Source organism: Candidatus Paceibacterota bacterium (genome assembly GCA_028714635.1).
Classification (GTDB): domain Bacteria; phylum Patescibacteriota; class Minisyncoccia; order Phycocordibacterales; family JAQTLZ01; genus JAQTLZ01.
This window is the reverse complement of sequence record JAQTLZ010000007.1, coordinates 1-49108: the sequence shown is the minus strand read 5'-3', so window position 1 is coordinate 49108 and position 49108 is coordinate 1. Positions and strand designations below refer to the sequence as shown.

Here is a 49108-nt window from a genome sequence, read left to right as displayed (position 1 = left end):
AAAAACGAGTGGAGTTTTTTCCACTTTCCGAGGGTAAGCCAAATAAAAAGGTTTTGGAGCACGCTCGAAATTTGGCGAAACGAGGGATTATTGAACTTCATTTTGTAAAAGGAAGAGCATTTTCTTTCGTCTCGGTCATGGAGGCAAGAATATAAATTTGCCTTCTCCAACCCCAGCGATAGAATGGGGGTATGGAACCCCTTGCTTCAAAAATTCGACCGAAAAATCTTGCCGAATTCATTGGGCAAAAACACCTTGTGGGTAAGGCAATGCCTCTTCGCATTGCTATAGAAAAGAAGCATCTCTTCTCCTTTATTCTTTGGGGATCACCAGGGGTGGGAAAGACGACACTGGCGAAAATCTATGCCAATGCTTTGGATGCCAAGCTCTATGAGCTTTCGGCAGTTTCGGCTGGAAAAGATGATATTCGTAAAATTGTTGAGGATGCAGACCTGCTTTCTTCCGACAAACCAAAAGTACTTTTTCTAGACGAAATCCACCGTTTCAACAAAGCCCAACAGGATTTTCTTTTGCCCTATGTTGAGTCTGGAAAATTGACACTCATCGGCGCAACAACAGAAAATCCAAGCTTTGAAGTCATATCTCCGCTTCTTTCTCGTTGTCGTGTCTTTGTTCTGAATGAATTTTCGGAGAAAGAAATGTCCGAAATTATTGACCGAACGAAAATGAAGATTGGAAAAGAAGCGAAAGACTGGCTTGTGCGAATGGCAAATGGCGACGCTCGGCAAGCGGTGACGATGCTTGAAAATACTAAAAAACTCTACGGAACAATTACGATCGAAAATCTAAAGAATACTCTGCAGAGCAAGCTTTTACGTTTTGATAAAAAAGGCGAGGAGCATTACAACACCGTGAGCGCATTCATAAAAAGTATGCGGGCGAGCCAACCAGATGCTGCGCTCTATTATTTGGCGCGAATGATTGATGCGGGAGAAGATCCAAAATTTATTGCTCGCCGGATGGTCATTTTTGCTTCAGAAGATATCGGTTTGGCACAGCCAACGGCTCTTGTGGTAGCAAATGCAGTATTTGCAGCAGTAGATGTGATCGGGCTTCCAGAAGCGCAAATAAACCTCGCTCATGGGGTTTCATATTTAGCTCTTGCACCAAAAAGCCGAGATTCTCACGGTGCGTATTTTGAAGCACTTGAAGACGTGAAAAAAACTGGAAATTTACCGATTCCTCTTCGCATCAGAAACGCTCCAACCAAACTCATGAAAGATTTGAAATACGGCGAGGGGTATGAAAAATACGATAAAGAAAGTTATTTGCCTGATGAGCTCAAGAATAAAAAATATTTGAAGTGGAAGAAAAAAGAAAAATAGAATTATATACCCGTGATATGATATTTTTATGAATTTAAAAATTCTCGAAGGATTCTTAAAAAGGGCAAAGAAAAATACCTACGCTTCCGAAAGCGCTAAAAAGGCAAAATCTCTAAGGCCGTCTTCTAAAGATTACGAATATTCCGAAGGGTTGCTTACTTATCATGATACTTATTTTGGAGGAATCAATTTTATCGGTGAAGAAGTTGTGTATGCAGAAAACACACCTCAATGGGGCATGAACTATAATGGATATGTTCTCGACTCAACGATTACGGAAGCAGAAATAGATAAATCTCTTCGGGGAGCCCTCATGCAAGAATATAGTGATTTGATTCCGGTTCGAGGTCCCAAATTATACAGAGTGGAAGATTTTGAGTATAGAAATAAGATAAATGGCGAACTTTCTCGATTTGATGGTCGCGAAGAGATATCAAAGAATGGCAAGCTTATTTACTACGCAGTTTTCCACGGAGGCTTGATAAAGTAGCCATTTCTTTTAGCGAAATCCACTGAATTCTTTTATCTCTTTTGAACCATGTCATCTGGCGTTTTGCGTAATGCCAGATTTCGGTTTTGAGTTTGGAAATCATTTCTTCTCGCGAAATTTCTCCCTTGAGAAATTTCGCGAGATAACGGTATTCGAGGCCTAGCGCTTCCATTCGTTTCCAACTCAAACCTTTTTTATGGAGTTGTCTCGCTTCTGAGATCATATACTTTCTAATTCGATCGAATAGGCGAATAGTTATTCTCTTCTTTAATTCCGCATCAGAAAGTTTAATACCAATTTGAACTGCGTCATATTTTGGTTTTGATTCATTTTTTGGGTTTTTTCCGAGCGCTTTTGCTATTTCAATGGCACGAATAAGTCGACGTGGATTATTTTTATCAATTTCTTTTGCTCGGCGGGAGTCGAGTTTTTTGAGGATTTTGAAAAGCTCGAGGGCAGACTTCTTCTCAAGCACTGCCCGAAGTCGCGCATTGGGCGCGACTTCGGGCAGAACTGTTCCGTCCACAATTGCCTGAATATAAAATCCTGTTCCTCCGCAAATGATGGGCAACTTTCCACGCGCCAAAATATCATCAATCGCTTTATCAGCCAGTTTTTTATACTCCGCAACCGTAAATTGCCGTTTCGGGCTAGCAACATCAAGCAAATGGTGGGGAACACCTTTCATTTCGCGCCGAGTGATTTTTCCCGTTCCGATATCAAGCCCTTTGTAAACTTGCCGTGAGTCAGCAGAAACAATCTCGCCGCCGAGTTTGCGCGCGAGCGTAACCGCGAGCGCGCTTTTTCCGCTGGCTGTGGGGCCGAGAATTAGGAGGATTTTTGGCTTCATAACGCCCGAAGCATATCAGGAAATTGACATACCCTCAAATCACTGATAGATTCATTTTAGTTTCAGCTGTTTGAGTTAAACACAAAGGGATAAAGGAGAGGTGAGCATGGAAATGCCTGTTGAAGTAGGAACTGATCCGGAAAGACAACTTGCCTTTTGGGAACATCAAGCTCTTCGCTTGGAACGTGAGCTTAGGGAAGCGGAGATCGAAAATGCCCGACTCAGGAAGAAAAGATCCGGCGACGGGAAGACTGCGGAACTCGCAAATCTCAATCGTCGTTGCACTGAGCTTTCTGGGCAGTTAGATACCGCCAAGCAGCAATTGTCTGATGCGCAGGCCGAGCTGGCTGCGGAAAGAGCAAGTCGGAAAAACGATCCTGAAGTTCCAAAAGCGGAAAAGATTGCTCCGCCAGTAGTAAAGCCGGTAGTAAAAAAGTCGTCCCGAAGGGATGAGACGGAGACGCAGAGGAATCACAAGGACGCAATCGTCTTGGCGTCCATCTTCCTGCTTATCGGCGCCGCAGGAGCGTACACTTTTGTGCGGGCTTTTGCAGCTCCTGCTTCAAGCGGGATGTCTGCCGAGGATGGGACAAAGCTCCAGAAGATGATCTCAAATGCGAAGACGGATGCAAATGTGACCGTCCAGAAGTTGCGAGGAGAACGCGATCAGGCGCTCTCCGATCTTGAAAAGGCGAAAGAGCTTGCCCGGCGATTGACGGAAGCGTCAAAAAATCCAGGTCTTGTATGGGGCGTCGATCAGGTGCTTCTGGAAGAGGGAATGGATGGGCAAACGAAGGCCATTTTGCATATGCGCAACTGCACTTTTGCTCCGCATGCGGATCGTCCGTTTGTGGCAACTGATAGCCAGCGTTTGAGAGGGGACATTTTCTCCGTCATCCGTGCAAAAGTGGTCGTAATCCCACAGCCCCCTTCCTCCGACGCTTTGCCATTTACATTTACTGTAAAAGGCAAGAGGGGCGAGCGCATGAGCCTAGCTGCTGCTCTGAATATTGCCTCGGAAAAAGAGTTCCTTGATCTTTTGGGACGGAAAGCCCGAAGAATCAACATTGTGTTCGAACTCCAACGTTCAGTAGCTTCGCCGACGTGGTCGTATGTTGAGGTTTACTTTGAGAGCGGCGTTTTCCATGACGTCGAGCCGAAGGGATAATTTGAGTGAGTTGAGCTGTCTTGCGGGTGCGAGACAGCTTTTTATTTTTGTGCCGGGAGAGAGAATCGAACTCTCATGGATTACTCCGCACGATTTTGAGTCGTGTGCGTCTACCAATTCCGCCATCCCGGCTTTCAAACTACACAAGTGTATTCAAAAATGGCTCAAAAATCAATTCTTTTGGCTTTGCGCCTACGAGTGCTTATGCTAAAATTCCACTATGAAAAATGATGCTGTGCGTCCACAATTCGAGAACAATGCCATTTTCTGGATTGAAGTTGAGAAGATAAAACCAAACCCTTACCAGCCTCGACACGACTTTGACGAGGCACGGCTGAAAGATCTTGCTGAATCAATCCGGCAATATGGAGTGCTCCAGCCTCTTGTTGTCACCCGAGGCGAAGTAGAAAAGGCTACGGGCGGTCTCGCAGTTGAATATGAGCTTATTTCTGGCGAGCGCCGTCTTCGTGCTTCAAAAATTGCCGGTCTCTCCCAAGTTCCTGCAATTATCCGAAGCGGAACAGAAGATGCAAAATTAAAGCTCGAACTTGCGATCATCGAAAACCTTCAACGTGAAGATTTGAATCCAGTTGACCGAGCACGGGCATTCGAACGTCTCACCAGTGAATTTAATTTTAAACACAATGAAGTTGCTGCCAAAGTAGGAAAGAGCCGTGAATATGTTACAAATAGTCTCCGAATTCTTTCACTTCCGCCGGAGATGATAACCGCGCTTTCCGAAGGGAAAATCACCGAAGGACACACCCGTCCGCTTCTCATGCTTGGAACGCGCCCTGAAGAACAGCAAACGCTCTACAAAGAAATTCTTCTCAAACACCTTACTGTTCGGGAATCAGAAAGCATCTCGCGAAGAATTGCGTACGACAGAGCTCGCAAGAAAGAAACCACTTTTGATCCGGAAATTATCGAGATGGAAGAAAAATTGACCGAGTCGCTAGGAACTCGCGTTCATATCGAACAAAAAGAAGTCGGGGGAAAAATTCTGATTGATTTCTTTTCGAATGATGACCTGCACAGCATTCTCAATCTCTTGCGTACAAATGGAAAAGGTAAGAAACCCAATGAGATGTTGCAAAATTATTTGGCTTCCCAAGCTCCGGCCGTTTCTAAAGACACTCCTATGGACCCGGTTGCTGTAAATGACAAGCCGAAAATAGAGGAAACGAAGGACGACGATACTGATCTCTATTCAGTTAAGAATTTTACTGTCTAACTTTCACCTGTTTTTCAAGCACAGCCCGAATGTGTTTTTTTGCCATACTTGTCTTCACGATGTCGAGCCATTTTCCCGAAGGCTTGCTAGATTTTCGAGTTTGAATTTCGACGATGTCTCCATTTCGAAGAGGTTGTGAGAGCGGGGAATGCTTGCCGTTCACTTGGGCTCCGAATATGTGGTCTCCGATATCCGAGTGAATTGCGTAAGCGAAATCGATTGGGCAGGAATCAATTGGCAGATCCACTACGTCGCCCTTCGGAGTAAAGACGAACACGCGGTCTCTGACGAAATCCGATTTCAAATCTTCCATAAATTGGTCGCGTTTAAGAGCTCCCGCCTGAACTTCTGCGAGCTCTCTGATCCATGTAGGAATATCAGATTTTTTCGTACTTTTCTTTTCGGCTTCGTTTGCGTTCCCAATACCATTTGCCGTGCCATTTCCATTTCCGCCCCATCCTCCTGGCAAAAGATTTTTGAGCCAGACGAAATATCCGGTCGGTTCTTTTTTATTTTGTTTTTCTTTGAAAGCAATGTGAGAGGCGATCCCATATTCTGCGCGCTCATGCATTTCTTCGGTACGGATTTGAATTTCTACAATAGTACCGTTGCCCGTAAAGATGGTCGTGTGAAGCCCTTGATAGCCATTCGGTTTCGGAAATGCGATATAATCTTTGATTCGCCCTGGAAGCGGTCTCCAGATGCTGTGAACGATGCCCAACACTTTATAACAATCGGAAACGGTCGGCACGATGACTCGCAAGGCTTCGAGGTCGTAGATCTTATCGATATCCCAATCTTTCCGGAGAAGCTTTTGGTAGAGGCTATACATATTTTTCACCCGGGAATCGGTCTTAATAACCGTCATTCCTTCTCTTCCGAATTCTTTTCGCATTGATTTGCTGAATTTCTGGAGCGATTCGGAAATTTCTTTTCCTTTCTGCTTCATCATTTTTTTCGTTTTCTCGAATTCTTCGGGATTGATGAAAGAGAAAGCCAAATCTTCGAGTTCTCGCTTGTATGTTCGGATTCCGATTCGGTAGGCGAGCGGAGCGTAAATTTCGAGAGTCTCTTGGGCGATTCGTTTCTGTTTGTGTTTTGGAACGTGCTGGAGGGTGCGCATATTGTGAAGACGATCAGCGAGCTTAATGATGAGTACGCGGACGTCCTCGGAGATGGCGATAAAAAGTTTTCGCAAGGATTCCACGTGCCGTTCGTTTCCTAAATAGCGGAGGTGTCCGAGCTTGGTCACGCCTTCCACAAGAAAGAGAACTTCTTTTCCGAATTCTTTCTCAACTTCTTCAGCTTTTACATTTACATCCTCGATTGAATCGTGGAGAAGTCCGGCGGCAATTGTAGTCGAACCCATGCCGATGTTCGCAAGATTTTTTGCTGTTTCTACAAGGTGACCGAAGTAGGGTTCGCCTGTGTAGCGTTTCTGGTCCCGGTGTGCATTTTCAGCGAAATTGTAGGCTTTGACGATAAGTTCAATATCCTCCTTTGTGGGGGAGTCCATGAGATCGAGAATTTCGTTCACTTGGGGCATGTCCTCATTGTACTTTTTGGTAGGAAAAAGTCTAATAAGCCAAAAAACAGCCTTTTAAGGCTGTTTTGGGGGGATTGGTCAGGTATGGTTTTTGGTCACAGATAATTTGTTCGCCGTCGCTCACAAATTTCCGCGACCCCGGCTCGGTAATTTTTCTACTAAAAAATTATACCTGCGCCCGACAAAAACTAGCTGCGCAAGTAGCATTGGCTACATGCTTTAAGATTACTTATTGAGTTTGTGCGGGTTATGATTTGGGCAAGACTTGCTACTACATCGTTCCGGAATAGTTTTTGTCCCCGCCATCATCAAGCTTTGGCACATTGGACAAATGTTGCCAGTAGGTTTTGATTTGATGATGTGTTTGCACTTTGGATAATTTGAACAGCTGTAGAAGAGTCCGAATCGTCCTTTTCTTTCTGTCATCATTCCTTCTTTGCAGAGCGGACATTGCACGCCCGTTGAATTTTTGCGCTCCAACTCTGCGTCTTTTTTAATATATTTACATTTCGGATAGTTTGCACAGGAAATAAATTGTCCGAAGCGCCCTTCTCGAAGCACAAGTTTTCCTCCGCAGTCTGGACAAATTTCTCCGGTTTCTTTCGGTCCCTCAAGTTCTTTTCCTTCCATATTTCGAGCGCCGAGACAGTCTGGGAATTTTGAACAGCTCATAAACTTTCCAGTTTTGGAAAGTTTGATCACCATCGGCGCTCCGCATTTTGGACATTTAAATTCTGCCGGCGCATCGCCGAGATTTGTTACCTTATCGAGCTTATCTTTTGATTTCAGTTCTTTCAGAAATGGCTTGTAGAAATCAGTGAGCGTTTTCAGATAAGTGGTTTTTCCTTCTGCGATAAGGTCGAGCTTGTCTTCCATTTCTGCGGTGAAGGTGTCGCTTATGTAGTCTTTAAAATTCTCTTCAAGGAAACTTGAAACCACGTCTCCCGTATCCGTAGGGCAAAGTGCTTTTTGAATTTTTTCCACATATCCGCGATCTTCGAGGGTCTTAATAATTGCAGCATAAGTCGAAGGTCGTCCGATGCCTCGTTTTTCGAGCTCTTTCACAAGCCCCGCTTCTGAATATCGTGGAGGAGGTTCCGTCTGCTTCTCTTCTGTATGCATCTCTTTCAAATCCAAAACATCTCCAGCGACTACTTTCTGAACTTCAACATCCTCGCCTCGGGCAGCTGGATCAGCGAGAAGCCATCCAGGAGAGAGCACTCGGCTTCCGTTTGTTGCAAAATCCGGGATTTTCCCCTGGCCGGGCAGGCCTTCCCCAACTTTTACCGTGATCTTCGTTCGCAGAATTTTTGCATCAGCCATTTGGGAAGAAACCGCTCGTCTCCAAATGAGCCGGTAAAGCTTTTGCTGTTCGTCATTTAGCCCGGCAGATTCTTTCTCAAAATGAGAGGGGCGGATCGCTTCGTGCGCTTCCTGCGCGTTCTTGCTTTTCTTGCTGTAGGTGTGGGGCACAAAAAGTTCTTTTCCCCATTTTTTTGTAATTTCTTTCTGGATTCCATCGAGCGCGGTTTGGCTCAAGTTTGTCGAGTCCGTACGCATGTAGGTGATGTGTCCAGCTTCGTAAAGTCTTTGAGCAACCTGCATGGTACGGGAAGGAGAGAAACCGAGGCGGGAACTCGCCGACTGCTGGAGTGTAGAAGTGATGAAAGGAGCGCGGGGGGAGCGTTTTGCTTCCGTTTCAGCAACACTCTCAACTACCCATTTTTCTTTCTTTCCAACTTCGAGAATTCTGTCCACTTCTTTTTTCGCTGTCGGTTCTTCTACACAGGTAAGTGGAAGCTTATCTTTTTTCGCTGTTTCCGTGTCGGCGGTAATTATCCAAAAGGTATGAGATTTGAAAGCGCGAATTTCCCGTTCGCGTTCCATAATGATGCGAAGAGCGGGGGACTGCACTCGTCCCGCAGACAAGCCATATCGTACCTTTTTCCAAATAATTCCCGAGAGGTCATAGCCCACAAGCCGATCGAGTACGCGCCTTGCTTCCTGCGCTTCTTTCAGGTTCTCATCTATATCTCGCGGGTGGGCGATGGCGTCTTTAATAGCATCCTCGGTAATTTCGTGATAGACAACGCGTTTGGTCTTTCCTTTCTTTAATCCCGTCGCCTCTACTATATGCCAAGCAATAGCTTCTCCTTCTCGGTCGGGGTCGGTTGCTAGGATGACTTCGGTCGCTTTCTTTGCAAGGGATTTTAGTTCCTCAACAATTTTTTCTTTGCCTTTTGAAATTTCGTAATGCGGAACAAAACCGCCTTCGATGTCGACGGCTTTTTTATTTGATTTTGGAAGATCGCGGACGTGTCCGACAGATGCTTTCACAGTGTATCCGTCTCCCAAATATTTTCCGATTGTTTTCGCTTTTGCAGGCGACTCAACAATGAATAATTTCATAGTGATGTTCCCCAGTATTACACGAAAGAGAAAATTTTTGCAAATTGGGGATAAAAAAACACTTACCAACATTCATCAGTAAGTGCCTTCAGAATACTACCCCATATTTGCATCCTCAAGCTCTGATCTACGAGCTCGTTCTCTTTTTTCCCGTTCCTCATTCTGCTTCTTCTCTTTCTCGGTCAAACGTCCTTTCTTCTTATTTTGGGGGGTATACCATGGTCCCTCCACACACTCTTTTAACGAAAGTTTGCGACGAGATTTTTTCCTGGTCTTTTCCTCATCTTCTTTCCTAAGCTCTCTCCCACGCTCTGTGTTACTAAGAAGAGTTTCTGCAAGTATCTCGTGCTCGGCTTCAACCCAGCCGCAATTTTTGCAAAGGACACTATGAGCCACGGCGCACCTCCCCAATGTGAAAAAGAAATGAAAGTTGAAGAAAAACTCATTCAACAGTATCAAACGGTCCTTTTTTAGCAAGGACTTTTCTTGCAAAAGGTCAAGTTTTTCGAAGCTCTCCCAAGCTCTCTTTTATCATTCCTTTTATCTCCATTCCTGATAGTAGAACGTTCATCTCTGATGTACTTTTCCCGCAGGTGCGAATGAGTTCATCTCGAGTCATGGGTTCTACAAGAAAATTGAGAATAATTTGTTCTTCTGGCGAAGCATCTGCAAAAAGCACTTGAGTTCTTGTTTCCTCGTCTTGTTCAAATCCAAGAGCTTCGAGAAGTTCCTCGCTTGTGGTGATTGGTGTGGCACCAAGCCGAAGGAGCATGTGCGGGCCTTCGGAAGTTTTCGAAAAAATTGAGCCTGGGATGGTCAGTACGTCTCTATTGTATTCGATTGCAAATTTGGATGTGATAAGTGTACCCGAGCGAATCTCTGCTTCTACGACTAGTGTGGCATGTGTCATTCCCGCCATGATGCGATTACGCTGGGGAAAGTTTTTCGGATACCCTGGAGTTTTTGGTTCAAATTCAGAAAGGAGCGCTCCGCCGGATTCAACAATTTTCTCTGCAAGGGCAACATGCGAGCGTGGATAAATAAATTCTGGGCCAAGCCCCGAGCCGGGGACTGCAATGGTTTTTAATCCCGCATCCAGCGCTGCTCGGTGGGCGATGGAATCAATTCCAAGTGCAAGCCCAGAAACAATCACGATAGGGTATCCGCGAAGGCCAGCAATTAATTTCTCGCAAGCTTCTTTTCCATAACTCGTATATTTTCGTGCACCGACAACTGCTAAAAACATATTTTCTTTCCAATCGGGGAGCGTTCCTTTCACGTAAAGCTTTTTCGGAGGGTCATTGATCTCGCGAAGGAGTGGAGGAAAATCTTTTGGACCGATTTTTTGAATCTTGTTATCCATCTTTTTTTATTGCACTATCTATTATATACTGTTGTAACTATGCTCGATATCAAGTTCATCCGAGAAAATAAAGACCTTATTGCCCTTGCTGCAAAAAAGAAATTTGTTGCTTTTGATGTGGAGGAACTTCTTGCTACTGATGATCTCCGGAAGATGAAACTTCAATCAGTGGAGAAGAAACGCACCGAGCAAAATGTCGTGAGTGATAAAGTTGCGAGCGCAAAGGACCCAGCGGAGCGCGACGCAATGATTTTTGAAATGCGGAAGTTTAAGGCGGACATGAATAAAGAGGAAACCGAGCTTGAGGAAATAATGAAAAAGTGGCGCTCGCTTATGCTTCTCGTGCCGAATATTCCGGATATGACCGTGCCGGATGGCGAGAGTGATGTGGGCAATATGGAAGTGAAAAAATGGGGTTCTTTGCCTGAATTTGATTTCACGCCGAAAAATCATATCGAGCTTATGGAAAATCTTGGAATGGTAGATTTGGTTCGCGGAGCGAAAGTCGCTGGCTTCCGAGGCTATTTTTTGAAAGATGCTGGAGTAAAGCTTTCTTTCGCAATTTGGAATTACGCACTCGATTTCTTTTCTAAAAAAGGATTTTCACCGATGATCGTGCCGTCGCTCGTACGAAGAGAAAATTTGCTCGGCACAGGATTTCTTCCACAAGGCGAAGAAGATTTGTATAAGACGCAAGACGGAGATTTTCTTGCTGGCACGGGAGAAGTGGCAACGATGGGATACCATAGCGACGAAATTCTTCCGATGGAAGATTTGCCAAAAAAGTTTTTGGCCTTTTCTCCGTGTTTTCGCAGAGAAGCGGGAAGTCATAGTAAAGATGTGAAAGGACTTATCCGCGTTCATGAATTTTATAAATTCGAGCAAGTCATTCTCTGTGAAGCGAGCCACGAGACATCGGTACGATTTCACGAAGAACTTACCCGAAACACCGAAGAATTCATCGAATCGCTTGGCATTCCATATCACAGAGTAATAAATTGCGGAGGGGACTTGGGGCTAGGACAAGTGAAAAAGTATGACTTGGAGCTTTGGGTTCCACTTGAGAAGAAATATCGCGAGATCGCATCGGCTTCTTATTTCCATGATTTCCAAACCCGCCGACTAAATATCCGCTACAAAGATACCGATGGGAAAATGAAATTTGCCCACTCACTCAATAACACCGCGATTCCCACTCCGCGCATCCTCGTTTCTCTCGTCGAAAATTTCCAGCAAGGAGATGGTTCTATTGCAATTCCTGAAGTCCTCCAACCTTATTTTGGAGACAGTATGATTGCGCCGAAGAAAAGATAAGCCTCTTTTCATGTACAGTCGAAAATCAATTTTAAAACATTCTCGGGTTTATAACCGCAAGCGCAAGCGCCTAATCGGAAAGGTGATAGCGGTTGTTTTCGCTGTGGTAGTGATCCTCTTTTCTCTCTCTTACGTATCCGGCATTTCTGCTACGACGATTCATGCTGTCCAGGTTGTTGGAGCCGACAGCGCGAATGCTTCTCTTATTGAAAAGGTAGCTCGAGGAGAGCTCGAGGGAAAATATTTTCATTTTATTTCCCGAGCAAATAGCCTTTTCTTTCCAAAGCAAAAAATTGAGAACGATATTCTGAATACTTTCCCTTCGGTGGAAAGCGTCAAAGTCACACGAGCTGATGTACACACCCTTCTCATAAAGATTACAGAACGCGAGCCCTTTGCTTTCTGGTGTACGGGCAAGGTAACTTCTCTTCCACCTGCAAATGCAAAGTGCTATCTTCTCGATAAAGATGGACTGATTTTTGCGGAAGCGAGCGACCCTTTGCCTCCCAATCTTTTGACCTATTCCGGCGCAGTTGAAAAACAAACTGATCCGATTGGAGAGCATTTTTTAACTTCTGATGACCTTCACAATCTCTCCGCTTTTCTCGAATTTCTTGGAGCCCTTCATATTACGCCTCTTTTTATAGTTGCTGACTCGGGCGGGGAATTGGAAGTACATATTGAAGGGGGACATAAACTTCTTCTACGCACGGGGATGCCGTATGATACGGCTCTTCAGAATCTGGAATCACTTTTTAATGACTCAACGCTTGATTGGGGAGAAAAGGGAATTCCCACAACTTTGGAATATATTGACCTTCGATTTGATAATAAGGTTTTTTACAAATAAGAAAGGTATTAACCTTTCTTTTTGCTCTCCTCGGCTCGGAAGTGAAAAAGAATACTTTTTCACTTCTCTCACTCTACGTCGGCAATAAAAAAACCACCGATGTTCTGGTGATTCTACTCTGACTTTTTACTCAACTTCACTTCTTCTACCTGCTTTTCGAACGGACCTCTACGGCAAGATTTTCGGGCGAGCCAGCTCCGAATATCTCTTCGGTCGTCATGACAACCCCCATCTCTTGTTGAATCTGGTCACAGAGTCTCAGGCGATGCTCCTGGCGCATTCCGAGACTTGTAAACGTCGTGGACGGCAAAATCTTCGTCCTTGCCTCCTGCGGATTAATCCCGAGAGCCGTCGCAATCAACTCTTCGATTGGGCGCCCCTTTACTCGCGTGTTCGACATAGACCTTTCCTTTCTGCCCCCTGCGCCAAAAATGTACTTCACAAACCCCTGGTGCACTAGTTTATGCCGATAACCATTTTTGTCAACGATTTCTATAATAGACATGTGGATTACTCCGAGATACAGAAGGGCTATCTCACGGGGTATACTATATATGTATGGAAATTGCTCTCTTTTTCGAACATTATTTCACTTGGCACTACTCTCGAGCTTTAAACGCAATTGTGGGCATCGCTCACAATTTCATCTGGTTTCTCTATCATTTTTTTTCGGTTCCGATACTCCTCAAAACTTTTTTCTCGCCCTGGAGACGTCTTAATGAAGAGTATCGCGGAGGTTTTAATGTAGAAGCAATTTTTTCTTCTTTTGTTGTAAATACGATGATGAGGATTGTGGGCGTGCTTATCCGCGCAGTAACGCTTTTCGTAGCCTTTTTTGTTCTTTGCGTTTCGATTCTTCTTTCCGCTTCATTTTTAGTAATCTGGTGCTTTCTTCCTTTTTTGGTCGCGCTCCTTGTTTATCAGGGTTTTCATGAGTTATTCACAACAGTATGACGTTTGAAGAATTAAAAAAAGCGACGAAACCCTATAATCCGGTCCTTCTTCTTGAGGACATCATTTCTCGTCGCAAAAGAAAAATGCTTCGAGATGTGATCATCGGTATTGCGCTTCTTTCATTCCTTCTTATACAAATTGGAACTTTGGTGCCATCGCATCTTGTTTACGGCGCTTGTTTCTTGCTTTTTGCGGCCCTTATCCTTATTACAGTCGCCGATGCATTTTACTTTTCGTTTTATTTCTGGCACCTGGATCCGATATTGAATGAAACTGCGCTTGAAGCGGGAAGCGAGATTATTACTCTTGAAGTCGCCTCTCTTGTGTATCACAGCTATCCAGATGATGTAACTGCAGGATTTCTTCGATCTGACATAGCTGAAATAATTCTTGTGCGATGCGGAATTAATCCAGATGATGCAAAAACTTTTTTAGAAGGACGAGAGGTCCCGCTTTCTGCTGAAAATTTTGGTGATGTCGTCTGTATTGACGGCGAAGGGGGAATTTCCGTTACTGATTATGTTGCACACATTTTTAAACAAGACAAAGAATTTCAAGAATTTCTTTTCCAGCACCAAATTCAAGAAAAAGAATTTATCGGAGCAACGTCCTGGGTTGAAGATTCGCTTCGCGAGGAAAAATTACATTTAAGATGGTGGGGGAAAGATCATCTTGCCCGCATTCAAGGAATTGGCAAGGATTGGGCATATGGCAATGCTTACACCCTTCTTAAATACGCTACGGACATCACCGATTCTGGTTTGGGCGAGGAGAGATCGAAGCAGGCTTTGCTTTCAGAAGTCGAAGAAATTGAGAAAATTCTCTGCCGTAATCGCAGTTCCAACGTCATTCTGGTGGGGGATGATGAAACGAGAAAAGATAAAATCCTTTCTTCTCTGGCTGGGAAAATTTCTCGGGGAGATGTCTTCGCTCCGCTTGAACATAAAAGACTTTTTGTTTTGAACGCCTCGCTTTTGGTTGATCTTACCAAAGAAAAGGCTGCGTTCGAGATTGAGCTCATTCAAATATTGAATGAAGCGATAAAAGCGGGCAACGTCATTCTCGTGTTCAAAGATTTTTCTGTTCTCCTTTCTGGTGCGAAAGCTCTCCACTCCGAAGTGCTTAGCCTTATGGAAACCTATTTTGCTTCTTCACACCTTCAAATTATTGCTTTTTCTGGCGCAGGTTCCTATCGCCAAGACATAGAGCCAAACCAACTTTGCAGTGAATATTTCGAAAAAGTAACGCTCGTTTCTGATAACGAAGGAAGCCTTTTGGACGCGCTTTGCCGAAGTGCCCTTTCTCTTGAATACAAATCGGGAGTTTTCTTTACCTATCCAGCTCTCGTCGCGGTCGCACAAAGCGTTGCGCGATATTATATGGATGCAAGTCCGCTTGATAAGGCACTCGATATTCTTTTTGAATTAATTCCGTACGCTCATCAAAAGAAAAAGGGGGTTATTGGAAAAGAAGAAGTCTTGGCGCTTTTAGGAACAAAAACAGGAATTCCGCTTGGGGAAGTAACTCCGAAAGAAAAAGGCGTGCTTGCCGATTTGGAATCAGTGCTTCATAAAAGAATTGTCGGCCAAGACGAGGCCATCAAGGCAATTGCTTCGGCGCTTCGCCGGGCTCGCTCGGGAGTGGGAAGTAAAGACAGGCCGATGGGTTCGTTTCTTTTCCTTGGTCCGACTGGAGTAGGAAAAACTGAAACGACAAAAGCGCTCGCAGCAACTTTCTTTGGTGATGAGTCGAAAATTCTTCGGCTTGATATGTCTGAATATCGCACCGATGACGCACTGGAGCGCCTTATCGGCTCATTTGAAGGAGGAAAACCTGGAGTTTTGACTTCAATGCTACGCGAGCATCCGTACGGCGTACTTTTGCTCGACGAGTTTGAGAAAACAATGAAAGAAGTGCTTGATCTCTTTTTGCAGATAATCGATGAAGGAATATTTTCGGATATGGCTGGCAAGAAGGTGAACGCGAGAAATCTTATCATTATTGCGACTTCGAACGCAGGGAGCGATATTATTTTCAAAGCAGTTGAAAGTGGAAAAGATCTTGCGGGGGAGAAAAATACGCTTATCGATTCAATCATCGAGCAGGGGATATTCAAGCCCGAACTTTTGAACCGTTTTGATGGGGTGATTCTTTTCAAGCCTTTGAACGATGCAGAGTTACGAAAAATTGCTACACTCATGCTTCAAAAGCTTCAGAAACGTCTCCGAGAGAAAGGAGTCGAGTTTGTGATTAATGACGCAACTCTCGATGAGGTGGTAAAAGCCGGCACCGACCCGAAATTCGGCGCACGCCCCATGAATCGAGCGGTGCAGGACAAAGTAGAACAACTTGTGGCGGACAAACTAATTAGAGGCGAGATTTCCTCCGGTTCAAAAGTTGAACTTACTTCGGCAGATTTTGCTTGATGCTTTTTAAAACATTCTCAATCTGTTTCTCGAGCTCTTTCTTCGTGCCGACATTTTGAAAATGATAATCAGCTTTCGCCATTGCGTTGGCGAGATTGTTTTTGTTCGGGTCTTTTTGAGACATTTGGAATTCCTGTTCCTTCCTAAATTCCTCAAAACTTATCTGGTCTTTTTCACCTCCTCTTTTTTTAATCCTCTCATACCGCACTTCAAGCGGTGCATCCACGGCAAATTCAATCCCGCCAAGTGAGTGGATGAATTCAACTTCGGAAACTGTGTGTTGCGGTTCAATGATAACGTTCTCCTTTTTCGCTATTGCATCCTTTGCAAGTTTGTACACTTCTTCCATGAGTTTTGTGGGGCCAAGTGCTCGAAATTCATTCGCGATAATTCGTCTGGTGACCCGGTCAGGTTTAAGCCCGCGTTTTACGGCTTCATTCGTAAGAAAAGTGTCAGAGACGCCAAAATGCTTAAATCCCTTTTTCCTCACAAGATATTCGACGATGGTGCCCTTTCCGGCACCGAGCGTTCCAGTAATTCCAATAATCATCTCTCAATAGTAGGTCTTTTATACAAAATTTCAAAATTCACCCTTTTAAATCCCGCTTCGCGGGATCGCGCCAAAGGCGTGATATTTAACAGGGTAAAAAAACCGGACGAAAAGATGATTAGTCTTTTCGTCCGGCCATGTTTGCATCAATGTCCTGTACTCAGCTATGCCACTTCGACGAGCCCCAACATCTCGTGGAACGCTTTGGCTTTATCGTTGCGGTTCCACATGAAGGTGCACTGATCGAGATAGGGCTGCAGACGCTTGGGATCGACGCCGTGATACCTCAAGTTCATCTTGTCCTTGATCGTCTTGAAGATCTTGAACAGTTTTATCTTCGTTTCGCGGTCTGTCTTTTCAAGCGGCGAAAAACCGTTCGCTTCGCAGAACCTTTCCAGGTTTCTTAGATCCACGTGTTTCAGCACCAACTTATCGTTTACAAGCGCAATCAGCACTTTGTCCCGGTCGCATATGCCGATGCCTCCGAGTACGCACTGCGCGAGGTGGACAGACTTATTCTCATACTTCATGTTTGCTGTCGCCATACTCTCGCGCAACTTGTGCAACATGTAGAAGCCCGGCTCATATCGTTTGAGACCGAGGACCCTCTGCATCTTGATCGCACTGCAGTATTCATCCTGCAAAAGCATGAACGCCGCCAGGAACCACTTGGTCAACGCAATGTGCGTGTGGTCCATCGTCGTGCCGACAGTTAAACTGATCTGCTTCCGGCATTCCGCACACTGAATGACCCGTCTTGTGGTCAAGCGGCAACTACGATCACAGCCACAATCCGGGCATATGAAGCCTCCTGGCCAGCGCGCCTTGATGATGTACTTGAGGCAGTCCTCATTGTTCCTGAACACTCTCCTCAGCTTCCGAGGAGTCTTGGGAAAATTTCTCTTGGTCAACATCACGCACCGTCCTTTCTGTAAAAAAACGTCCCCCAATGTTCTCTCAAATGCTTACAAATGAGCCACAATGACCCGAAATGAAAATATATGTTTTTTCCACTTCTGTCAAGATTATACGGCACCCATTCTCTTTCATTAAGCGCATTATTTTATTAAGTAAAAAAGCCTCACGGTGGAGGCTTTGATTTCTGCTCGGTTTTGCATTCTTGGCGATGGAATAGAATGTTGCCGAAAATTGCGTGCAGAACAGCGAGCAGGTACACAAAAGAAAGTGCAAGAGGAGTGTAAAGAAGAATTCCCCCTTTCCTCCAAACAAGCTGGTAGAGACTGGCGAGAAAAATTGTTACCGCCAAAGCAATCTCTAATAGTTCTTGCCTGTGTTCATGCCAAAAACTTCTTCCGTTTATGTTCATTCCATTTTCTCCTGTAGGGGCCCGTATTCCTACCAAAAGGTAACATATTAGGATACAATAGCCAACTATGGTCAATTCTGGATTTTGGGCGAAGTTGAAAAAGCCAATAATGATACTTGCTCCGATGGCAGATGTTACGGACGCGGCTTTTCGGCGCATTATTGCAAAATATGGGAAGCCAGATGTGATGTACACAGAATTTGTTTCTGCTGATGGGCTTGTGATGGCGGACGAAGAGGGAAAAGCAAAATTAAAAAAAGATTTACTGTTCTCTGAATCTGAACGTCCGATTGTTGCGCAATTTTTCTCTGGGAAGTCAGAGATGATAGAAAAAGCGGCACAGCTTGCTGGAGAGCTCGGGTTCGATGGAATTGATATCAATATGGGATGTCCGGCGGGGCCAATCGAAAAACAAGGAGCAGGCGCGGCACTTATCAAAAACCCGAAACGTGCTCGAGAAATTATCCAAGCTGCGAAAAGGGGAGCGGGAAGTTTGCCCGTTTCAGTGAAGACTCGGATTGGCTGGAACAAGAATGAAATCGAAACATGGCTTCCAGAAATTTTGGCAGAAGAGCCATCCGCTGTGATTGTTCATGCCCGCACGCGAAAAGAGATGTCAAAAGTTCCTGCGCGATGGGATGTGGTGAAGAGAGCGGTAGAAATTCGCAATGAACTGAAAAGCCAGAGCCTTATTCTTGGAAATGGCGATGTGAAAGACCTCGAAGATGGGCGAGCGAAAATAAAAGAGTCTGGAGCAGATGGAGCAATGCTCGGTCGCGCTATTTTCGGCAATCCGTGGCTTTTCCAAGAAAGAAAACTTGAAGATGTTCCGCTCCCTGAAAGATTTGAAGTTATGTGCGAGCATACGGAAACTTTTGAGAAACTTCTCGGCGGGGTTAAAAATTTCGCACTTATGAAAAAACATTTCAAAGCATACGTTGAAGGTTTCCCTGGTGCGAAAGAATTACGAGTCAAACTTATGGAAGCGGAAGATGCGGTGAAAATAAAATCTCTTCTGAAAGACTTTCTCGCGTCATCTGTGGATAAGTCATCCGAATAATGTTGGCTTTTATTAAATAGCAGCAGTACTATTAATTATGGAACTTTCCGAGCTGATGCTGTCCTATTCTGGATAGCCTGCCTCGGGGAGAAGGGGAGTTGTGTCTCCAATGTGGAGACGGGGCCAAAGGAGGGCTCAATCTATGATCAGAACGACCGCCGTAAAGGCGCTGCTCATCGCAGCGATCCTGGCATTCTGGGTGCCGAGTGCGTGGTGCAATCCGCCGACGACGACCGCGAATGGGGAGGGCAAGGCAATCGCCGCCAATCCGGACAACATCGCCGTCTTCGTGGATCTGAACAACCGCGTCGAGCACGGTCGTATCCACGTCGTGTACGTGAACGACAACCGCTGGAACGATGTCAATCTCGCACTGCAAGGGCAGCCCGACGGGATGAACGTGAACGGCCGCAATTTCGCCATCGAACAGTACAAGAACAACGGCGACAATTCGGCGTTCCAGACCACCGCGACGAACTACGATTCGTCGCCGCAGTCTGCCATCCAGGTCAACGAGAGCATCATCGCAGTGAACAATACCAGGACCGAAAGTTGGCGTGGCAACGGCCCGAATACATCCGCGTGGAATAACAACCCGCAGAAGCATTTCAGGAATCTGGGCATCGCCGGCATGTTCGGTCTTCACAACAACAGCAAGGGCATGGCGTCACTCAACACCGGCCAATAAATACCCCGAGCAATCGGGTGCCTCAATGGGGCTGACGGAACTCACAAAGTTCGTCAGCCCCGTTTTTTTTGTTTCAATTTTTAGCCTCTTCATTGATTTGAATTTTCTGTGGGTATAGTATGAAGATTGGAGTTTGTCTCTGGTTACCTTTTGAAGGAGGGTCAAATGCAACTTAAATTGCTTGTAGTTGTAAGATCCGGGGGAACTAGAGAAGAAATAGAGCATCTTGCTCAATGGTTCTCTTGGACTCTTTCGGGAGGAGATTTTGCGTCATCGCGAGTGAACATCTTTTTTTCTTTCAACGAAGAAGAGAGTTGGGAATGCGCAGCAAAACTTTTTCAACATGTGAACCCGACTCGATTCACCTTTAGCCGGACCAAAGTGATGGATAAGGGTTGGCGTAGTTCCGAGCCGATTCCAGCTATTCGCACATGGTTTTCTGGCTATACCGAGGACCACGAGGTTCTAGTGTTGGTGGGAAATTGCTACTGGTTTGAATCGTTCCTCGGCTACTTCGCGAGAAATGAAGATGATGGGGATACTCAAATCGGCCCGATTGCCTCACTATTCCCGGGAGAGCTCTACGCACTGGATTGTTCTCGTCCGAAGGGTCAGTGGAAAATGAGTTCCGTAAAGTACGTCAAACAACAGTGATCCCTTTGGAGGGTCACTGTCTTTTTCATGCCCGAATGGAATAGTTGACATTTTTTAGGGCTGTGCTAAGGTATCTCCCGGTCAAGAAGTAAGGTTACATAAAAAACGACTCTAGTAGCAGGCACGCCTTTGTGGGCGCGTTTTCGTTACTAGATGACAGGGTGGGGAAGCCAAAATGGCGGCCCCGTACAAGGAGGTGACGTATGCAGTTTGGTATCAAGCATTACGGCCTGATGCTGGCCGGGTTGATGGTTTTTGCTTTCTGTCTGAATTTCTCTACGCGCGCCGGCGACGTGCCGCAACCGCAGAGCGACCAGGGCAAGGACAAGCCGACGGCGGCGGGCAAGGAGACCGCGCCGGCCGTGAAGGACGGCCTGAAGCAGGTCGACAAGGCGGCGGTGCAGACGGTTCAGGTCAACAACAAGGACGGGGCGGTCAAGTTTCTGAGCTCCATCTGCGAAGTCGGCCTCAACCTGAAGCCTGTGGCCATCGGCACGCAGGACACTACCAAAGTTTTCGCGCAACTCATTGACGCGAAGACCGTGAACATCACGCCTGTGCGCGATTTTTGCATCAAGCTGGAAAACAACGAGGGCGTGAAGTACGCGTTGAGCGAGAACGACCTCAAGGAGCTGATCCTGAAGCTCGACAACTCCTCGCGCCCCGATATGATCGATCTGGTCCCGGCGCTGAAGAAGGCCAGCGTCAGTATGAGCAACAGCAAGTTGATCAACGGCCTGGCCGCCGTCACCACTACCTCCGCCCCCGGCGCCGAAAATAAATAGTCGGCCGCCGGCAAAGGGATTGGCCCATTCTCGATTCCATCGAGGTGGGCCAATCCCGCCCAATACTTCTGTAGTACATTTGAAATAACCTAGTCGCCGAAACGACTGGGTGCAGGAAAGGCAATCTGTTGAAAAATGGATCTGCCCCACAAAGGAGGGAAGAGAAACGGCAACGACACCGCAGATCTTCTCTCCTTTATTCATTTATTTTTCTTGATATACTTCTGTGTATGTCAGATACAGCCCTCTATAGAAAATACCGCCCGCATTCTTTTTCTGAGGTTGTGGGACAGGAACACATTGTAAAAGTTCTTGAAGCATCTGCTTCTTCAGGGAAAATTGCTCATGCTTATCTTTTTTCCGGTTCTCGGGGGACGGGGAAGACCTCTCTTGCACGAATTTTTGCTGAAACGCTTGGCACGAGCGCAAATGATCTAAATGAAATAGATGCCGCGTCTAACAATGGCGTGGACGAGGTTCGGGCATTAAATGAGGCTGTAAGCGTTCTTCCTTTTGAATCAAAATACAAAGTCTATATTTTTGATGAAGTTCATATGTTTTCTAAGTCTGCTTGGAATGCGCTTTTGAAGACGCTCGAGGAACCACCGAAACATGTCATTTTCATTCTTGCGACGACAGAAATTGATAAAGTGCCGGAAACAATTATTTCTCGCTGTCAGACATTTACTTTCCGAAAGCCGAGCCAAGAAATTCTCGCAACTGTCGTAAAAAATGTTGCAAAGAAAGAAGGGTACACGCTTGAGCCTGCATCCGCAGATCTCATTGGGATTCTTGCCGACGGTTCTTTTCGCGATGCGCTTGGGATTGTGCAGAAAATCCTCGGAATTTCAAAAGACAAAAAGATTTCGGTCGAAGAAGTGGAAATGGTGACTGGTGCTCCTCGCTCCGAGCTCGTAAACGCATTTATCGAAGCGCTTTCCGAAAAAAACAGCGAAAAGGGGATTGGAGCAATTCAAAAAGCACTGAAACAGAATGTGGATATGAAAGTGTATGCCAAACTTATCCTTATGAAGCTTCGCTTTGTGCTTCTGTTGAAATTTGCTCCGGCGCTTGCGCAAGAATTTTCCTCGCATATCTCCAAAGAAGATTTTGAATATCTGAAAACACTTTCACAAAAAAAGGAATCTCATATTTCATCGGCAACCCTTCTCGAAATTCTTTCCGCTTACGATATGATAGGCCGCTCCTATATTCCAGAACTTCCACTTGAAATAGCTTTGGTAAAGCTTTCTGGCACCTCTCAACAATAGATTTTTTAGTCGTTTTAAGATATTCTTAACCCTGTTTTATCACTGGGGGATCGTCTAACGGTAGGACAGAGGCCTTTGAAGCCTTTAATCGGGGTTCGATTCCCTGTCCCCCAGCAAATGAAAAAAGCGGCGAAAGCCGTTTTTTTTATTTGCTGGGAGGGAGGAAGCAATGGGGTTGCTTCCGGCAGGGAATCGAAGCCTCGTTGAGCGGATTTTGTGAGTGAAGCGAAACAAAATCTCCAACGAGGGTACTGAAACTGTAGGTTTCGATATTTTAAGTCTCGCCTCGTGCTAGGTTATCGCGCTCAATTTATAATTTTTGCTTTTTGAAGTAAAAATTCTTTTCAAACATTCGGGAAAGTTTTGCTGCCTTTTCAGCATCTTTTGTAATTGTGAATTTGATTCGGGAAGGCAGAGAGACAATAGCTTGAAGTTCAGACGTCTTTTCTGGGTTAATTATTGTGTTTGTCTTGTAAAACTGTTCGATTCGATCGGTAATATGTTTGTCGTACTGTGCCTCGATAACATAATCGCCGACAATATTCAAAACAAGGCCGAGACTATTTTTGCGTTTTGGAAATAAGGGTTTTTCCAACATATGGTATTTTGAATTGACTCTGTCAAAATCTTTTGCAACAAGACGGTCGAGCGGCGTTTTGTTTCCGACGGTAAATAAATAACATATGCCTTTGTTTACCATGTAGTCCCGCAAGGCGAGTTCATCTTTACGTCTACCGAGCAAGAACCAGCAATGTGATGCATAGGCATACCAGCGATCAACTTTAGGGAGGGCATCAAATAAAACATACAGTACATGATTCCAGAAAATATCAACCTGTATTGGGTCTTTAAACTCGTAGGTGATTCGGTCGCCATCCTGCATTTGAAGGAAGTGTCCAGAGTCGGAGGCTGGGTGACGATAGGCGTGTTCAGCGAGTGCAGCAAAGTCTCCCATCTGGCGAAGCCATGATTGGTTCAATACGACTTCCTTCTTCTGCATAAGCACTATGTGCTGTTTTCGGAGTACCCGCAGGGATTTGTAGATTCCTTGGATAGTTCCTTTTACCTTTTTCTCTCGAAGATACTGAATAAGATCACCAGTTTTAAAAGGCCCTGTTCGCAGGGCATCAACTATCTTTTCTCCTAAACCCTGGGTTGGAAACGATATCATAATTTAAACTTATGGTTTAAAAAGCACCTAAAATATACAAGATATTTGCATAGTTTGTCAAGGGCTTATACCCTGGGCTCGTATGACAAATTTACAAACAGCGGATTCACAGATGCTTGCCGAAACAGTACCCCCAAGAATATTGCCTAGGGTACTTCGGCGTTTTGATCTTGTTACCGTCTATTTCGCTATAATTTTCGGCTCGTACGGTGCTGCCCAGATGGCTGCTCAGGGCTGGGCAGGTATCCCCATGATGGTTTTGGCCGCCGTTACTTTTTTGTTGCCATGCGCTCTCGCTTCTTATGAGTTGGGAACATTATTCCCAAGCGAAGGAGGTATCTATGTCTGGGCACATAAAGCTTTCGGACCCTCACATGGATTTATCGCCGGGTGGCTTTCATGGATACCGATTTTCCTACTTCTCCCATTAGACGCGAGCATTATTTCTCCGCATATTCAATATATCTTTGGTGTGGAGTGGGGACTTTGGACATCGGTTATTTGCCAGATACTTTTTGTTTGGATACTTTTCGGACTCACTGCTTTAAGACTTCGAATTTCTCAAACGGTAGTGAATGGAATGTTTTTTGTTGCAATGGGAACAGCGGTCGCGGCCCTTATTGCCGGACTCTTGCATGGCCATCCGGTCAATCCTGTAACCAGTGATATTTTCTCGCTCGACCTCGGCAAGTGGGGATTTCTTTATTCTGCCGCCGTCCTGTGGCTTCTCGGAGTTGAAGTTCCATACAATATGAGTGCAGAATATTCGGAGCACAAAAGAACCGGCAAAACGATGCTTGCGTGGGGAACGCTTGCATTGCTTGTCGGATATTTCATGGGAATTATCGGAATTCTCTGGAGCACGCCTCTTGCGCACATTGACCAGACGACTGGAATAGTAAGAGCGGTTGCGTCGGTCTCTCCGTTTTTGGGAATCGTCGTCGCTATCGGAATAGTATTTGCTGTTTTTGCCCAGGCAACTTCTACCATGAATGCATATTCAAGGCTTGTATTTGTTGGAGGCGTGGAGAAAAAGTTGCCGGGAGTCATGGCTAAAGTTTCAGACAAAGGAAGAACACCTTGGCCGGCTATGCTCGTGCAAGCTGTCGGGGGCACGGTCGTAATATTGATTTTCGCAACTCAAACACAATTGGTTGTAACGTATAATCTTTATCTCGCCGCGCTTGTTGCGGTGTGGTGTGCGTCATTATTTTATATTTATTTCGCTCTTATCAAAGCTCGAACAAAATACTCTGAACTGTATAAAGAAAGAGGAGATAAAGTGTGGCGTATTCCGGGAGGAAAATTTGGATTATGGGCCGTCTGTATCTGGGGAATTGTGTTTAATGCACTTGCGATCTATTATGTTTTCGCGAAACCGTGGGTAAGCGGGATTTCTTCTCATAGTTGGTTGCTTTGGCTTGGAATAACTTGTGTTTCGATAACTATTATCGGGATCATTGTTTACATTCTAGGAAATCGAAGAGTGGGGAAAGAGAGGAAAGCTGCCTAAGCTTCTAGGACAGTTGCGTGTAACTTAGAGAAAAAGAGTAGCTTTCGCTACTCTTTTTTCGTATTATTGCTGGGAGGAAGCAAATGAAGCCACCCGCGACGGTAGTCGAGATTAACCCCTGTTCTCCAGCCAAATCAAACCCCATGCTCAAAGAAAATCTGTACGCAACTAGCTTTTCGAAGGTTTATCCTTACTATATTGCTAAGGCGGAGAAGAAAGGACGGACAAAGGCAGAGGTCGATAAAATTATTTGTTGGCTTACTGGCTATAGTCAAAAACAGTTTGAAAAACAATTGGAAAAGGGGATAGATTTTAAAACTTTCTATCTCAAAGCCCCTAAACCGAATCCGAAGCGCCGTCTGATCAAAGGTGTGGTTTGCGGTGTCCGAATAGAAGAGATTACAGATCGGGTTATGCGCGAGATTCGTTATTTAGATAAACTTATAGATGAACTGGCAAAGGGCAAAGCGATGGGGGAAATTTTACGAAAGTAATTTTTTTCGAAATATTTATTATAATAGAACGTCTCACATGGTATGCGTAAAATAATTACAACAACTTTTGTAACATTGGACGGTGTCATGCAAGCACCGGGAGGGCCGAAGGAAGATACGACAGGAGGCTTTAAATACGGCGGCTGGCAACTCTCTTTTCCTCACGACGAGAAGTTAGGCTCCATTCTCTACGGATTTTTCACTATTCCATTCGAACTTCTTCTGGGTAAGATCACCTATGATATCTTTGCCTCATTTTGGCCTACCGCAAAAACAGATCTCGAGGTGGCGGTTCCATTTAATAAAACAAAGAAATATGTCGTGTCGCATACGTCTTTCGAACCTTCTTGGCAGAACTCTTCGGTTATTACTGGTGATGTTGTGGAACAGATCAGGAAACTCAAAGAAGAAGACGGTCCCGATTTGTGGGTGTGGGGTAGTGGGAATCTGATTCAGACTTTGCTCAAATATAATTTGATTGATCGGATGCATTTGTGGATACATCCAATTACGATAGGTACGGGTAAAAAACTTTTTGCAGAAGGGACTCATGCGCAAAACTTCAAACTTGTTGATTCTAAAACTGGCGCGACCGGTCTCATTCTCGCCACCTACGAGCCGGCCGGAGAGCTCACAATAAAAACGAGGGCTTCTTAGGAGGTACGACTTTCTCAGTTCTTAGGCAATTGTCTTCCCCTATAGGGATGCTATAATAAATGCCGTTACTAATTAACTAAAACATATGGAGAAAAAAGTTTCTGCGTTTATGAAGCCGATGACTGTGAGTGGAGATTTAGCAGCTGTTGTTGGAAAAGGTCCAATGCCTCGAAGCGAGGTGGTAAAGGGACTTTGGGTATACATCAAGAAGAATAATCTTCAGGATCCAAAGAACAAGCGAAACATTATGGCTGACGAAGCGCTTAAGAAAGTATTCGGCGGAAAGGCGGTGGTCAATATGTTTGAGATGACAAAATTAGTGTCTAAACATCTTTCTTAAATCTCTCTAGATTAAGAAGCAAAAAAGCGTCCCAGGGCGCTTTTTTGCTTCCCCGTTATCTATTTGCTTTCCCGTCCCATTTCCTTAGTATAAGAGGCGGAACCTGGACAAATTGAAAACTAACTTGTGGGAGGGCGAGAAGCATGCAAATCCGTCATTTGAAAGTCCGGCCTGTGTGGGCCGCGTCGGGAGTGCTTGGGTTTTTCGGCACTGACCGATACTGGTACCAAAAGATCGGTCTGTGGTTCGGTATGTGGTTCATCTGGCTCACTTTTGTGAGCAAGACCTCCACATTTCTTCCGCGGGAAGGCAACATGCCTCTCAAGGAGGGCACAGTTACTCCAAAAGAGTTGTTCCCGCGCTGTATCGTTGTGAAGTGGTGGAAGCGGGCCATTTTGAATGCCGTCGGCCTAAGCGGTCGCGGGCTTGAATGGCTTCTCCATCAATTCCTTTGGCAGAAGCGGACGAAGGACTTTTTCATCTCGATTATGTCGGTAGCGCCGACGATCGAGGGAAAGTGTGAGGAAACTGGCAAGTGCATGCATGCGATTATGAATCGGTTGGATCAATTTCGTGCTCGCATCGGCGGTCAGTTGAATGTCTCTTGCCCGAATGTCGACCTGAAGACTGGAAATATCGTTACTGATACGCATGCGCTTCTTGATACCGTGCATGTGCATGATCCGAGAAAAAGGATTGTGTTTGTGGTGAAAGTTGCTCCAACTACTTCGGCGTACGATATTGCCGAGATAGCGAGGCACGAACGGTGCGATGGTCTTTGCATCGGTAATACTGTTTCCTTCGGCGAGTTGCCGGAAGATATCGACTGGGTTGGTATCTTTGGAACGGCAGATCCTAAGAAATCACCACTCATTGAGCGCGGGTTTGCTCAACCGGGCGGATATTCCGGCAAAGCGCTTTGCAAAATCATCTGCCGGCGCATCCGCGAAGTCCGCAAACTCGGTGTGAAGATCCACATCAATGGGTGCGGAGGGATACTCGGTCCGATCTCGGCTTTCAGAGTTATGTGGGCCGGAGCGGATTCAATCTCGGTTGGCAGTTGTGGAATTCTGGCTCCGTGGGGAGTCTTCCCGGCGATCGTTACAGCCCATGTCTACAATTTTTGTAGATGTGTTTTCCGAGGAATTTTTTCCTGAAAGGAGAAATTGCCATGAAGCAAAAGCTCTTTAAAATGAGAGTCCCTGCGTATGTAAATCCACATTCGCATCTGCGCCACGGGCATGCCGTTATTCGTGATCTCGTTATGAATGTCATAAGGGGTGGTGCGGATACGATTCTTGCCATGCCCAATATAGGCGACGGGCTAGTCACCATCCAAGAGACACTTGACTATAACCGAGAATTAAACGCGCCGAGTGTTGTTGGCGCCAATTTGATCAAGTTTATTTTGTGTATGATGCTTACCGAAAATACTGCGCTCGATGAAATCGATTGGGCTGTAAAAAGCGGGATTAGAAACGGGAAGGTATATCCGAAAGATCGGACGACAAAATCCAAAAACGGCGTGCGAGACTACAGTCGCATTCTCCCCGTCGTCAAACGTTGCGGGGAAAAGGGTATGATTGTGCATCTGCATCCCGAACATCCGATGTTGGATATCGGCAATCGGGACGCGGAGTATCTCTTCATTCCTATTGTCGACATGCTCATGCGGGAGACCAACGCAGTGATTGTGTGGGAACACGGTACGGATGCACGTTGTATCCGCTACTGGAAAGAATGGGCGAAGACAGGAAGATTCTACGTGACTCTCTGTCCGCACCATCTCGTCACGAACGAAGACAATACCTTCGGCGATGTCCGGGCGACTTGCAAGCCTCCGATCAAAACTGAAGATGATCGACTGGCACTTCTCGCACTCATTGCGGAAAACCATCCCTGGGTCATGGCAGGTCCTGATGATGCACCACATCCGATGGAACCCACCACTCCCGGCGAGGGCGCGAAGCATGTCCACGAAGGAAAGTGTGCCTGCGGCGCGTATCATGGGCGGTTCGTTTATCAGCTCTACGCTCATGCGCTCGACCCTGTGCTTCATCTGAAAACGAAGCACGGTCGGAAAGTCTTTGTAAACTTCATGAGCGGAAATGCTCGGAAGCTCCACAAGTTGCCTCCGGCCACAAGGGAAGTCACCCTTGTTCGCGAGCCTTTCAAGATTCCGCCGTTTTACGAGGTGGGGCATTGGAAGGTTGAGCCGTTCTGGGCGGGCCAGACAATCAACTGGAGTATCCGGGAATAAAAGTTCGTAATGTTCGAACCCCCTTTGTCAGAAATGGCAGAGCGGGGTTTTTTATTTTGCACTTTCTTTCTTTTCGGCTAGAATTCTGTCATGAATCCCGTAGTAGAAAATGGCATTGGAGAAGTAATAAAAATACTATCATATATGATAGTATTCGATTATAAATATAATTTTTAAAAATGGTAATTATTTGCTCCAAAAGAGCGATGCCATTTTTCACTACAGGATGAAAAAAATCTCGGTTTTTGCCGGAAATGACTGCTTTAAAGAAAGACAAAAACATTATTTTGGCTTGGCTTACCAAACAGGCAAGCTTTTGGCTGAGAATAAATTTATAACGGTAACTGGAGCAGGCACTGGCCTTATGGAAGAAGTTTCTCGCGGTGCGTTTGAGGCTGGCGGAGAGACTATGGGTATCGGTTTGGATTTTGGCGGGAGAGTACAATCAAAGTATGTAAAGACAATTGAGATTTTTAAAAATCTCGGTCCACGGCAAGAAAAACTGATTACACTCGCGGATGCATATATCGCACTGCCCGGAGGTGTCGGCACATTTTTTGAAATTTACAATATTTTAGGGCTCAAAAGACTTGGGGAGATACCAAAAGATATGCCCCTTATTTTGATCAGTGACTATTTCTCGATGATACAAGAAACTCTCGAGAAAATGATGGAGGAAGGATTTCTAGAAAAGTCTGCTTCGTCTCTCTATACGATAGTGAATACTCCCGAAGAGGCCATGGAGATTCTCAAAGAGCAAATTTGATTTTTATCCCCAACTCCCTTCCTTTCGGAAGTATTCTTCTGTAGAATAAGGGGACTAGCCAATTAGTTTATCTTTTACAATAATGAAAATTTTTTCTAAGGGAGCATCTGTCTTTCTGGTGGTTTGTCTTGTATTCAGTTCTTTTCTTGCGTTTCCCGCATTTGCAGTAAGTACTTCTGTTACAAAGATCGGTTTTAATGCAACCAGCCAGCCTTCGAGCTTTACTGTTGGAGTATCGAATGCGGCAAGTTCTCCGCTTCGGATTCAGTCGCAAAATGTGGGAAGTACTGGAGAAGATATTTCTGGCGGGGATTCAATGACTGTGCTCGTTACTTCAAGCTCTGCAACCGGGCGCTTTGATGCAACCACTACCGGTGCATTTGCAAGCTCAAGCCTTTCACTTGTGATTCCTTCAAACTCGCAAAATACTCCGGGATTTTTCTATCGAGATACGACCGCCGGTTCTGTTACTTTGACGGGGACAGTGACGGCAGTTACAGGCTCACTTTCCGGGACTCTTGTTGGTAAAACTGCGGCAATTACAAAAACGGTGAACAAGGCGAATGTGAAATTAACCAATTTTACTGCAGATAATTTTTCTCCCTTTTTCGGCCAAACAGTCACTCTTTCCGTAAATGTCTCAAATTCTGCTACTGGCGGGGTAGGAACTCCAAACGGCCAGGTTCAATTCAACTTAGCCGGCACTGGAACGCACCTTGGAACCGCCATACCTGATGCTAGTGGGAACGCAGTGTTCGATATTAGTACTCTCGGAAATAATACCTCTGTCAGCACATCTGATATAAACGCAAAATATCTTGGAGACAGTAATTTTAACGCAACGGCTGGAGGTGGCGGCGTCTCTTTGACTCCTTCAGTCACTGTTACCCCGGATCATACAAATCCTGTCATTACTCGTCTTGGTGTAAATCCTGCAACCGTTCTTGTCGGAGACGTTTACGCGGATGCGGGAGCAACTGCGAGCGACACGGAAGATGGTGATCTCACTGCTTCGATCGTTACCGGAGGATTACCAGTTGACACATCAGTCCCTGGTTCGCATGTGGTTACTTATAATGTGGCGGACTTAGCGCTTAACAATGCTACACAGGTCACGCGAACAGTGAATGTTGTTGCTCCAACCCCGACGCCAACGCCGGTTCCTACGCCGTCTCCTACCCCCGTTCCAACTCCTACTCCAACACCTGTGCCTACGCCCACACCGACCCCCGAACCAACACCTAGCCCTACACCGGAGCCAACTCCTTCTCCTACGCCAGAACCTACGCCAAGCCCAACGCCTACTCCTTCTCCAACACCAAGTCCGACACCCTCGCCAACCCCGAGCCCTACTCCTGTTCCCAAAACAAACGTTACAACGAGTATTTTGACTTCTGATAACAATCCTTCTATTTTCGGCCAGCCGGTTACTTTGACGGTCTCTATCACTCCAGCTGTTGCCGGAGATTTACGGATTCCAACAGGCATCGCAGATTTTAGAGATGTTACTGCTTCAGGAACACCGATAGTAATTGGTACATCAACTCTTGATGTGACAGGACACGCTTCTCTTGTTGTTAGCAATTTACCAGTCGGTACACGAAAATTAAAAGTTGCTTATGAAGGGGATTCAAATTTTAATTCAACGACTGGAGCAGGGCAGACAACATCTGTGCCGACGCTTAATCAGGTAGTTCAGCCTGTCCCAACTCCGACCCCGACGCCGTCTCCTACACCATCGCCAACTCCAGTACCTACGCCATCACCTACTCCTGTCCCAACGCCGTCTCCAACCCCGGAACCCACTCCAACGCCCACACCTGAACCAACACCAACCCCAACGCCGGTTCCCACTCCTTCACCTACGCCCGAACCTACCCCAAGTCCGACTCCAGTTGTGACTCCTTCTCCAACACCAGTACCTACGCCGAGTCCTACTCCCGTCCCGACCCCAAGCCCCACTCCGGAATCAACTCCGTCCCCAACTCCTGAACCTACACCTAGCCCCACCCCCGAGCCGACTGCTACTCCAACACCTACTCCGGTTGTAACGCCTTCACCAACCCCATCGCCAAGCCCCACACTAAGTCCTACACCATCGCCAACTCCTGCACCGACACCTTCTCCAACTCCTAAACCGAAACCGGGCGGAGGCAGCAGTGGTGGCACCAGAAATCCAAATGCAGCTACCCCCGCAACTCCTGCGATACCGGGAGTAAGTCCAGCAGTACCCGCAACTCCATCGATCAATTCGCACGGCAGTGTTCTTGGTGCATCGACGATTCATTTTGAATTCACGAGAAATCTTATGCTCGGCATGGAGGGAAATGATGTAAAAGTACTCCAAACATTTTTGAATGGACAAGGCTTTACTGTTTCTCAAAGTGGAAATGGATCTTCCGGCCATGAGACCACGTATTACGGAGAAAAAACGAGAGATGCGATGAAAAAATTCCAAAACGCGCATCCAAATGAAATTCTTATTCCAGCGGATATTACCGAGGGGACAGGTATTTTCGGGACGGTCACTCGAGGATTCGTAAATCAGCTCTTGGAGTCTTAGGCAAAAGAATTGATTAAACTCCTCTTTTGAGGTACTATTGTCTTCGTATTCAGATACAAGAAACAGCCTAAGTCGAGTTTCAAAACGTAGAATACTTACAAAGCAACAATCAATCAAAATGCAAACAGGAACAATCAAGACTTTGACACAGAAAGGATTTGGATTCATCTCACGAGAAGGTGAAGCAAAGGATCTTTTCTTTCACTCAAAGGAGTTGAAGGGTGTTACTTTTGAAGAGCTTCGAGAGGGAGACAAAGTTTCTTTCGAAGTTACTCAAGGTGAAAAGGGCCCAGCAGCTACAGGAGTATCACGAATTTAATTTCAAAAAAATCACTCTCCCAGAAATGGGAGAGTGATTTTTTCTTTCCAATTCAACATTTTTCCTGTATCCTCTCGTAATGCCCAAAGACGACACGGTAGTACGTTTCGAGGAAACGTCATTTGAATACGGTCACAACAAGCCCATTCTCGAAGAGGCTGATTTTTCTATTCGCCGGGGCGCGAAGATCACTCTTATGGGACAAAACGGCGCTGGAAAGAGCACCATCTTTGGACTCATTACAAAACATCTGAAACCAGAGTCGGGAAGCGTACATATCTCGAATGGAATTACGATTGCCACCTCGCGACAAGTTATTCCACGAGGAGATCTTGATCTCTCTATCACCGATTTTTTTCAAAAACAATTCAAAGAAAAAGTGTATGACATTGATCCGAGGATTGACGCTGTGTTTGAAGCGGTTAATTTCACTGCTCCGCACGACAGAATCGTCCGCTCTTTTTCCGGTGGTCAGCAGGCACGGCTTCTCCTTGCTTCTGCTCTCATTCAAGACCCAGATCTTCTTTTACTTGACGAGCCGACGAATAATCTCGATAAGGCGGGAATCGAACATCTCACCCAATTTCTCAAGAACTATAAAAAGACAGTTATCGTTATTTCCCACGATGCAGAATTTCTGAACGTCTTCACAGAAGGAGTTTTGTATCTAGATATTTATACAAGAAAAATCGAGCAGTATGTGGGGAACTATTTTGACGTGAGAGAACAAATTTCCGTTAGGCTTGAAAAAGAAAATCGCAAAAACGCGCAGTTGGCAAAAGAAATCCAGGAAAACAAGGACAAGGCAAACTTTTTTGCAAACAAAGGCGGGCAGATGCGTCTTGTCGCGAAACGAATGCGCGAAAAAGCAGAAGAGCTTGAGGAAGAAAAAGTGGATGTGAGAAAAGAAGATAGAACCATCAAACCCTTCATCATTCCAGCGCAAAAAGATCTTTCAGGAGAAATTCTCCACATCGGAGGATTTAAAATGATTAAGAATCATAAAGCGGTTCAAAGAAAAGCCGATCTTTCGCTTCGCAAGAACCAGCATCTCCTCCTTCGTGGGCCAAATGGTATCGGCAAAAGCACTCTTCTCGAAAGTATCGCAAAAGGGACTGAAAAACATGTAAAAATTGCAGATGGGGTTAAAGTCGGATATTACCGGCAAGATTTTTCAACCCTCAATTTTGAAGACAGCGTCTGTGATTCGCTTCTTTCGGTGATGGATAAAAAGTATGAAGAAGAGATGCGACGTGTTGCTGGAGGATTTCTTATTACAGGAGAGATGATTTTTACAAAAATTGGAAGTTTGAGCGAAGGACAAAAAGGACTTGTAGCATTTGCGCGGCTTGTACTTGAAAAACCCGGACTTCTCATACTCGACGAGCCGACAAACCACATAAACTTCCGCCACATTCCACTTATTGCTGAAGCGCTCAATAAATACGAAGGAGCAATGATTCTTGTTTCTCACGTTCCAGAGTTTGTGGAGAAAATCCGAATTGACGAAACGCTCGATCTCGATAAATAGACGCTTCTTTGTAAGGAAGAAGGTATCTAGACGTCTCTATATGTGAGACTTTATTCTAATCAAAAAACAATGTTTATACTTTTTATTGTGGGATTATTGCTTGGGAGCGTAGCTGTTATCTTTGCTCTGCAGAACGTGGCGGTAGTCACGGTTTCTTTCTTCAGTTGGAAACTTGAGGGTTCGCTTGCTGTGATATTGCTTCTGGCGCTCTCCGCTGGAATTGTAACGGCGCTTCTCATTGTCCTTCCGGGCTCTATCGATAATTACTTTAAGCAAAGGGGCTTGAAGAAAGAAAATCAGAAACTAGCAGAAGCGCTCCGCAAGCAAAAGGAACTCACTGTGTTCGCAAAAAATACTCCAGCAACTCCCGAAGCCATTGCTTCTATCGAACATGGCGTGATTGCGGACAGCAACATTTACTAGATTGTGCGATAGTATAGGGTAATGCCGTATTACGTATACATCTTGGAATGTAAGGACAAAACCCTCTACGTTGGTTCCACAAATAATCTGAAGAAAAGACTTCATGCTCACAACCACCTGAAATCGGGGGCGCATTACACCAAAATCCGCCGGCCTGTGGTTCTCAAATATTTTAAAAAGCTGAAGTCTTATTCACTAGCGCGTAAAAGAGAGAATGCACTCAAAAGCCTCACAAGGCCCGAGAAATTGAAGCTTTTTAGCTAGTTGTTTTAATCTGAATTTCTTCCGCTTTCGCCAGATTTTCTTTCCACTCTTTGTGAAAAGGACTTTTCTCGTTCCATGGTTTAAGCCCGCTTCCGGCAAAATGGTAGATTGCCGCCTTTGAATTCTGGAAATCCACAATACGTTTTTCATCGGGAACGTAATAGTTGTAATGCGGAGTCAGCTCGATCCAATCTTGATAAAACGCCAAATTTAAGATCGGTTGGTCGCCCACAGTTCTTTCTTTCACAATGAGCGAGAAATATTCTTGGATGAATTTTTGCATCTTTGAATAAAGGGCTTTTGTGATGATGTCTGTATTGAATGCGATCATTCCGGCGTTAAAGGCGTATTCGTTTATGTTGTAATGATAAAGGAATTTTTTGTAAGCATCATTATTTTCTTTGTTCCAGACAAATTGATCTTTGAGACGGAGCCGATTCATGTCTCCCATTGCCGCGAATGTATCTACAGTCGTTAAAAGTTTGAGTGAGTCATAGACCATCATGTCTGAATCGAGGTATACAACGTGCTCCCATTTTTTGAAGTGGGGAGTGAAAAGTTCGAGTTTTAAAAGAAGCCGGCTCGGATATTTTTTAGGATTTTCGCCCACATAAGAGTGAACGAGTATTCCTCGATCGGTAAACCATTTCAAATCTTCTTCTGGTATTCCGTCAGAAAGGAGAAGCATGTCTTCATGCCATGGTGCCTTAAAAAAGGCGCTCGAAAGTAACTGTTTTGCTCTATCAAGATGATTCTTGTCCGACATAGTTACCAGGACGGATTTCATACAAGTATTCTAGCTTATTTTTTCTCCGCTGCGGAAGTGGCGGCAACAAATCCAGTTGTCCAACAAAGCTGAAGGGAATAGCCACCGCTTGGACGGTCAATATTTAAGATATCGCCGATAAGATAGAGGTTTGAAAAGAGGCGTGAGCGCATTGTTTTAAAATCTACTTCTTCGAGGGATACTCCGCCTGAAGAAATAACTGCTTTCTCGAGGCCGAGGAGTTTATCTACATGAAGCGGAATATTTTTCAAAAGTTTTACAAGATTTAATCTTTCTTCTCGGGTTATACTGTTGCAGGCGGTTTCGGGGTTTATTCCTGAAAGCTCTACGATAATTGGTGCTAATGCTGATGGCACAAGAGATCCGAGGGCATTCTTAAACTTTTTCTTATCATTTTCTTTAAAGATTTCCTGGAGTCGCGCGTTGAGTTTTCCATAATCGAGAGAGGGGAGAAGATCGAGTGAAATGACAACCTCGCCGTACTTCAGAAGTTCTCCAACATCACGGCTCATATTGAGAATGGTTGGACCACTCACGCCAACATGAGTGAAAAGAATTTTGCCCTTCCTTACATCTTGTTTTACGTCGTTTTGAAGAAGGGTAATTTTAATATCGGTGAGACTGACTCCGGCAAGCCTTTCTACCCATTTGTTTTTTATCGCAATCGGAACCAGCGAAGCCGTCGGCTCCGTGACCGTATGGCCAATTTTTTTGAGCCATTTGTATCCATCTCCGGTTGAGCCGGTCTCTGGCCGAGAGACTCCTCCGGTCGCAATCACGACAGAGCGGGCCAGAATTTCTTTCCCGTTTTTTAATTTTACCCCCGAGACTTCTTTGTGATTTTCTTTTGATATAAGAATTTCTGTCACAGGAGAATTCGAGAGAACGGTAACATTGTGTTTTTTTAAATTTTCGACAAGGACATCCCATACGCTTTGAGCACTGTCGCTTACGGGGAAAACGCGCTGCTCGTTTTGCACTTTTGTTTCCATGTTTCGCAGATGAAAAAAATCTAAAGCATCCTTGACTGCGTATTGAGAAAAAGCAGAAAAAAGAAATTTTCCGTTTTCTTTGAATTTTTCGAGAAGTTTTCGGTTATCAAATTCAGCATTCGTAACATTGCATCGTCCTCCACCGGTAATTAGAAGCTTTTTACCAAGCGTCGCATTTTTCTCGATCAAAATGACTCGCGCGCCGAGCTCTCCTGCGCGTCCCGCGGCCATCATTCCCGCAGGTCCGCCTCCTATTACAGCCACATCCCAAACTTCCTTATTCATGGCTCCCATCCTAGCATTAAAGCCATTTTAGACGAATTTTCTCCTGGCCTGTATAATGGCAATGAGATGATGAAAATATACAAAAAAATCACAATTTTTACATTGCTTTTTATACTGGGATTCTCACCGCTCGCAGTTTTTTCTGCAGTCCCCGTAGCGCCCGTGAAAGCCCACTACAAGCCCCTCAAAATCTTCTATTACAGGGAGGGGAAGAACGCCCGAGCATCTCTCTACGGAAAAGAACTTGATATAGACGTCCTTGCTCCGCAGGCGTACACCTTTAAAACCGATGGAACTTTGACTGGAACCATGAATCAGACTGTTATAAATTACGCTCACAATAAAGGCATCAAATTGATGCCACTCGTAACGAATCCCAATTTCAGCAAAGCGGGCGCACATTCTTTTCTCGATAATGCTGCACAGCAGGATAAAGCAATTGACGGGCTTATCGCAGAAGCAAAAACGAAAGGGTATTGGGGCTGGCAGATCGACTTCGAGCAGATGGATCTTTCGTACCGCGATAAATTTTCCGCCTTCGTACAAAAATTTGGAGATAAGATGAAGGCGAACGGTCTTACCTCAAGCGTCGCCGTAGTTTCTAAATTTTCCGAAAACCCGAAAGATTATGTGAAAACGCTTTGGCAGGACCTTATTGGTGTTTATGATTACTCCGCGCTTGCTTCGCATACGGATTTTCTAAGCATTATGTCGTACGACGATCCGGATTCAGAAGGTCCAATTGCCCGTTATTCATGGCTTAAAAGAGTGATGGATTATACGCTCACCCTTGTTCCAAAAGAAAAAGTTTCAATGGGACTCGCTCTCTATTATTGGCTATGGAATGATGCGACTGGAAAAATTGTAGAGATTGGTGGAAACGGAGGAATCCAAGAAGCGCTCAAAAAACATTATATGACGAGCGGATATAGCGAAAAGGAGCAGGCTCCGTACTTTAAGTACACGAGTAACAAGAAAAAATATACTCTTTGGTATGAAAGTGGCAGAAGCATTCAGGCCAAACTCGACCTTATGAAAAAATACGGGCTTGCGGGATTTTCTGCTTGGGCAATGGGACTTGAGGTACCAAGTGTAAAAAAGGTTCTCTAGGGGGTATAATGAAGAGATGAAATTTATACTAATCCTCTTTCTACTTGTTCTTATCGCTATCACTATTCTTTTCTGTATGACTTATTGGACAAATGAATGGAGTGCCAATCAAAAGATCTTTGTATCAGGAAAGGCACCAAACCCTAGTCCAGACGGTTTTTACTCAGGTTCGGCATATCTCACCGGTTCCTGGCTTGGGAAAAAGTTCGATGCAAGATATGAAGAGGGAATCAATGTTTTCAAAGATTTAGGAAATGCCGAGGTGGAAAAATATCCTTTTAAAACATTTTTCGGTCCGGGAATTCGGGACACGCATTTGCAAGTAATGAAAATTGATTATGATATTCCGGAAAATCCTTTCTGGATCCGCCCCATTTTAGACGAGATTGTCGAAACTGCTCCCGGAGAATATATGGGCAAGCTTCACTTAAGGATTATTCCCGGATTTTCATTTTCTCCTCTCTACTTTTTCTTGGAGAAACCTCTGTAACAAGCCTGCTCGTAAGACGTCATCAGATGTGAAAGAGATGAGTCGAAATTATAAGACCATTTTTCTAGACTTTATGATCGAAACAATTGCAATTATTTTCTTCATCCTCTGGCTCTTGGGAGTTGTTGGAGTGTATAGTATCGGGTCGTTTATCCACATTCTCCTTGTTTTGGCGATTATTATGGTTCTGGTGCGAATTATCCAGGGTAGAAACCCTATCTCCTGAGCGCAAAGGGAGAAAGTTTGACAAAATAGCGGTTTTGGTATATACTTCAGGGGTAATCAAATCTCGCTGTTTCTCTTGTTTTTGGAAGCATTTTCCTCTAACAGTGAAGTTTGAGGAAGAATATGCATCCAAAACAGTCTCACAATAACGGCCCTCGCAAGCCGTATCATACTCATTCGTCTTCAAATTCCAGCGCTCCGCGTTCTGGCGGTTTTTCTCGTAGCTCATCTAGTGGAAGTTCTTCGCATTCCCGTTCAAACCCGCAACCTTCTCGATTTGGCGGTTCTTCTTCTGGTCCATCCCGATTTGGAGGACATAGTAGTGGCCCTCGACGTTTCGGTGGCGGTCAGGGCGGGTCGCGTCCTCACTTTGGAGGACGAAGCGGTTCTCGTGGAGGCGGAGAGCGAATTGATACTGCTCGATTTATAAATAAAGCTGTAATCACCGAAGAGGTTGAACATTTTGTCCCCGAACATGCTTTCACTGATTTCAAAATTGACGCAGAGCTCAAAGCTTCTGTCGTTGCGAAAGGCTATACAACCCCAACTCCGATTCAAGACCGGGCTATTCCGCATATCCTAAATGGCTCTGACATTGTTGGAATTGCAAACACTGGAACAGGGAAGACCGCGGCATTTCTTATTCCTCTCATTCAAAAAGTACGACTCAATCGAAAAGAGCAAGTAATGGTGCTCGCTCCGACGCGAGAACTTGCAATGCAGATCGACGAAGAGCTCAAAATTCTTACCAAGAGCATGAAAATGTTCTCTGTGTGCTGTGTTGGAGGCGCTCCGATCGGCAAACAGCTTCGAGATCTGCGATTTCAATACAATTTCATCATAGGTACTCCTGGGCGAGTGAAAGATCTTATCGAGCGAAAGATGATTCATCTTCATGAATTCAATTCTATTGTTCTCGACGAAGCCGACCGGATGCTTGATATGGGATTCGTAAATGATATGCGACTCATTATGAAAGGAATGCCACAGAAACGACACACCCTTTTCTTCTCCGCAACGATTTCTGGTGAAATCGAAAAACTTATCAAAGAATTTCTCCATGAACCGGTTCGAATTTCAGTAAAAACACGAGACACTGCAAAAAGTGTTGATCAAGACGTTGTGCGAGTACGCGGAGCAGATAAGCTCGACACCCTTCACGATCTTTTGAACCAAAAAGAATTCAATAAAGTACTTATTTTCGGGCGGACAAAACACGGGGTGGAAAAACTTACGAAACTTTTGAACCAAAAAGGTTTCAAAGCAGAATCAATCCACGGAAACAAGAATCAATCACAACGAGTACGCGCATTGGACGCTTTCAAAAAGAGCCATGCACAGATCCTTGTGGCAACAGACGTCGCTGCTCGAGGCCTCGATATTCCGGATGTATCCCATGTAATTAACTACGAACTTCCTGCGACCTACGACGACTATGTCCACCGAATCGGACGAACAGGACGAGGAGGAAAGAAAGGTAAAGCTTTAACATTTATTGAATAATTTTTCTTTTGCCATGAAAACTACCACAAAAACAAAAAGTAAAAAGCCAATGCCCGTTGCCGTTGTGTTGCCTCCTCGGCAGTATCAGAATATGAAAGGTAAGTGGGTAGAAAAGGTCACAAAAAGCACCGTGCTTCTCTGCGTATGTGGAAATAAATATCTAAAAACTCGTCCAGGACAGACTACTTGCGTGCCCTGTCTTGTCCGGCTTCGAGAAATTCGATAAATTCGATAAAAAACACCAAGCGACAGCTTGGTGTTTTTTTGTATATAATCAGTAAATATGAAAAAGAAAAAATACATCCTTTTCGATTTCGACGGCGTTATCGCTGATTCTTCGGAGGTGTCGTGGGATTTGAATAAAAAGATTTGCGCCACAATAACGAGAGAGAGGTGGCTCGAAGTCTTTGATGGAAACGTTCATGACTGGGACAAAAATACTGCGCATTGGCACAGTCCCGATTGCAAGCATGAAATTTTTGATTGGTTCGCGGAATATGCCCCTCTTATGCAGCAACGCGTAGTCATATTTCCAAGGGTGAGCGGAGTGGTAAAGAAATTAGCTGAAAAATATACTCTTTTCATTATATCTTCATCCCCGACTTATCTCATTGAAGAATTTATGCAAAAAAATGCAATTCGAGAATATTTCGCGGATCTCTTGGGTAATGACGTTCACACAAGCAAGGTTGAAAAGATCAGAATGGTTTTTGAAAAGTATAAAATCTTGCCCGAACAATGCGTTTTTGTCACTGATACGGTTGGGGATATGCGCGAAGCGCGTGAAATGGATGTTGATTCAATCGGAGCATCTTGGGGCTACCATGAGCATGCGCGTCTTACAAAAGGTAATCCTTATCGCATTGTGCATGAGCCAGAAGCTTTGATTTCGGCAGTTTCTGATTACTTCGCGGAAAGAAATCAACAGGGAGAGTGACGTTCTTCTGCTATAATTCTTGGCATGTTTAAGGATGAGGTCCAGAAAATATTTGCAGGCGAAGTTCTTGATGATACGGAAACCCTTTCTAAATATAGCCACGATGCTTCACTTCTTGAAGTCAGGCCAAAGCTCGTGGTTTTTCCTCGTAACAGGGAAGATGTAAAAAAGCTCGTCTCTTTTGTGTCTCATGAAAAAGGAAAACGGCCGGGACTTTCCCTGACCGGGCGCTCTGCGGGTACGGATATGACCGGAGGCCCCCTTAGTGAATCCATCGTTTTGGATTTTACGTCACATTTTAAAGAAAAAACCATAGATGCTGGAGCTTTGACGGGTACAGTTGAGCCGGGCGTATTTTTTCGTGACTTTGAGGCCTTAACGACCCCGGAAAAAGTCTCTTTACCGATCTATCCGGCTTCAAAACAGCTTGCCGCTCTCGGCGGAATGATCATGAATAACTGCGCGGGGGAAAAAACTTTGCGCTATGGCCAGATGAGGGATTTCGTAGAAGAAATGAACATGGTGCTTTCTGACGGGAATGAATACACTTTCCGAAAACTCAATCGCGAGGAGCTTCAAAAGAAACTTTTAGAAGCAAATTTTGAAGGTGAAGTGTACAGGAAAATGCACCGTCTGGTGACAAAAAATCATGATTTGATTGAAAGCGCCGCTCCTAAAACTTCTAAAAACTCTTCCGGTTACGCTCTTTGGCGAGTGTGGGATAAAGCGAAAGACACATTCGATCTTTCACAGATTTTTGTTGGTTCGCAAGGAACGCTCGGGCTTTTGACCGAAGCGAAGGTCCGATTGGTAAAAGATACGCCGGAGAGGAAACTCATCGCTCTTTTCTTTAAGAATTGGGATGATCTGCCTGCCGTCGTGAACGCGGTTTTGCCATTTGGAGTTGAAAGTATGGAAGCTTTTGATGATACGACGCTGAAGCTCGGTATTCGGTTTATGCCTGAAATTGCAAAGAAGGTGCACCAAAGCCTGCTTCGTTTTGCGTCCCGTTTTTTGCCGGAAGTGTTCATCGGAATTGAAATGTTCGGCCTTCCGAAACTCATCGTTCTTATTGAACTTGCGGAGGAAAAAGAGGATGTTCTCTACGAAAAAACCTTAAAAATTGTCCGAACGCTTAGAAAATTTCCTGTGCATATGCGTGTGCTCGCTGATGGTCCGGATTCTGAAAAATATTGGATCATGCGTCGAGAAAGCTTTAATCTCTTACGAGAGCATGTGGCGGGGAAGCAAACTGCACCTTTCATCGACGATTTCATCGTCCCGCCGGAAAAGATGCCGGAATTTTTGCCAAAAGTTCTCACAATTCTGAAAGAAAACGGTATTAAAGCTAATATCGCGGGACATGCGGGAAATGGAAATTACCACATCATTCCGCTCATGGACCTTTCAAAAGAAAGCGAGCGGGCAAAAATCATTCCAGTTTCTGAAAAGGTGTATGAGCTCATCGTTGAATACGGGGGAAGCATTACCGCAGAGCACAATGACGGAATTGTCCGGACGCCTTTTGTAGAGAAAATGTTCGGAACGCCGATGTACCGGCTTTTTAAAGAGGTAAAGCATATTCTTGACCCTCAAAACATTTTCAATCCCGGTAAAAAAGTGGGAGGAACTCTCGCGTATTTCAAAGCTCATATAAAGGGATCAGGGGAAGTTCACAAATAAATCAAGCGTGATACAATAAAGAGGAGAAGGCTCGAAAGAGCTTATTAGCAGATTTTCTTATATAAAAAATGTCAAAAATAATTATCGTCATTGTTATTATCGTGCTCGTGCTTCTTGGTTGGATGTATTGGAAAAGCACAAGTTCCACAGAAACTCCGGTAGTGAGTCCTGTGGTGATTCAAGCAACAGCTACTCCGCCACCATCTGGTATTTCTACAACGGATACTTCTGATGCTTCTTTCGACGCTGATCTAAAGGCTGTGGACAGTGGCATGGCGGATTTGAATACTGACGCAGCAAATGCTGATGCCGGACTCAAAGATCAATCAACTTACTAGATAAAATTTTTCCCACAATCATATGAATACTAAATATAAATTCCTCGTTGCTTCTTCTTTAGGTCTCACACTTCTGGCTGGCGTCGCTCTTCCTGTAATTGCAGAAGATGGCGGAAATGCGACAGGTACGCCGGATCGCGGAGGGAAAGACAGAATGGGATCATCGACCGAAAAGTTTCGGGGAGATGCGGACCGGGGATCCAAAACAAAATGGGATGGTGATCTTTCTAAACTTATCGAAAGGGGGGATAAAGAAATTGACAGGCGTATCGCTGCTCTTCAAAATCAAAACGATCGAATACAGTCTGCAAAACGAGTATCTGACGAGGGCAAATCTATGATTGCCGGTTCAATACAGTCTCAGATCGATATCCTTACTGTACTTAAGACAAAAATTGATGCTGATACAGATGAAGCAACCCTTCGAACAGATCTGAAGTCAATAACAGCGTCTCATCGTATTTTTGCACTCGTAATGCCCCAAGCGGCTATTACTGCTGCAGCTTTGCGAATTGAAACAATTGCAGGAAATCTCGCAACGATTAGTGGAAAGCTCAAGACTCGAATTACTACGGCACAAGCAGCGGGTAAAGACGTTACCGCTGTGAATACGACCTTGGCACACATGAACGCGCAAATTGCTGATGCTTTGGTCCAGGCAAAGGCGGCAAAAGACAGGATTTCCGGACTTGTACCAGATAATGGGGATAAGACAAAAGCAGAGGCTAATAGAGCAGCTCTTCTTGCAGCTCGAGCAGATATAAAAGTAGGCGCCGCAGATCTTCGGGATGCCAGGAAAGATGCAGAAACAATTTTGAAAGCACTGAAGGGATTTAATTCTGGTGATAAAAAATCTGATGAGGAAACGCCTTCTCCTTCACCTACTGCTACATCTGTCGCAACACCAACGGCTACTCCATCTCCAACAACTTCTCCGACAGCAACTCCATAAGGAGATATGGTATTTCTGGTTATTTCATTTATTGCTGGATTACTCACAGTTCTTGCGCCTTGCGTGCTCCCACTTTTACCCGTTGTCATTGGTGGCTCTCTCGCCGGTGAAGAAGTAAATAGAAAAAAAGCTCTCACAATTGTCATTGCTCTTGGGATATCGGTGATCCTTTTCACTTTTATTCTAAAAGTAAGCACTGCATTCATCGCTATTCCGGAAAGTCTCTGGATGTGGATTTCTGGAACAATTCTCATTCTGTTTGGACTCATTACTCTTTTTCCTTCGCTTTGGGATAATTTGAAATTTGCTGCCCGTATTAATCAAAAATCGAATAAGATTTTAGGCGTCGGGTATCAGAAAAAAAGTTTTTGGGGAGATATTATTATCGGAGCATCGCTCGGGCCCGTTTTCTCGAGCTGTAGTCCAACCTATTTTATTGTTTTAGCTACAGTCTTGCCTGCAAGTCTTTTTCTAGGGACGCTCTATCTTGTCTCGTATACCGTAGGACTTTGCCTCGCCTTGTTCGCAATCTCTGTTGTCGGCCAAAATATTCTAAACAGGATTGGAGATATGGCTGATCCAAAAGGGTGGATCAAAAGAGTGCTTGGAATTCTTTTCATTCTTGTTGGTCTCGCAGTTATTACGGGGGTTGATAAGCAGATCGAAGCGTCTCTTTTACTAAATGCCGGAGTGTTCGATATCACTCAAGTTGAGCAAAAGCTTCTGAAATTAAATGAAAAGCCTGCTTTAACAATTCCTTCTGTAAAGCCTTCCGAGTCGGCAACTCCAACAGAAATTCCAGTCACTTCCGTGAAAGCAACGGAGTCTGTTGCGACAGAAACTCAAGAACAAATAAAAAAAGATATTGCGGAGAAGCAAAAAATGTTCCTGCTTGCCCCGGAGCTCGTTTCTCCAGACGGGTACATAAACACGGGCGGGAAACCAATCAACCTCGCCTCTCTTCGCGGAAAAGTGGTGCTTCTCGACATTTGGACGTATAGCTGTATCAATTGCCAGCGCACCTTGCCGTATCTCAAGAGCTGGTATGCAAAATACAAAGACCAAGGACTCGAGATTATTGGAATCCACACTCCCGAATTTGCATTTGAAAAAGTCTTGAAAAATGTCGAAGATGCCGTCGCGCGTTTCGGTATCAAGTATCCGGTTATTCTCGACAGCGAGTATAAGACCTGGAATGCTTACGGAAATCAGTATTGGCCTCGCAAATATCTCATCGATATCGACGGTTTTGTTGTTTACGATCATATCGGAGAAGGGAATTATGAGGAAACCGAGAAAGCTATTCAAAAAGCGCTTTTGGAGCGAAGCCACAGGCTGGGTACAGAAGTAAAAATGGGCGATGTTACGGAAAGTCCTGTGGGAGAAATCGACTCTACTCTTTCAAAAATTGCTAGTCCCGAAACATATTTTGGTTCCGCTCGGAATGAGGATCTCGCAAATGGAAATTCGGGCGTATCGGGGATGCAAACATTCACTCTTCCGCAGAGCATAGCCAGGAACAAACTGTATTTGGGCGGGAAATGGAATATTCAAGAAGAATTTGCAGAAAATAGCGGTAGCGGGGAAATCGCCTTCAAATATAATTCAAAAAATGTCTATATGGTGGCAAGTTCGGACGCCGGCGCAGATATAGAAATCTGGCAAGATGGAAAATTACTAAATACGGTGCGTATAAAGGAAAACCGTCTTTACTCTTTAATAGAAGGTAAAGATTACAGCGAACATACTTTGGATATAAAAATAAAAAGCCCGGGAATGAAGGCTTTCACATTCACTTTCGGGTAGTTTTAGCGCTAAATTTCATATAGAATTATTCCTATGAAAAGCTTTGGACAAGAAGGTCCCCTGTCGAGAGAAGTAGAAGAAATCAGAAAAGAGGATGAGTCTAATAGAACATCTCCGGAGGGTTCTTTTGACGAGTCAAAAAATATTGAATTACGAGAGAAACTCGCGCGAATCAAAGAGAAGGTTTCAACAAGTTACCAAAATGTTGCCAAGATAATCCTAGAGTTTCGCAGCATCATAGAGAAAAATCCTGATATATCGAGACACGATCTTATTGATGAGGTATACAGGAGACGCCACCAAGGAGAAATCACCGATATACAGGCGGGAAACCTTATTGAGGCATCCCATGCATACGCTAGCCAGCATGAGACAGTAGAAGAACACGCTAGGCTCTATCCGGAAGCTTCAGCTTTGTATGAAGCTTGTTTTGGTAAAAAACCGAAAGGAAGAGTAGAAATGAAAGTATTGCCGATTTGTTTTTATATCCAATGCTACGATTCAGAAGATTATGCATTTGCTCGAGCCGTGGGAAGCGGTATTTCTTCTCCTTCTGTAGATGATGTAGAAAAAATACCATCTTCAATTGGATGTGCTTTGAGTAAAACAAGAATTTCTGATCTGAACGATGCGGTGACGCTTGAGAATACCGAGCGCGTCCTTCGACACAAAGAGATAGGTGTATCCAAGGAAATCAAAGAACAAGATTTTATTTGGGATGAAAAAAGGTGGGACTATGCTCACCTCTCGGTAGGAGATTTAACCTGCGATATAAATTGCTTTCCGGAGGAGAAAGGGAAGCCGAATTTAATTGCCGTATTTAATCTTGAAAATGGAGAAGGTGTAACGGTAGAACGGGTGAAGAAGTCGGGAAAGATTATTTTAAAAGTGGCAGGCGAGGTAGTGCAAGAGGAAGAATTTGTGTTCCCGCTAGAAAAAAAAGGGGTTCAATATGGGGAAATTGTTATAGGAACGAAAGAAATGAGGTTTCGAAATACAAGTGGGCAAAAGGCCAGTATCGGAAAGACAGAATATATCGATGAGAAAGAGATTGATCAATCTGCTTCAGAAATGACACGAATTCACGAAGAACAACACATTTTCAATCGTCTTTTTAAACCCGCCTCCGACAGTCCGTGGTTGTTTGTGGATTCTGTGAGTCGGGGAGAAGCGATAAAGGACAAATCTAAGACGACGGAGATTTTAAGAGATTTTTTCAGACTTATTCGCGCTGAAATCTATGATCAAAGGGCGAGGGATGAAATTTTAGCCCAATACAAAGGCGGGGAAATGGTGGACAAAATTTTCGGCATTATGTCTGAAGAGCATTCCTCTTATGATTACCCAACAGAATACAAGGGGGTGATTCAAGCAGAAATTGAGCGTATCTCCGAGTTCTATGCAAAACGCAGTAAGGATTTGCGTAAGATGTTCAGTAAGAAAAATATGAAAGACGCCTATTTACAATCTGTTTTTAAAGAACTTTATTTCGACGAGCTTTCTGCGTGGATAGGAACCATAAAGACGCTTGAAGAGAAAAAATATAGTCGGGATGAAATAGTTGCTCTTTTGACACAAGAGCATGTGCACGGATGGAGAAAAATCGCTCGACGTACTCCCACAAAAGAGGTGACCACGGCCGAAGAGACTTAACAGCTTTTTTACTGAATAGCTTGAAAATAAAATTTCCCACAGCGTGAGCCGTAGGAAATTCGATAACGTTTGTACTGTCTGGTCTTTACTCAACCGCCTCTGCCAAGGTCGCATCCGGCCAATGAGCGACGTCATCCGGAATATAATCGGAAGTCGTCGGCAGGCCAAGGATATCCTTGTAGGGATTGTCCTGGCGAATTGCAAGCGATTCACTCACGGATGCGATTTCTTTTGCCGAGAAAGGAACGGGGCATCCGCCACCTCTCAGGCAGAGTTCGCCCCGCAATTCCCCTTCGAGAATAATGGCGTACTCCTCCCTTGGGGCGTCCTGACGAAGCCAAACTTGGCCGTCAGCCGTAACAATGATGCCTATGCCACGACTCTCACCCCATTTCCAACAATGATCTTGATGCAAGCAAATGGCGACGCTTGTCATAGGATCTCTCAGGGGATGGTAACTTATCCCCGTGGCGTGAACGTAGCCGGCCTTTCGAAGCCTTTGGAGAAGGCCGGGATCGAGCATTTCGAAACTTTTGTAGAAAAGCATTCTTTCTCCTTGTCTCGCCCTTTGGCGGTTTGAGTTCCTGAGAAGAAACGTACCTGTATTTTAAACTTTTGTCAATTTTTTATCCCTTATTTATCAACACATTTGGTCATTTAGCTTGGACTCGTTATACTAAAGCTATGACGGAATCTTCTGACACAGAAATTGCAGTAATCGGAGGCGGATGCTTCTGGTGTACTGAAGCGGTTTTTAAAATGCTTCGCGGGGTCAGTTCTGTGTTGCCTGGATACGCCGGCGGAGAGAAACCGAATCCTTCGTATGAAGATGTTTGCGCAGGCATGACAGGACATGCAGAAGTTATACAAATAAAGTTCGATCCCGCACAAGTAAAGTTCGAGGATCTCCTTACCGTATTTTTTGCTTCGCATGATCCAACGACAATGAATCGGCAGGGGAATGATGTCGGCACGCAGTATCGCTCAATTATTCTCTACACGACCGGAGAACAAAAAATAAAAGCAGAAAATTTTATCAAAGAGCTCAATGCTTCGAATCCGAATGGGAAACCGATTGTGACGGAAATTAAACCACTCGAAACTTTCTACGAAGCAGAAAATTATCACCAAAATTATTTTGCCCGCAATCCCGGAAATCCATATTGTGAAGTTATCATTAATCCTAAGTTAGAGAAGGTGCAAGAAAAGTTCGCGAATCTATTAGCAGATAAATCAAAACAAAAATGACAAAAGGAGATATGCCAATGCCAAAAAATGAAGAGGAGTGGAAAGAGAAGCTTACCGAGGAAGAATACCGAGTTTTACGGGAAAGGGCTACGGAAAGGCCTTTTTCGGGGAAATTTCTTGCTGAAAAGCGAGATGGAATGTATGTTTGCAAGGCTTGCGGCAATCCTCTTTTTTCTTCGGACGCAAAATTTGATTCTGGCACCGGCTGGCCAAGCTTTGACCAAGCTCTTCCCGGCGCTGTAAAAAATATTGAAGACCGCTCTGGCGGAATGGCTCGCACAGAAATTGTGTGCGCGAGATGCAGTTCCCATCTTGGACATGTATTTGATGACGGTCCGACAGAAACAGGCAAGCGATATTGTCTCAATTCCGTCTGCCTCGATTTAGAAGAAAAGAAAAACTGAAAATCAAAAAACAGAGGTCGAAAATTTGGCTCACTTGAGCGACTTAAACGGGTGGAAATGTACCAATCCCGTTTTTTGTTTTTTAATAAGATTTCCACATTGATTTCTC

General features: G+C 44.7%; 51 protein-coding genes and 2 tRNA genes. 39 read left to right on the top strand and 14 right to left on the bottom strand.

Annotated elements, in window-relative coordinates:
• Nucleotides 1-191 precede the first annotated feature (191 nt).
• Entirely contained in the window at nucleotides 192-1346 is a 1155-nt protein-coding gene (locus tag PHS53_04740; protein ID MDD5357425.1) for a replication-associated recombination protein A, read from the top strand.
• 28 nt (nucleotides 1347-1374) lie between these two features.
• Nucleotides 1375-1836, top strand: a complete 462-nt coding sequence (locus PHS53_04735) for a DUF5680 domain-containing protein (GenBank protein MDD5357424.1) — start codon at nucleotides 1375-1377, stop codon at nucleotides 1834-1836.
• On the opposite strand, the gene miaA is transcribed toward PHS53_04735, so the two are convergent.
• On the bottom strand, nucleotides 1796-2686 hold the full coding sequence (miaA, locus tag PHS53_04730) for a tRNA (adenosine(37)-N6)-dimethylallyltransferase MiaA (GenBank protein MDD5357423.1): 891 nt from the start codon (nucleotides 2684-2686) through the stop codon (nucleotides 1796-1798). The two genes, PHS53_04735 and miaA, sit on opposite strands and share 41 nt — an antisense overlap.
• 106 nt (nucleotides 2687-2792) lie before the next feature.
• Between miaA and PHS53_04725 the strand changes: the two genes are divergently transcribed.
• Nucleotides 2793-3854, top strand: a complete 1062-nt coding sequence (locus PHS53_04725; GenBank protein ID MDD5357422.1) for a hypothetical protein — start codon at nucleotides 2793-2795, stop codon at nucleotides 3852-3854.
• Nucleotides 3855-3904: 50 nt separating this feature from the next.
• Here the strand turns inward: PHS53_04725 and PHS53_04720 are convergent.
• A tRNA-Leu gene (locus PHS53_04720) sits at nucleotides 3905-3986 on the bottom strand.
• Nucleotides 3987-4074: 88 nt separating this feature from the next.
• On the opposite strand from PHS53_04720, the gene PHS53_04715 reads away from it, so the two are divergent.
• Nucleotides 4075-5088 carry a ParB/RepB/Spo0J family partition protein gene (locus PHS53_04715; GenBank protein MDD5357421.1) on the top strand — a complete coding sequence of 338 codons (1014 nt, stop codon included), beginning with the start codon at nucleotides 4075-4077 and terminating at the stop codon, nucleotides 5086-5088.
• On the opposite strand, the gene PHS53_04710 is transcribed toward PHS53_04715, so the two are convergent.
• From PHS53_04710 to dprA, 4 genes are all read right to left on the bottom strand, one after another.
• On the bottom strand, nucleotides 5078-6634 hold the full coding sequence (locus PHS53_04710) for an HD domain-containing protein (GenBank protein MDD5357420.1): 1557 nt from the start codon (nucleotides 6632-6634) through the stop codon (nucleotides 5078-5080). The genes PHS53_04715 and PHS53_04710 overlap by 11 nt on opposite strands.
• Before the next feature lie 225 nt (nucleotides 6635-6859).
• Complete coding sequence (topA, locus tag PHS53_04705) at nucleotides 6860-9043, bottom strand: type I DNA topoisomerase (protein ID MDD5357419.1); 2184 nt, start codon at nucleotides 9041-9043, stop codon at nucleotides 6860-6862.
• Nucleotides 9044-9139: 96 nt separating this feature from the next.
• Complete coding sequence (locus tag PHS53_04700) at nucleotides 9140-9535, bottom strand: hypothetical protein (protein ID MDD5357418.1); 396 nt, start codon at nucleotides 9533-9535, stop codon at nucleotides 9140-9142.
• A gap of 4 nt (nucleotides 9536-9539) precedes the next feature.
• Nucleotides 9540-10406, bottom strand: coding sequence for a DNA-processing protein DprA (gene dprA, locus PHS53_04695; GenBank protein MDD5357417.1), 867 nt, complete (start codon nucleotides 10404-10406; stop codon nucleotides 9540-9542).
• A 39-nt stretch (nucleotides 10407-10445) separates the two neighbouring features.
• Between dprA and serS the strand changes: the two genes are divergently transcribed.
• Together serS and PHS53_04685 are read left to right on the top strand one after the other, a co-directional pair.
• Nucleotides 10446-11720: a serine--tRNA ligase gene (gene serS / locus PHS53_04690; protein MDD5357416.1), complete on the top strand. Its 1275-nt coding sequence runs from the start codon at nucleotides 10446-10448 to the stop codon at nucleotides 11718-11720.
• 10 nt (nucleotides 11721-11730) lie between these two features.
• On the top strand, nucleotides 11731-12570 hold the full coding sequence (locus tag PHS53_04685) for a hypothetical protein (GenBank protein MDD5357415.1): 840 nt from the start codon (nucleotides 11731-11733) through the stop codon (nucleotides 12568-12570).
• Between the two features lie 145 nt (nucleotides 12571-12715).
• Here the strand turns inward: PHS53_04685 and PHS53_04680 are convergent, their stop codons facing one another.
• On the bottom strand, nucleotides 12716-12970 hold the full coding sequence (locus PHS53_04680) for a hypothetical protein (protein ID MDD5357414.1): 255 nt from the start codon (nucleotides 12968-12970) through the stop codon (nucleotides 12716-12718).
• Nucleotides 12971-13128: 158 nt separating this feature from the next.
• Here PHS53_04680 and PHS53_04675 point away from each other — a divergent pair, with 158 nt between their 5' ends.
• Both PHS53_04675 and PHS53_04670 read left to right on the top strand, forming a co-directional pair.
• Complete coding sequence (locus PHS53_04675; GenBank protein ID MDD5357413.1) at nucleotides 13129-13524, top strand: hypothetical protein; 396 nt, start codon at nucleotides 13129-13131, stop codon at nucleotides 13522-13524.
• Nucleotides 13521-15950, top strand: coding sequence for an AAA family ATPase (locus PHS53_04670; GenBank protein MDD5357412.1), 2430 nt, complete (start codon nucleotides 13521-13523; stop codon nucleotides 15948-15950). The genes PHS53_04675 and PHS53_04670 overlap by 4 nt, the downstream gene beginning before the upstream one ends.
• Here the strand turns inward: PHS53_04670 and PHS53_04665 are convergent.
• The 3 genes from PHS53_04665 to PHS53_04655 form a co-directional block, all read right to left on the bottom strand.
• Nucleotides 15928-16500, bottom strand: coding sequence for an AAA family ATPase (locus PHS53_04665; protein MDD5357411.1), 573 nt, complete (start codon nucleotides 16498-16500; stop codon nucleotides 15928-15930). The genes PHS53_04670 and PHS53_04665 overlap by 23 nt on opposite strands.
• A 164-nt stretch (nucleotides 16501-16664) precedes the next feature.
• Nucleotides 16665-17198 carry a hypothetical protein gene (locus tag PHS53_04660; GenBank protein ID MDD5357410.1) on the bottom strand — a complete coding sequence of 178 codons (534 nt, stop codon included), beginning with the start codon at nucleotides 17196-17198 and terminating at the stop codon, nucleotides 16665-16667.
• 383 nt (nucleotides 17199-17581) lie between these two features.
• Nucleotides 17582-17827, bottom strand: coding sequence for a hypothetical protein (locus tag PHS53_04655; GenBank protein MDD5357409.1), 246 nt, complete (start codon nucleotides 17825-17827; stop codon nucleotides 17582-17584).
• Between the two features lie 67 nt (nucleotides 17828-17894).
• Here PHS53_04655 and PHS53_04650 point away from each other — a divergent pair, with 67 nt between their 5' ends.
• The 6 genes from PHS53_04650 (at nucleotide 17895) to PHS53_04625 (ending at nucleotide 22399) form a co-directional block, all read left to right on the top strand.
• The gene (locus tag PHS53_04650) at nucleotides 17895-18887 is read left to right on the top strand and encodes a tRNA-dihydrouridine synthase (GenBank protein ID MDD5357408.1); all 993 of its coding nucleotides are present in this window, start codon (nucleotides 17895-17897) and stop codon (nucleotides 18885-18887) included.
• A gap of 142 nt (nucleotides 18888-19029) precedes the next feature.
• The gene (locus PHS53_04645; GenBank protein MDD5357407.1) at nucleotides 19030-19575 is read left to right on the top strand and encodes a hypothetical protein; all 546 of its coding nucleotides are present in this window, start codon (nucleotides 19030-19032) and stop codon (nucleotides 19573-19575) included.
• Nucleotides 19576-19740: 165 nt separating this feature from the next.
• Nucleotides 19741-20229 (top strand): hypothetical protein, encoded by a 489-nt coding sequence (locus PHS53_04640; protein MDD5357406.1) that lies wholly within the window; start codon nucleotides 19741-19743, stop codon nucleotides 20227-20229.
• A 203-nt stretch (nucleotides 20230-20432) separates the two neighbouring features.
• Nucleotides 20433-21014, top strand: a complete 582-nt coding sequence (locus tag PHS53_04635; protein MDD5357405.1) for a hypothetical protein — start codon at nucleotides 20433-20435, stop codon at nucleotides 21012-21014.
• A 230-nt stretch (nucleotides 21015-21244) separates the two neighbouring features.
• Nucleotides 21245-22285 carry a DNA polymerase III subunit gamma/tau gene (gene dnaX, locus PHS53_04630; GenBank protein MDD5357404.1) on the top strand — a complete coding sequence of 347 codons (1041 nt, stop codon included), beginning with the start codon at nucleotides 21245-21247 and terminating at the stop codon, nucleotides 22283-22285.
• Nucleotides 22286-22328: 43 nt separating this feature from the next.
• Nucleotides 22329-22399, top strand: a tRNA-Gln gene (locus PHS53_04625).
• Between the two features lie 196 nt (nucleotides 22400-22595).
• Here PHS53_04625 and PHS53_04620 read toward each other — a convergent pair.
• Nucleotides 22596-23456, bottom strand: a complete 861-nt coding sequence (locus PHS53_04620) for a hypothetical protein (GenBank protein MDD5357403.1) — start codon at nucleotides 23454-23456, stop codon at nucleotides 22596-22598.
• Between the two features lie 82 nt (nucleotides 23457-23538).
• On the opposite strand from PHS53_04620, the gene PHS53_04615 reads away from it, so the two are divergent.
• The 12 genes from PHS53_04615 (at nucleotide 23539) to PHS53_04560 (ending at nucleotide 34586) form a co-directional block, all read left to right on the top strand.
• Entirely contained in the window at nucleotides 23539-24969 is a 1431-nt protein-coding gene (locus PHS53_04615) for an APC family permease (protein MDD5357402.1), read from the top strand.
• 143 nt (nucleotides 24970-25112) lie between these two features.
• The gene (locus PHS53_04610) at nucleotides 25113-25463 is read left to right on the top strand and encodes a DUF2200 domain-containing protein (GenBank protein ID MDD5357401.1); all 351 of its coding nucleotides are present in this window, start codon (nucleotides 25113-25115) and stop codon (nucleotides 25461-25463) included.
• A 42-nt stretch (nucleotides 25464-25505) separates the two neighbouring features.
• Nucleotides 25506-26120, top strand: coding sequence for a dihydrofolate reductase family protein (locus PHS53_04605; GenBank protein MDD5357400.1), 615 nt, complete (start codon nucleotides 25506-25508; stop codon nucleotides 26118-26120).
• Nucleotides 26121-26205: 85 nt separating this feature from the next.
• The gene (locus PHS53_04600; GenBank protein MDD5357399.1) at nucleotides 26206-26460 is read left to right on the top strand and encodes an SWIB/MDM2 domain-containing protein; all 255 of its coding nucleotides are present in this window, start codon (nucleotides 26206-26208) and stop codon (nucleotides 26458-26460) included.
• Between the two features lie 143 nt (nucleotides 26461-26603).
• On the top strand, nucleotides 26604-27617 hold the full coding sequence (locus PHS53_04595; GenBank protein ID MDD5357398.1) for a hypothetical protein: 1014 nt from the start codon (nucleotides 26604-26606) through the stop codon (nucleotides 27615-27617).
• Between the two features lie 14 nt (nucleotides 27618-27631).
• A complete protein-coding gene (locus PHS53_04590) occupies nucleotides 27632-28720 on the top strand; it encodes a hypothetical protein (protein ID MDD5357397.1) in 1089 nt (362 codons plus the stop codon).
• A gap of 226 nt (nucleotides 28721-28946) precedes the next feature.
• Nucleotides 28947-29486: an LOG family protein gene (locus tag PHS53_04585; protein ID MDD5357396.1), complete on the top strand. Its 540-nt coding sequence runs from the start codon at nucleotides 28947-28949 to the stop codon at nucleotides 29484-29486.
• 82 nt (nucleotides 29487-29568) lie between these two features.
• Entirely contained in the window at nucleotides 29569-32049 is a 2481-nt protein-coding gene (locus PHS53_04580) for an Ig-like domain repeat protein (GenBank protein ID MDD5357395.1), read from the top strand.
• A gap of 118 nt (nucleotides 32050-32167) precedes the next feature.
• The gene (locus PHS53_04575; protein MDD5357394.1) at nucleotides 32168-32368 is read left to right on the top strand and encodes a cold shock domain-containing protein; all 201 of its coding nucleotides are present in this window, start codon (nucleotides 32168-32170) and stop codon (nucleotides 32366-32368) included.
• Nucleotides 32369-32447: 79 nt separating this feature from the next.
• Nucleotides 32448-33899 carry an ABC-F family ATP-binding cassette domain-containing protein gene (locus PHS53_04570; protein ID MDD5357393.1) on the top strand — a complete coding sequence of 484 codons (1452 nt, stop codon included), beginning with the start codon at nucleotides 32448-32450 and terminating at the stop codon, nucleotides 33897-33899.
• Nucleotides 33900-33968: 69 nt separating this feature from the next.
• The gene (locus PHS53_04565; GenBank protein MDD5357392.1) at nucleotides 33969-34322 is read left to right on the top strand and encodes a LapA family protein; all 354 of its coding nucleotides are present in this window, start codon (nucleotides 33969-33971) and stop codon (nucleotides 34320-34322) included.
• Between the two features lie 21 nt (nucleotides 34323-34343).
• Nucleotides 34344-34586 carry a GIY-YIG nuclease family protein gene (locus tag PHS53_04560; GenBank protein ID MDD5357391.1) on the top strand — a complete coding sequence of 81 codons (243 nt, stop codon included), beginning with the start codon at nucleotides 34344-34346 and terminating at the stop codon, nucleotides 34584-34586.
• On the opposite strand, the gene PHS53_04555 is transcribed toward PHS53_04560, so the two are convergent.
• Nucleotides 34579-35373 (bottom strand): glycosyltransferase, encoded by a 795-nt coding sequence (locus PHS53_04555; protein MDD5357390.1) that lies wholly within the window; start codon nucleotides 35371-35373, stop codon nucleotides 34579-34581. The genes PHS53_04560 and PHS53_04555 overlap by 8 nt on opposite strands.
• Before the next feature lie 14 nt (nucleotides 35374-35387).
• Nucleotides 35388-36650: an NAD(P)/FAD-dependent oxidoreductase gene (locus PHS53_04550; GenBank protein ID MDD5357389.1), complete on the bottom strand. Its 1263-nt coding sequence runs from the start codon at nucleotides 36648-36650 to the stop codon at nucleotides 35388-35390.
• 69 nt (nucleotides 36651-36719) lie between these two features.
• On the opposite strand from PHS53_04550, the gene PHS53_04545 reads away from it, so the two are divergent.
• From PHS53_04545 to PHS53_04495, 11 genes are all read left to right on the top strand, one after another.
• Nucleotides 36720-37760, top strand: coding sequence for a glycosyl hydrolase family 18 protein (locus PHS53_04545; GenBank protein ID MDD5357388.1), 1041 nt, complete (start codon nucleotides 36720-36722; stop codon nucleotides 37758-37760).
• Nucleotides 37761-37776: 16 nt separating this feature from the next.
• Nucleotides 37777-38250, top strand: a complete 474-nt coding sequence (locus tag PHS53_04540) for a hypothetical protein (GenBank protein ID MDD5357387.1) — start codon at nucleotides 37777-37779, stop codon at nucleotides 38248-38250.
• A 73-nt stretch (nucleotides 38251-38323) separates the two neighbouring features.
• Entirely contained in the window at nucleotides 38324-38476 is a 153-nt protein-coding gene (locus PHS53_04535) for a lmo0937 family membrane protein (GenBank protein MDD5357386.1), read from the top strand.
• A 122-nt stretch (nucleotides 38477-38598) separates the two neighbouring features.
• Nucleotides 38599-39978 (top strand): DEAD/DEAH box helicase, encoded by a 1380-nt coding sequence (locus PHS53_04530; GenBank protein MDD5357385.1) that lies wholly within the window; start codon nucleotides 38599-38601, stop codon nucleotides 39976-39978.
• A 13-nt stretch (nucleotides 39979-39991) separates the two neighbouring features.
• Nucleotides 39992-40204 carry a hypothetical protein gene (locus tag PHS53_04525; protein ID MDD5357384.1) on the top strand — a complete coding sequence of 71 codons (213 nt, stop codon included), beginning with the start codon at nucleotides 39992-39994 and terminating at the stop codon, nucleotides 40202-40204.
• A 57-nt stretch (nucleotides 40205-40261) separates the two neighbouring features.
• Nucleotides 40262-40915, top strand: a complete 654-nt coding sequence (locus PHS53_04520) for an HAD hydrolase-like protein (protein MDD5357383.1) — start codon at nucleotides 40262-40264, stop codon at nucleotides 40913-40915.
• 24 nt (nucleotides 40916-40939) lie between these two features.
• Nucleotides 40940-42598 (top strand): FAD-binding oxidoreductase, encoded by a 1659-nt coding sequence (locus PHS53_04515; protein MDD5357382.1) that lies wholly within the window; start codon nucleotides 40940-40942, stop codon nucleotides 42596-42598.
• 68 nt (nucleotides 42599-42666) lie between these two features.
• Nucleotides 42667-42936, top strand: a complete 270-nt coding sequence (locus tag PHS53_04510) for a hypothetical protein (protein MDD5357381.1) — start codon at nucleotides 42667-42669, stop codon at nucleotides 42934-42936.
• Nucleotides 42937-42958: 22 nt separating this feature from the next.
• Complete coding sequence (locus tag PHS53_04505) at nucleotides 42959-43888, top strand: hypothetical protein (GenBank protein ID MDD5357380.1); 930 nt, start codon at nucleotides 42959-42961, stop codon at nucleotides 43886-43888.
• 6 nt (nucleotides 43889-43894) lie between these two features.
• The gene (locus tag PHS53_04500; protein ID MDD5357379.1) at nucleotides 43895-45694 is read left to right on the top strand and encodes a cytochrome c biogenesis protein DipZ; all 1800 of its coding nucleotides are present in this window, start codon (nucleotides 43895-43897) and stop codon (nucleotides 45692-45694) included.
• Nucleotides 45695-45727: 33 nt separating this feature from the next.
• Nucleotides 45728-47347, top strand: a complete 1620-nt coding sequence (locus PHS53_04495) for a hypothetical protein (GenBank protein MDD5357378.1) — start codon at nucleotides 45728-45730, stop codon at nucleotides 47345-47347.
• Between the two features lie 85 nt (nucleotides 47348-47432).
• Here PHS53_04495 and PHS53_04490 read toward each other — a convergent pair whose 3' ends face one another.
• Complete coding sequence (locus PHS53_04490) at nucleotides 47433-47894, bottom strand: hypothetical protein (protein MDD5357377.1); 462 nt, start codon at nucleotides 47892-47894, stop codon at nucleotides 47433-47435.
• A 137-nt stretch (nucleotides 47895-48031) separates the two neighbouring features.
• Between PHS53_04490 and msrA the strand changes: the two genes are divergently transcribed.
• Nucleotides 48032-48595 (top strand): peptide-methionine (S)-S-oxide reductase MsrA, encoded by a 564-nt coding sequence (msrA, locus tag PHS53_04485; protein MDD5357376.1) that lies wholly within the window; start codon nucleotides 48032-48034, stop codon nucleotides 48593-48595.
• Complete coding sequence (gene msrB, locus PHS53_04480) at nucleotides 48592-48999, top strand: peptide-methionine (R)-S-oxide reductase MsrB (GenBank protein MDD5357375.1); 408 nt, start codon at nucleotides 48592-48594, stop codon at nucleotides 48997-48999. Before msrA ends, msrB begins: the two co-directional genes overlap by 4 nt.
• Nucleotides 49000-49108 lie beyond the last annotated feature (109 nt).

Excerpts from the sequence above, each read along its gene's own strand:
- PHS53_04640 (MDD5357406.1), top strand. The coding sequence starts at position 19,741 with ATGCAACTTAAATTGCTTGTAGTTGTAAGATCCGGGGGAACTAGAGAA.
- PHS53_04530 (MDD5357385.1), top strand. The coding sequence starts at position 38,599 with ATGCATCCAAAACAGTCTCACAATAACGGCCCTCGCAAGCCGTATCAT.
- PHS53_04585 (MDD5357396.1), top strand. The coding sequence starts at position 28,947 with ATGAAAAAAATCTCGGTTTTTGCCGGAAATGACTGCTTTAAAGAAAGA.
- PHS53_04545 (MDD5357388.1), top strand. The coding sequence starts at position 36,720 with ATGAAAATATACAAAAAAATCACAATTTTTACATTGCTTTTTATACTG.
- PHS53_04710 (MDD5357420.1), bottom strand. The coding sequence starts at position 6,634 with ATGCCCCAAGTGAACGAAATTCTCGATCTCATGGACTCCCCCACAAAG.
- PHS53_04525 (MDD5357384.1), top strand. The coding sequence starts at position 39,992 with ATGAAAACTACCACAAAAACAAAAAGTAAAAAGCCAATGCCCGTTGCC.
- PHS53_04655 (MDD5357409.1), bottom strand. The coding sequence starts at position 17,827 with ATGAACATAAACGGAAGAAGTTTTTGGCATGAACACAGGCAAGAACTA.
- PHS53_04560 (MDD5357391.1), top strand. The coding sequence starts at position 34,344 with ATGCCGTATTACGTATACATCTTGGAATGTAAGGACAAAACCCTCTAC.
- PHS53_04610 (MDD5357401.1), top strand. The coding sequence starts at position 25,113 with ATGCTCAAAGAAAATCTGTACGCAACTAGCTTTTCGAAGGTTTATCCT.
- msrA (MDD5357376.1), top strand. The coding sequence starts at position 48,032 with ATGACGGAATCTTCTGACACAGAAATTGCAGTAATCGGAGGCGGATGC.
- PHS53_04515 (MDD5357382.1), top strand. The coding sequence starts at position 40,940 with ATGTTTAAGGATGAGGTCCAGAAAATATTTGCAGGCGAAGTTCTTGAT.
- PHS53_04680 (MDD5357414.1), bottom strand. The coding sequence starts at position 12,970 with ATGTCGAACACGCGAGTAAAGGGGCGCCCAATCGAAGAGTTGATTGCG.
- PHS53_04650 (MDD5357408.1), top strand. The coding sequence starts at position 17,895 with ATGGTCAATTCTGGATTTTGGGCGAAGTTGAAAAAGCCAATAATGATA.
- PHS53_04495 (MDD5357378.1), top strand. The coding sequence starts at position 45,728 with ATGAAAAGCTTTGGACAAGAAGGTCCCCTGTCGAGAGAAGTAGAAGAA.
- PHS53_04510 (MDD5357381.1), top strand. The coding sequence starts at position 42,667 with ATGTCAAAAATAATTATCGTCATTGTTATTATCGTGCTCGTGCTTCTT.
- PHS53_04620 (MDD5357403.1), bottom strand. The coding sequence starts at position 23,456 with ATGATATCGTTTCCAACCCAGGGTTTAGGAGAAAAGATAGTTGATGCC.
- PHS53_04490 (MDD5357377.1), bottom strand. The coding sequence starts at position 47,894 with ATGCTTTTCTACAAAAGTTTCGAAATGCTCGATCCCGGCCTTCTCCAA.
- PHS53_04725 (MDD5357422.1), top strand. The coding sequence starts at position 2,793 with ATGGAAATGCCTGTTGAAGTAGGAACTGATCCGGAAAGACAACTTGCC.
- miaA (MDD5357423.1), bottom strand. The coding sequence starts at position 2,686 with ATGAAGCCAAAAATCCTCCTAATTCTCGGCCCCACAGCCAGCGGAAAA.
- PHS53_04615 (MDD5357402.1), top strand. The coding sequence starts at position 23,539 with ATGACAAATTTACAAACAGCGGATTCACAGATGCTTGCCGAAACAGTA.
- PHS53_04595 (MDD5357398.1), top strand. The coding sequence starts at position 26,604 with ATGCAAATCCGTCATTTGAAAGTCCGGCCTGTGTGGGCCGCGTCGGGA.
- PHS53_04665 (MDD5357411.1), bottom strand. The coding sequence starts at position 16,500 with ATGATTATTGGAATTACTGGAACGCTCGGTGCCGGAAAGGGCACCATC.
- PHS53_04505 (MDD5357380.1), top strand. The coding sequence starts at position 42,959 with ATGAATACTAAATATAAATTCCTCGTTGCTTCTTCTTTAGGTCTCACA.
- PHS53_04605 (MDD5357400.1), top strand. The coding sequence starts at position 25,506 with ATGCGTAAAATAATTACAACAACTTTTGTAACATTGGACGGTGTCATG.
- dnaX (MDD5357404.1), top strand. The coding sequence starts at position 21,245 with ATGTCAGATACAGCCCTCTATAGAAAATACCGCCCGCATTCTTTTTCT.
- msrB (MDD5357375.1), top strand. The coding sequence starts at position 48,592 with ATGACAAAAGGAGATATGCCAATGCCAAAAAATGAAGAGGAGTGGAAA.
- PHS53_04685 (MDD5357415.1), top strand. The coding sequence starts at position 11,731 with ATGTACAGTCGAAAATCAATTTTAAAACATTCTCGGGTTTATAACCGC.
- PHS53_04565 (MDD5357392.1), top strand. The coding sequence starts at position 33,969 with ATGTTTATACTTTTTATTGTGGGATTATTGCTTGGGAGCGTAGCTGTT.
- PHS53_04570 (MDD5357393.1), top strand. The coding sequence starts at position 32,448 with ATGCCCAAAGACGACACGGTAGTACGTTTCGAGGAAACGTCATTTGAA.
- PHS53_04580 (MDD5357395.1), top strand. The coding sequence starts at position 29,569 with ATGAAAATTTTTTCTAAGGGAGCATCTGTCTTTCTGGTGGTTTGTCTT.
- PHS53_04715 (MDD5357421.1), top strand. The coding sequence starts at position 4,075 with ATGAAAAATGATGCTGTGCGTCCACAATTCGAGAACAATGCCATTTTC.
- PHS53_04740 (MDD5357425.1), top strand. The coding sequence starts at position 192 with ATGGAACCCCTTGCTTCAAAAATTCGACCGAAAAATCTTGCCGAATTC.
- PHS53_04735 (MDD5357424.1), top strand. The coding sequence starts at position 1,375 with ATGAATTTAAAAATTCTCGAAGGATTCTTAAAAAGGGCAAAGAAAAAT.
- serS (MDD5357416.1), top strand. The coding sequence starts at position 10,446 with ATGCTCGATATCAAGTTCATCCGAGAAAATAAAGACCTTATTGCCCTT.
- PHS53_04660 (MDD5357410.1), bottom strand. The coding sequence starts at position 17,198 with ATGGACCACACGCACATTGCGTTGACCAAGTGGTTCCTGGCGGCGTTC.
- PHS53_04635 (MDD5357405.1), top strand. The coding sequence starts at position 20,433 with ATGCAGTTTGGTATCAAGCATTACGGCCTGATGCTGGCCGGGTTGATG.
- PHS53_04555 (MDD5357390.1), bottom strand. The coding sequence starts at position 35,373 with ATGAAATCCGTCCTGGTAACTATGTCGGACAAGAATCATCTTGATAGA.
- PHS53_04540 (MDD5357387.1), top strand. The coding sequence starts at position 37,777 with ATGAAATTTATACTAATCCTCTTTCTACTTGTTCTTATCGCTATCACT.
- PHS53_04520 (MDD5357383.1), top strand. The coding sequence starts at position 40,262 with ATGAAAAAGAAAAAATACATCCTTTTCGATTTCGACGGCGTTATCGCT.
- dprA (MDD5357417.1), bottom strand. The coding sequence starts at position 10,406 with ATGGATAACAAGATTCAAAAAATCGGTCCAAAAGATTTTCCTCCACTC.
- topA (MDD5357419.1), bottom strand. The coding sequence starts at position 9,043 with ATGAAATTATTCATTGTTGAGTCGCCTGCAAAAGCGAAAACAATCGGA.
- PHS53_04590 (MDD5357397.1), top strand. The coding sequence starts at position 27,632 with ATGAAGCAAAAGCTCTTTAAAATGAGAGTCCCTGCGTATGTAAATCCA.
- PHS53_04675 (MDD5357413.1), top strand. The coding sequence starts at position 13,129 with ATGGAAATTGCTCTCTTTTTCGAACATTATTTCACTTGGCACTACTCT.
- PHS53_04600 (MDD5357399.1), top strand. The coding sequence starts at position 26,206 with ATGGAGAAAAAAGTTTCTGCGTTTATGAAGCCGATGACTGTGAGTGGA.
- PHS53_04645 (MDD5357407.1), top strand. The coding sequence starts at position 19,030 with ATGATCAGAACGACCGCCGTAAAGGCGCTGCTCATCGCAGCGATCCTG.
- PHS53_04575 (MDD5357394.1), top strand. The coding sequence starts at position 32,168 with ATGCAAACAGGAACAATCAAGACTTTGACACAGAAAGGATTTGGATTC.
- PHS53_04670 (MDD5357412.1), top strand. The coding sequence starts at position 13,521 with ATGACGTTTGAAGAATTAAAAAAAGCGACGAAACCCTATAATCCGGTC.
- PHS53_04535 (MDD5357386.1), top strand. The coding sequence starts at position 38,324 with ATGATCGAAACAATTGCAATTATTTTCTTCATCCTCTGGCTCTTGGGA.
- PHS53_04550 (MDD5357389.1), bottom strand. The coding sequence starts at position 36,650 with ATGAATAAGGAAGTTTGGGATGTGGCTGTAATAGGAGGCGGACCTGCG.
- PHS53_04500 (MDD5357379.1), top strand. The coding sequence starts at position 43,895 with ATGGTATTTCTGGTTATTTCATTTATTGCTGGATTACTCACAGTTCTT.